This window comes from Candidatus Binatia bacterium (assembly GCA_029248525.1).
In the GTDB taxonomy this organism is placed as follows: domain Bacteria; phylum Desulfobacterota; class Binatia; order UBA12015; family UBA12015; genus UBA12015.
Window position 1 is genome coordinate 1 of record JAQWJE010000016.1, and the last position, 57,671, is coordinate 57,671.

44 protein-coding genes (1 of these 44 running past the window's edge) are annotated in these 57,671 nt (G+C 60.8%); 27 read left to right on the plus strand and 17 right to left on the minus strand.

All coding sequences use genetic code 11. The annotated features are described in order from the left end of the window. Together P8K07_04470 and P8K07_04475 are read left to right on the plus strand one after the other, a co-directional pair. On the plus strand, nucleotides 1–610 hold a 610-nt coding region (locus P8K07_04470), incomplete at its 5' end, for an NAD(P)-dependent oxidoreductase (protein MDG1957776.1). After that, nucleotides 594–1,331, plus strand: coding sequence for a glycosyltransferase family 2 protein (locus P8K07_04475; protein ID MDG1957777.1), 738 nt, complete (start codon nucleotides 594–596; stop codon nucleotides 1,329–1,331). The genes P8K07_04470 and P8K07_04475, both read left to right, overlap by 17 nt. 70 nt (nucleotides 1,332–1,401) lie before the next feature. Here the strand turns inward: P8K07_04475 and P8K07_04480 are convergent, their stop codons facing one another. From P8K07_04480 to ssb, 8 genes are all read right to left on the minus strand, one after another. Next, nucleotides 1,402–2,571: a hypothetical protein gene (locus P8K07_04480; protein MDG1957778.1), complete on the minus strand. Its 1,170-nt coding sequence runs from the start codon at nucleotides 2,569–2,571 to the stop codon at nucleotides 1,402–1,404. Then, entirely contained in the window at nucleotides 2,553–2,912 is a 360-nt protein-coding gene (locus P8K07_04485; GenBank protein MDG1957779.1) for a hypothetical protein, read from the minus strand. The genes P8K07_04480 and P8K07_04485 overlap by 19 nt, the downstream gene beginning before the upstream one ends. 639 nt (nucleotides 2,913–3,551) lie before the next feature. Then, complete coding sequence (locus P8K07_04490) at nucleotides 3,552–4,454, minus strand: carboxymuconolactone decarboxylase family protein (protein ID MDG1957780.1); 903 nt, start codon at nucleotides 4,452–4,454, stop codon at nucleotides 3,552–3,554. A gap of 77 nt (nucleotides 4,455–4,531) precedes the next feature. Further along, nucleotides 4,532–6,010: an efflux transporter outer membrane subunit gene (locus tag P8K07_04495; GenBank protein ID MDG1957781.1), complete on the minus strand. Its 1,479-nt coding sequence runs from the start codon at nucleotides 6,008–6,010 to the stop codon at nucleotides 4,532–4,534. Next, entirely contained in the window at nucleotides 6,007–9,165 is a 3,159-nt protein-coding gene (locus tag P8K07_04500; GenBank protein ID MDG1957782.1) for a multidrug efflux RND transporter permease subunit, read from the minus strand. Before P8K07_04500 ends, P8K07_04495 begins: the two co-directional genes overlap by 4 nt. A gap of 3 nt (nucleotides 9,166–9,168) precedes the next feature. Next, nucleotides 9,169–10,356 carry an efflux RND transporter periplasmic adaptor subunit gene (locus P8K07_04505; GenBank protein ID MDG1957783.1) on the minus strand — a complete coding sequence of 396 codons (1,188 nt, stop codon included), beginning with the start codon at nucleotides 10,354–10,356 and terminating at the stop codon, nucleotides 9,169–9,171. A gap of 270 nt (nucleotides 10,357–10,626) precedes the next feature. Then, nucleotides 10,627–12,438, minus strand: a complete 1,812-nt coding sequence (locus P8K07_04510; protein MDG1957784.1) for a hypothetical protein — start codon at nucleotides 12,436–12,438, stop codon at nucleotides 10,627–10,629. Nucleotides 12,439–12,650: 212 nt separating this feature from the next. Further along, nucleotides 12,651–13,094 (minus strand): single-stranded DNA-binding protein, encoded by a 444-nt coding sequence (ssb, locus tag P8K07_04515; GenBank protein ID MDG1957785.1) that lies wholly within the window; start codon nucleotides 13,092–13,094, stop codon nucleotides 12,651–12,653. 204 nt (nucleotides 13,095–13,298) lie between these two features. Between ssb and P8K07_04520 the strand changes: the two genes are divergently transcribed. The 9 genes from P8K07_04520 (at nucleotide 13,299) to P8K07_04560 (ending at nucleotide 23,433) form a co-directional block, all read left to right on the plus strand. Continuing rightward, nucleotides 13,299–14,969, plus strand: coding sequence for a ribonuclease J (locus tag P8K07_04520; GenBank protein MDG1957786.1), 1,671 nt, complete (start codon nucleotides 13,299–13,301; stop codon nucleotides 14,967–14,969). A gap of 1 nt (nucleotide 14,970) precedes the next feature. Beyond that, on the plus strand, nucleotides 14,971–17,358 hold the full coding sequence (locus P8K07_04525; GenBank protein ID MDG1957787.1) for a DNA translocase FtsK 4TM domain-containing protein: 2,388 nt from the start codon (nucleotides 14,971–14,973) through the stop codon (nucleotides 17,356–17,358). Nucleotides 17,359–17,420: 62 nt separating this feature from the next. Beyond that, a complete protein-coding gene (gene lolA / locus P8K07_04530; GenBank protein MDG1957788.1) occupies nucleotides 17,421–18,101 on the plus strand; it encodes an outer membrane lipoprotein chaperone LolA in 681 nt (226 codons plus the stop codon). Continuing rightward, on the plus strand, nucleotides 18,098–19,063 hold the full coding sequence (locus tag P8K07_04535; protein MDG1957789.1) for a TIGR03619 family F420-dependent LLM class oxidoreductase: 966 nt from the start codon (nucleotides 18,098–18,100) through the stop codon (nucleotides 19,061–19,063). Before lolA ends, P8K07_04535 begins: the two co-directional genes overlap by 4 nt. A gap of 4 nt (nucleotides 19,064–19,067) precedes the next feature. Beyond that, nucleotides 19,068–19,553, plus strand: coding sequence for a YajQ family cyclic di-GMP-binding protein (locus tag P8K07_04540; GenBank protein MDG1957790.1), 486 nt, complete (start codon nucleotides 19,068–19,070; stop codon nucleotides 19,551–19,553). A gap of 99 nt (nucleotides 19,554–19,652) precedes the next feature. After that, complete coding sequence (locus tag P8K07_04545) at nucleotides 19,653–20,078, plus strand: TraR/DksA family transcriptional regulator (GenBank protein MDG1957791.1); 426 nt, start codon at nucleotides 19,653–19,655, stop codon at nucleotides 20,076–20,078. Nucleotides 20,079–20,107: 29 nt separating this feature from the next. Then, a complete protein-coding gene (locus P8K07_04550; protein ID MDG1957792.1) occupies nucleotides 20,108–21,391 on the plus strand; it encodes a DUF4147 domain-containing protein in 1,284 nt (427 codons plus the stop codon). Nucleotides 21,392–21,607: 216 nt separating this feature from the next. Continuing rightward, entirely contained in the window at nucleotides 21,608–22,720 is a 1,113-nt protein-coding gene (locus P8K07_04555) for a homoserine kinase (protein ID MDG1957793.1), read from the plus strand. 89 nt (nucleotides 22,721–22,809) lie between these two features. Further along, on the plus strand, nucleotides 22,810–23,433 hold the full coding sequence (locus P8K07_04560) for a DUF4136 domain-containing protein (protein MDG1957794.1): 624 nt from the start codon (nucleotides 22,810–22,812) through the stop codon (nucleotides 23,431–23,433). A 9-nt stretch (nucleotides 23,434–23,442) separates the two neighbouring features. On the opposite strand, the gene P8K07_04565 is transcribed toward P8K07_04560, so the two are convergent. Further along, a complete protein-coding gene (locus P8K07_04565; GenBank protein MDG1957795.1) occupies nucleotides 23,443–25,206 on the minus strand; it encodes a TolC family protein in 1,764 nt (587 codons plus the stop codon). Nucleotides 25,207–25,471: 265 nt separating this feature from the next. On the opposite strand from P8K07_04565, the gene serA reads away from it, so the two are divergent. The 7 genes from serA to P8K07_04600 all read left to right on the plus strand — a co-directional run bounded on the left by serA (nucleotide 25,472) and on the right by P8K07_04600 (nucleotide 33,433). Further along, nucleotides 25,472–27,079, plus strand: coding sequence for a phosphoglycerate dehydrogenase (gene serA / locus P8K07_04570; protein MDG1957796.1), 1,608 nt, complete (start codon nucleotides 25,472–25,474; stop codon nucleotides 27,077–27,079). Nucleotides 27,080–27,095: 16 nt separating this feature from the next. Further along, the gene (locus P8K07_04575) at nucleotides 27,096–28,388 is read left to right on the plus strand and encodes an adenylosuccinate synthase (protein ID MDG1957797.1); all 1,293 of its coding nucleotides are present in this window, start codon (nucleotides 27,096–27,098) and stop codon (nucleotides 28,386–28,388) included. 68 nt (nucleotides 28,389–28,456) lie between these two features. Further along, the gene (locus P8K07_04580) at nucleotides 28,457–29,395 is read left to right on the plus strand and encodes an ABC transporter ATP-binding protein (GenBank protein MDG1957798.1); all 939 of its coding nucleotides are present in this window, start codon (nucleotides 28,457–28,459) and stop codon (nucleotides 29,393–29,395) included. After that, nucleotides 29,392–30,024, plus strand: coding sequence for an ABC transporter substrate-binding protein (locus P8K07_04585; GenBank protein MDG1957799.1), 633 nt, complete (start codon nucleotides 29,392–29,394; stop codon nucleotides 30,022–30,024). The genes P8K07_04580 and P8K07_04585 overlap by 4 nt, the downstream gene beginning before the upstream one ends. Next, a complete protein-coding gene (locus P8K07_04590) occupies nucleotides 30,021–31,121 on the plus strand; it encodes an ABC transporter permease (GenBank protein MDG1957800.1) in 1,101 nt (366 codons plus the stop codon). Before P8K07_04585 ends, P8K07_04590 begins: the two co-directional genes overlap by 4 nt. Before the next feature lie 24 nt (nucleotides 31,122–31,145). Beyond that, nucleotides 31,146–32,597: a TolC family protein gene (locus P8K07_04595; GenBank protein MDG1957801.1), complete on the plus strand. Its 1,452-nt coding sequence runs from the start codon at nucleotides 31,146–31,148 to the stop codon at nucleotides 32,595–32,597. Then, nucleotides 32,594–33,433, plus strand: a complete 840-nt coding sequence (locus tag P8K07_04600; protein MDG1957802.1) for a glycosyltransferase — start codon at nucleotides 32,594–32,596, stop codon at nucleotides 33,431–33,433. The genes P8K07_04595 and P8K07_04600 overlap by 4 nt, the downstream gene beginning before the upstream one ends. Before the next feature lie 10 nt (nucleotides 33,434–33,443). Here the strand turns inward: P8K07_04600 and P8K07_04605 are convergent, their stop codons facing one another. From P8K07_04605 to P8K07_04625, 5 genes are all read right to left on the minus strand, one after another. Next, entirely contained in the window at nucleotides 33,444–33,575 is a 132-nt protein-coding gene (locus P8K07_04605) for a hypothetical protein (protein ID MDG1957803.1), read from the minus strand. Nucleotides 33,576–33,584: 9 nt separating this feature from the next. Continuing rightward, nucleotides 33,585–34,358 (minus strand): enoyl-ACP reductase, encoded by a 774-nt coding sequence (locus tag P8K07_04610; GenBank protein ID MDG1957804.1) that lies wholly within the window; start codon nucleotides 34,356–34,358, stop codon nucleotides 33,585–33,587. 123 nt (nucleotides 34,359–34,481) lie between these two features. Next, complete coding sequence (locus tag P8K07_04615) at nucleotides 34,482–34,835, minus strand: hypothetical protein (protein ID MDG1957805.1); 354 nt, start codon at nucleotides 34,833–34,835, stop codon at nucleotides 34,482–34,484. Continuing rightward, the gene (locus P8K07_04620; protein MDG1957806.1) at nucleotides 34,832–42,397 is read right to left on the minus strand and encodes a right-handed parallel beta-helix repeat-containing protein; all 7,566 of its coding nucleotides are present in this window, start codon (nucleotides 42,395–42,397) and stop codon (nucleotides 34,832–34,834) included. The genes P8K07_04615 and P8K07_04620 overlap by 4 nt, the downstream gene beginning before the upstream one ends. A gap of 364 nt (nucleotides 42,398–42,761) precedes the next feature. Next, complete coding sequence (locus tag P8K07_04625) at nucleotides 42,762–43,118, minus strand: hypothetical protein (protein MDG1957807.1); 357 nt, start codon at nucleotides 43,116–43,118, stop codon at nucleotides 42,762–42,764. A 140-nt stretch (nucleotides 43,119–43,258) separates the two neighbouring features. Between P8K07_04625 and P8K07_04630 the strand changes: the two genes are divergently transcribed. From P8K07_04630 to P8K07_04650, 5 genes are all read left to right on the plus strand, one after another. Beyond that, nucleotides 43,259–44,146 carry a hypothetical protein gene (locus tag P8K07_04630; protein MDG1957808.1) on the plus strand — a complete coding sequence of 296 codons (888 nt, stop codon included), beginning with the start codon at nucleotides 43,259–43,261 and terminating at the stop codon, nucleotides 44,144–44,146. Next, on the plus strand, nucleotides 44,143–44,907 hold the full coding sequence (thiD, locus tag P8K07_04635) for a bifunctional hydroxymethylpyrimidine kinase/phosphomethylpyrimidine kinase (protein MDG1957809.1): 765 nt from the start codon (nucleotides 44,143–44,145) through the stop codon (nucleotides 44,905–44,907). The genes P8K07_04630 and thiD overlap by 4 nt, the downstream gene beginning before the upstream one ends. Nucleotides 44,908–44,961: 54 nt before the next feature. After that, a complete protein-coding gene (locus tag P8K07_04640) occupies nucleotides 44,962–45,858 on the plus strand; it encodes a carbon-nitrogen hydrolase (protein ID MDG1957810.1) in 897 nt (298 codons plus the stop codon). After that, the gene (locus tag P8K07_04645) at nucleotides 45,855–46,901 is read left to right on the plus strand and encodes an agmatine deiminase family protein (GenBank protein ID MDG1957811.1); all 1,047 of its coding nucleotides are present in this window, start codon (nucleotides 45,855–45,857) and stop codon (nucleotides 46,899–46,901) included. The genes P8K07_04640 and P8K07_04645 overlap by 4 nt, the downstream gene beginning before the upstream one ends. 130 nt (nucleotides 46,902–47,031) lie before the next feature. Beyond that, entirely contained in the window at nucleotides 47,032–48,846 is a 1,815-nt protein-coding gene (locus P8K07_04650; protein MDG1957812.1) for an NAD(P)/FAD-dependent oxidoreductase, read from the plus strand. Nucleotides 48,847–48,862: 16 nt separating this feature from the next. Here the strand turns inward: P8K07_04650 and P8K07_04655 are convergent, their stop codons facing one another. Both P8K07_04655 and efp read right to left on the minus strand, forming a co-directional pair. Beyond that, nucleotides 48,863–50,020, minus strand: coding sequence for a hypothetical protein (locus P8K07_04655; protein MDG1957813.1), 1,158 nt, complete (start codon nucleotides 50,018–50,020; stop codon nucleotides 48,863–48,865). 25 nt (nucleotides 50,021–50,045) lie between these two features. Next, the gene (gene efp, locus P8K07_04660) at nucleotides 50,046–50,618 is read right to left on the minus strand and encodes an elongation factor P (GenBank protein MDG1957814.1); all 573 of its coding nucleotides are present in this window, start codon (nucleotides 50,616–50,618) and stop codon (nucleotides 50,046–50,048) included. An 87-nt stretch (nucleotides 50,619–50,705) separates the two neighbouring features. Here efp and P8K07_04665 point away from each other — a divergent pair, with 87 nt between their 5' ends. The 3 genes from P8K07_04665 (at nucleotide 50,706) to P8K07_04675 (ending at nucleotide 54,280) form a co-directional block, all read left to right on the plus strand. Continuing rightward, nucleotides 50,706–51,386 (plus strand): TIGR04282 family arsenosugar biosynthesis glycosyltransferase, encoded by a 681-nt coding sequence (locus P8K07_04665; protein ID MDG1957815.1) that lies wholly within the window; start codon nucleotides 50,706–50,708, stop codon nucleotides 51,384–51,386. A gap of 67 nt (nucleotides 51,387–51,453) precedes the next feature. Continuing rightward, nucleotides 51,454–52,662 carry a pitrilysin family protein gene (locus tag P8K07_04670; protein MDG1957816.1) on the plus strand — a complete coding sequence of 403 codons (1,209 nt, stop codon included), beginning with the start codon at nucleotides 51,454–51,456 and terminating at the stop codon, nucleotides 52,660–52,662. An 82-nt stretch (nucleotides 52,663–52,744) separates the two neighbouring features. After that, entirely contained in the window at nucleotides 52,745–54,280 is a 1,536-nt protein-coding gene (locus tag P8K07_04675; protein ID MDG1957817.1) for an NYN domain-containing protein, read from the plus strand. Nucleotides 54,281–54,338: 58 nt separating this feature from the next. Here the strand turns inward: P8K07_04675 and P8K07_04680 are convergent, their stop codons facing one another. Then, nucleotides 54,339–57,542 (minus strand): DEAD/DEAH box helicase, encoded by a 3,204-nt coding sequence (locus P8K07_04680; protein ID MDG1957818.1) that lies wholly within the window; start codon nucleotides 57,540–57,542, stop codon nucleotides 54,339–54,341. A gap of 103 nt (nucleotides 57,543–57,645) precedes the next feature. Here P8K07_04680 and P8K07_04685 point away from each other — a divergent pair, with 103 nt between their 5' ends. Beyond that, a protein-coding gene (locus tag P8K07_04685; GenBank protein MDG1957819.1) for a hypothetical protein crosses the window boundary here: on the plus strand, nucleotides 57,646–57,671 show its start. Its footprint extends 343 nt past the window's final position; 26 of the gene's 369 nt are visible here — the first part of the coding sequence; it begins with the start codon at nucleotides 57,646–57,648; its stop codon lies off the right edge, out of view.

Here is a 57,671-nt window from a genome sequence, read left to right on the forward strand (position 1 = left end):
GAGCAGTTCACTGGAATACGGGCCCCAATCGCACCCGCTGACCGAGTCCAGCCCGCTTGAGCCCATCACCTTCCGCGGCATGACGAAAGCGGCGGCGACGCTGGCTTGCCTCCAGGCGGCTCGCACCGATGGGGTACCGGTCGTTTGCCTGCGTGTGTTTTCGATCTACGGCGCATGGGAGTCTGGACATCGACTCGTACCGATCGCCATACGAGCGGCCCAAAACGATCTGACGATGCGAATCACTCGGTCGGGCTTCCGTCGCGACCTGATTCATATCGATGACGTCTTGCGTGCCATTGTCTTGGCGGCGGAGACCCACGGGGGCCTCGGTGAGGCAATCAACATTGGTACCGGCAGGCAGACCTCGAACGAAAAGGTAATCGAAGCGGTCGAAGCGGTGACTGATCGCAAGATCCGCATTCAGCCCGGAGAGTATCCGGCGAGCCCCTCGGACACCGGGCACTGGTCTGCCGACATTTCGAAGGCAGAGCAGCTGTTGGGGTGGCGACCCGAAGTCTCTTTGGCCGAGGGACTGCGCAGGACCGCAATCTGGTTCAGGAACAACGAACATCTCTACCGGGAAACATCCGATGGAACCCATCCTTGAGCGAAGCGATACGGCGCTCGACCTGAGCGTCATCCTTCCGGTCTACCGCAACGCCTTTACCTTGCGGGAGATCCATGAGCGCATCGCTGGTGTGTGCCTCCCCAAAGGCGTCCGCTATGAGATCCTCTACGTGAATGATGCCTGCCCCGAGGGCTCCGGTTCCGTGCTCTCGGAGCTGGAGCGGGGATACCCCGAGATTCGCGTGGTATCTCTGGCGCAAAATGGCGGGCAGCAGCGGGCGATTCTCGCCGGCCTCAAGCAATGTCGGGGCAATCGGGCAGTGGTGATGGATGCGGACCTGCAGGACCCGCCCGAGGCGATTCCTGCACTACTTAACCACCTCGGCGACGGGGTTTCGGCCGTCTTTGCGGGTCGACAGGGGCGCTATGAATCCCCTGCGCGCCTGATGACATCGCGCGTTTTCAAGACGCTCCTCCACCTGCTGTGCGGCGCACCGAAGGATGCTGGGGCATTCGTGCTGATGGACCGGCGCATGATCGATCGTGTGCTCGCCATGGACGCATCGAGCCCGTTTCTCGTGGCGATGATCGCATGCTCCGGACTTCCAGTGCGCTCCATCCCCGTGGAGCGTGCGGAGCGACCCGATGGTCAATCCGCCTATGTCGGAGGCATGCGACTCCAAGTAGCGCTCTCAGCTCTGTGGTGGGTACTTCGCTGGCGAACAGGCTTTGTCCGCACGGAGCCCGACCACCTCAGCTGAAGCTGCCGACCGGCCCATCCACTGTCCAAGCTGCAGGGGCAGGTATCGACACTTCAAAATGAAAATTGGCTCACAGGCTGTTTTTGTGGTCCCCCGGCGAAGCAGAAAGGAGATCTGCACCGAACGACGACGGCCATTTCAGGATCGGTTCCCCCTGACGCCCCCGGATTGCCTCACGAAACAGAACCGGCATCCCGACCAAGGCAACCAAACCTGAGGTCACCCATGCACGAATCCAGCCTTCATATGTGAGGGATGACGGTTCCGCGAGGACATAGAAGCTGAGCAGGAGCACGGCCGGGCTTTGCGCGAGCAGGTAGGCCCAAGCCTGAAGGCCCGTGCGGTGCACGTCGCCGGCCACGACGAGCAACTTGCGGGAACCGGTCGTCTCCGCACTGCCGCGGGGACGGAAGATCCAGGGGTTCCCGGGCTCGATTGCGTGGAGGAACCTCAGAGCACGATCGCGGGCGCCTCCACGAGAACAACAAACCTCCATCGAAGCAGGCGGCGACAGGAGTAACAGATACGAAGCTGCGCCGGCCCAAAGAAAGATCTGGTAGTCGAACCCGGTCCAGGCGAGAATTCCGCAGTGCAGGCTCAAGCCGAGCATTGCGGCCACCGCGTAGCGCCCCCGCAGGATGGCCGCGGCAACTCCCAGCTCAAGAAAGATGGTGACGATTCCGAGTAGCCATGGGACGTGAACCTCCCAGCCAAGCTGGACCAGAAGCGTCTGGGCGGGACTTTTCTGGGCAAGCGGGTAGTTGGAGAGGAAAGAACCATTCCACCAGGAGGCGGCCAGCGCCTTGTTGAACCCGGCGCCCAGATACAGGATCACGATCTGGAGTTTCAGAAAGAGCGCCCCTCGCTCGGAGCGGTAAAGGGCAAGCAAGAAGAGCAGGCACGCCAAAAAGAGCTTGGTGTGAGCAAAGAGTGCCATATTGTCGATGTCCACAACGAGTTGGACGAGCCCGAGCAGGAAGCATCCGAAGCGCAAGCCCACGTTGAAGACGATGCAGGCTGCCGAGAGCAACACGGCGACCTGCATGACGTCGAAATAGACGGCATCGGGAACCTCCAACAGGAATTCGAAGAGCGGAACCCCCCTACGTGGTCGAACCAGATATCCCTTCAAAAACGCAACCAAGAGCAGGATCTTGGCAACGATAACTGCATGGCGAGGCAGCACCGGGTGCGAGACTTCCAGCGGATTGAAGCGTCGGATCAATCTTCCGTCTCCCACCGCCAGGTCCGGAACGGCCCGCCGTCGGTCGAGATCGTCGCTGTGACTCTCATATCGGAAGACCTTTCGCGTTCGTCCCGTATGCGAAGGACTGCGATGAGGTCTTCCGCAGGTTCGTACCGCCGACCGCCTGACCGCAATCCGTAGCGCTCGAAGATTTCGCGCGGAGTCAGTTGCCGACCATCCTTTTCGACACGCAGGCGGTATTGGATGATCGTATCGTGAGGCGCCCAACTCCAGAACGATTCGCGACTGAAACGGCCTTCGACGATTCCTGCCAATTGCGCACTGACCAAAAGCGCCGCAAGAATTTCGCCCAGAGGCCAAGTCTTTCGTGTCACGCCTCCGGGTATAGCCACCCATGCCCTTCCCGCCAAGGGCGAGATACGTCCCCGGTGGCAGAGTGGGGATGGACGAATACAGCGCCATCGAGACAAAAAGGGCCTTCATGCTCTCTGAGCGCCGCTAGCGGCCTGCTGACCATGGGGGCTGACGCGGCGTTCGTGCGTCTGCAAACCAAAGCAGACTTTGAGGGAACTCCTCGAATGAAACTAGCCACCTGTCTGCTGCTATCATGTTCTTTGCCGCTTCCTGCGGCGACTCGGACCCCAGCGAACGGGAGCTGATCTTTGTCCAGACATCAGACGGAGCGATACTCTCCGACTCCACGTTGATCCTCACGGGCATAAACCCGCAGACCGGCTGGTTTACCGATCGCCCCTATCGCGAGGCAGGGCAGATCCCGACCGAGGAGTTTCTGACGCTTTGGAATGCAGGCGAAAACTCGTTTGCCGACGAACCGCCGAACACCGACTTCACTTGTATGATCGATGGCGGAGTCCTGAATTACGTTATCGAGCTGACTCAGCCTTCATGCAATAGCGTAGATCGAACGTTCCGATACGAGGTTCGGCAAATCGACATAGCATCGAGAGCTTTGATACTTCCACTGATCCGAGCTGCGGCGTGGGTGTGGTGGTCTAGGGGGTTTTGCGCGGGTCGGCCAGGCCATAGCGGGTCGTCCCGTCGGGGTCGCTTGCACAGATCTCGTAGCCTCTGGCGACGCGGGGCGTATCGGCGGCAAAGGCTACGGCCACCTTGTTGGTCGCGTTGCGGGCGATATCCAGCACCAATTCGACCCGTGCTGCCGGCTCGAAGTACCTATGGACTCCCTCGATTGTTTCGGGCCGGAGTCGGCCAGGCCGTGCCAGAATTTCGTCGACCAACGCAAGAGCGGCTTTCTGCATGGGGTCCGCTGCGGTCAAGTTGCCGCTCATGGCGTCGTCGAGCAGAGGGTCGGGCGCGCCGGCCTCGAGCGCCGGCAAGTAGCGGATCGATTGGCAGAGACGGCATTGGTGATAGCCCGCTCCGCGCAGGCGGATCATCTCGGTCAGAACGGGGTCCAGTGCCTCCAGTTGCGGTACCGCGGCGATCCACTGGCTGAATGCGTCGTCGAGAGCGGGGGCCGCTCCGAGCGACCGGTCCCGTTGCGGCTCTTCGCTTGTGCCGAAAATGGCATCGAGCGCGAACCGGACTCTCGGGACGATGTCGGCAACGTAGAAAATCTGCACCAGAGCGATCGAGCCATTGCCGAATGTGCTGAGGAACTCCTGCCGTTGTTCGTCATGGATCCGGGTGACGTCAAAGCTCATCTGCTCGGCAAATCGTAGGCCGGTTGCGGTGGCCGCGTCCTCGGCGAACTCCTCTGCAGGGGCATATGGAACGGGCGCTAGGTTGTGTCCGGCTGCGATCCGACGCACGGCTTCGGCTGCCAGCGGCAACTGTCCTGCTTTCTGCGCGGCATCCCAGATCGCGTTTTCCAGTTGGTCGAGTGCCGCGGCTGCCTCCGGGGCGAACCTCGACAGAGCTTCTCTGCCGTGCATGTTCGTCAGTTCCTTTCGCAAACGATGGGCATTGTTCGCCGCTGTGGCATCCGGCCGGCACTTGGCTGGGCAGGCGCTCAGTCGCTTATGACAGCAGCCGGCGTGGGCTTTGGCGATGCTTCCGTTCCGACCGCCGGCGTGGGTGACGGTTTCGGCAGCTCCCAGGCCTCGGTGGTCTGCAGCTCCCAGCCGCCGCCAAGGGCGCGGTAGAGTTGGGCTATGACGGTGAGTTGCTGGGTGCGGGTGCGGGCCAGATTGATCTGCGCGGGGAAGAGTTCTTGTTGCGCGTCGATCACTTCGAAATAGTTGGCAAGCCCGATTTCGTAGCGCAGGAAAGAGAGATCGACGGCATTCTCAAGCGCTCGAACGCTTCTTTCTCGTTCTTCGCGCTGCGCGCGGAGACTGTATTGGATGGTGAGGAGGTTGGAGACCTCGGCAAAGGCTTCCAGAACAGCCTGCTCGAAGACGGCGACCTCTACCTCCCACGCGGCCACCTGTGCCTGATACTGGCGATAGTTCAAGCCGCCCGTAAAGATCGGACCGGATAGCGCGGCCGCGATATTCCAGACGCCAGGGGTGCCATTGAGCATATCGGAGAGGTCCGTGGACGCAGATCCGTAGAGGCTGGAGAGTCCGATTCGTGGAAAGAAGTTGGCAACCGAAACGCCCACAGACGCATTCGCCGAGATCATGCGATCCTCGGCCTGCTTGAGATCCGGACGTCGTTGCAGCAGCTCCGACGGGATCCCGGCGGGTATTTCGGGGACCGTCTTCTGATCGGCGAGTGGTTTCCCTCGGGTGATTTCCGCCGGGTTTTGGCCGAGCAGGACGTTGAGGACATTTTCGGCCACGACGATCTGGGCATCGAGACTGGGCACCAGGCTGGCGACATCTGCAAGCGCGGCCTCGGCTCGTGCGACCGCGAGTTCGGAGCCGACGCCACCTTCATATCGCTGCTGGAACAGGTCGAGGGATTTCTGGAAGGCGAGGACCGTCTCTTCGGCAATGGCTTTCTCGCGGTCCAGCTTGAGGAGTTGGAAATAAGCTTCCGCCACCCCGCTGACCAGCGAGAGCAGTATGCCTCGCTGGGCCTCCTCGGCAGCCCAGAATTGTGCCTCGGCCGCCTCGGAAGAACGTCGGATCCGGCCCCAGAGGTCGATTTCCCAGGCGAGGTTGAAAGCACCGGTAAACAAATTGTAGGTCTGCGGTTGGCCCCCGGGACGGAAGGGCGCTCTTTGGCGGGAGAAATCCCCCGAGTAGCCAACTTGCGGCAGCAATTGGGATCGTGCCACACCGATGAAGGCCCGGGACTGCTCGACGCGTGCGGCCGCGGCTCGGAGGTTGAGATTCTCGCGGATCGCCCGGTTGACCAGTTTCTGAAGTTCCGGGTCCTCGAAGACTTTCCACCAGGGGAGGTCGGCGAGCGAAGCTCCCTTTTCCACCGGCACATCGACGCGAAAGCTCTCGGGTTCGTGGATGTCGGGCGCCTTGTAATCGGGTCCGACAGGACAGCCAACACAGAGCAGCGCGATGGCGAGGGCGATCAAGCGGTTCATGGCTTTGCCTCCCCACCGCTGGACGGCAGGCCTTGGTTCCTTGCCTCACGACGCTCCCGCCAGGATTCGACGACATAAAACGACACCGGCACAAGGAAGATGCCGATCAGGCTCGAGGCGAGCATCCCGCTCATCACCGCGGTGCCCAGTATATGACGAGCTTCCGCGCCTGATCCGGTGGCCAGCACCAGTGGCATGACGCCTAGAATGAAGGAGAAAGCGGTCATCATGATCGGCCGCAGCCGCAGCCGTGCTCCGTCGAGTGCGGCCTTTTCGACGGTCTCTCCGGCTGCGAGTTTATCCCGCGCGAATTCCACGATGAGGATTGCGTTTTTGGCGGACATCCCGACCAGCAGGACCAATCCAATCTGGGCATAGACGTCATTCACAAGCATGCGTGCCAGCAATCCGACGAAGGCGCCGAAAATTGCGATCGGTGTCGCCAACAGCACGCTGATCGGAAGAGCCCAGCTTTCGTAGAGGGCGGCGAGAATCAGGAAAACCGCAAGCAGCGAGAGTCCAAAGACCACAACTGGCGAGACCCCTTCGGCCGCGACCTTCTCCTGATAGGACATGCCCATATAGCCGTAGCCCATGGTGGGCGGCATGGACTGCTCGAAGACCTCTTCGAAAGCCGCCATGCCTTGTCCGGAGCTATACCAGGGCCAGAGCATTCCGTTGATCTGTGCGGCGCGATGCCCGTTGAAGCGAAGTGTGAACTCCGGACCGAAGCTGCGTTCCATGGTGACAAAGGTCTCCAGAGGAACCATTTCGGCGTTGGAATTCCGCACGTAGAAGTTGCTGATATCGCTCGGCTTGGTCCGGTACTCGCCCTCGGCTTGCAGGTAGACCTGCCATGTTCGCCCAAAGCGGTTGAAATAGTTCACAAACGAGCCACCCATGAAGGCCTGAAGCGTCTGGTAGACATCCTTGAGTGCGACACCCTGCTTCAGCACCTTGTCTCGGTCGACCCTTGCGAAATACTGCGGCGTATCGGGTATGAAGGTCGTGGAGACCCGGAAGAATTCTGGTCTCTTCTCAAGTTCCTTGATGAACTTGTCCGTATTGGCGGCAAGTTCCTCGACACTTCCACCGGCGATATCTTCGAGAACGAATGTCACACCGCCCGACGTGCCAATGCCGGGAATGGCCGGAGGGGAGAAGGAAACGACCTTGGCCTCGGGGATTTTGCGCGCGAATTGCTGGTTGAGCTTGCGCGCGATTACCTTTGCCTCGAGTCCCTTCGGATCGCGGACGTCCCATGGCTCCAGCGTGATAAACAAGAACGCGGAGTAGGTGGTGTTCACCTGACTGAGCATGCTGAAGCCGACAATGGTGTTGTAGCCCTCGATCCCATCGGTCTCGGCAAGGATTTTCTCGACCAGTTGGCTGACTTCGTCGGTCCGCTCCATGGAAGCTGCGTCCGGCAGTTGAATATTCGCAAAGAGATAACCCTGATCTTCTTCCGGCACGAATCCCGTGGGAAGCCGCGATCCGAGGAAGAGACCGATCCCGCCGAGAATGGCGAGAAAGAGCATCGCGAACTTGGCTTTGTGAATGAGAAATTCGGACCACGAAACGTAGCCATCGGTCGCACGATCGAAGGTTTTATTGAACCACGCGAAAAACCGCCCGGCTGGGCCTCGCATCGGCTTGCGGGGGCGGAGCAACATCGCGGAGAGGGCCGGGCTGAGGGTAAGTGCGTTAAAGGAGGAAATCAGCACGGAGACGGCGATGGTCACCGCGAATTGCTGGTAGAGCCTGCCGGTAATACCCGGAATGAAAGCGGTCGGAACGAAAACAGCAATCAGGATCAATGTCGTGCCGACGATGGGTGCCGTGACTTCCGACATTGCCTTGAGCGTGGCGTCGCGTGGCTCGAGACCACCTTCGATATTCTTTTCGACAGCTTCGACCACGACGATGGCATCGTCCACGACGATGCCGATCGCGAGCACAAGTCCCAACAGAGATAGAGTGTTGATCGTAAAGCCGAGCAGCGGGAAAATTGCGAAAGTACCGACAAGGGCCACCGGAACTGCCAGCAATGGAATCAGTGTCGCTCGCCAGCCCTGGAGAAAGATGAAGACAACGAAAATGACCAGCGCCAGCGCCTCAACCAGCGTGATGACAATTTCCTTCATCCCCTCGCGAACGGCCTGGGTTGTATCGAGAGAGATCTTGTAGTCCAGATCGGCCGGGAAGCGCGTCTTCAATTGCTCCATGAGCGCGGTTGCCTGATCCATGGTGTCAATCGCATTCGAACCGGGGTCCTGATAAATCGCCACGATGGCCGCCGGCTTTCCGTCAAGCCGCCCGATCACGGAGTAGTTCTGGGCGCCGAGTTGAATTCGCGCGACATCCTTCAGGGTGACGAGCGATCCGTCCGGATTCGCGCGGATGATGACATCGCCGAATTCTTCAGGCGTCTTCAACCGGCCTTGGGCACGAACCGTATAGGTGAATTGCTGCCCGGCAGGAATGGGTTCGGCACCGATCTGCCCCGCGGGGTTCACGGCATTCTGCTGTTGCAGAGCGTCCATGATCTCGGGGATGGTGATTTTCATCTGGGCGAGTTTGTCGGGCTCGACCCAAAAGCGCATTGCGTATTGCCCGGAACCGAAGATGTTCACCTGGCCGACGCCCGAGACCCGGGTCATCGGGTCGTTGATATTGATGTAGGCGTAGTTGGCGAGGAATTCGGCGTCGTAGGTTTCGTTCGGCGAATAGACCGAGAAAAGCGCCAGAGGGCTGGTCGTGGACTTCTTGATGGTGACGCCAAGTTCCTTGACCTGCGTCGGGAGTTGAGACTCCGCCTGCTGGTAACGCATCTGGGTCAGGATCTGGTCGGTGTTGGCGTCGGTGCCAACCTCGAAGTTTACACGCAGGGTACCGATGCCATTGCTCGCATTGGTCGAGTACATATAGAGCATGCCGTCGACGCCGCTCATCTGCTGTTCGATCGGCGTGGAAACGGCTTCCTCGACGGTCAGCGCGTCGGCCCCGACGTAGGTTGCGGTGAGCTGGATTTCGGGCGGCGCAATATCCGGGAATTGAGCGATCGGAAGACCGGCCAGCGAAACGACCCCGAGGAGCGTCATCAAGATCGAAATCACCATCGAAACGATGGGTCGATCGATGAAAAAACGCGACATGACTCAGTTCCCGCCGTTGGCAGAGGAGGTTGGCGTTGCCGCGCTGCTCGGAGCGGGCGCCGGCTTCGAGACGACTTTGGAGCCATCTCGAATATCCTGCAGTCCTTCGACGACAACGGTCTCGCCCGGTTTTATACCTTTCTCGATGATCCATAACGTCTTGTAGGTCGGGCCTACCTCGACGGTGCGCATCTCGATGGTATCGCCGCCTTTGACCACGGCGACCTGGAACGTGCCCTGCATATCCTTCAGCGCTCGTTGGGGCACAACCGTGGCCCCCTTGAGCAGGTCGATCCTGACGCGGACACGAGCGTATTGCCCTGGTCGCAGCAATCCGTCCGGATTCGGGAAGCCTGTCTCGACGAGAATGGTGCCGGTTTCCGGATTGATGTCACGGCCGAGGGCCAGAAATTTACCGGGGTGTTTGTAGGTTGTGGCGTCAGTCAGAATCAGAGTGGCCGGGCTGGCGTCGCGCGACGGGTTGTCGATAAGGCTGCGTTTGAGGCGAAGGTATTGCTGTTCGCTGATTGGAAAAGCGACCTTGATCGGATCGATCGTGGAGACCGTGGTCAATAAATCCGGGGGGCCGACGAGGTCGCCGATCTGGGCTACGGCAATGCCGGCAAGCCCGCGAATCGGTGCCTTGATTTTCGACCAGTCGAGGTTGAGCCTGGCTTTTTCGAGGGCCGCGGCGGCTGATTGGACCGAGGCGCGATTCGCGAGCTCAGTCTGCACGGCGTCGTCGAGTTCTTTCTGGCTGACAGCCCCTCGCTTCGCGAGCGGCCGGAAACGAGCTACATTAAGGTCGCTCCGCTTGAGCGTGGCCTTGGCCCGATCGAGAGCGCCCTCCTTGTTTTTCACGTCGGCCTGAAACTGACGGGGGTCGATTTCGAACATGAGCTCGCCGGAGGCAACCTCGGCGCCGTTCTCGTAGTTTTGCTTGAGCAGGTATCCCTGAACCTTCGGGCGAATCTGCGCATTGACGTAACCTTCGGTGGTGCCAACCCATTCCCCGTAAATCGGGATATCCATCTGGGTGCTCTGTGCGGTCAGAACTTCCGGCGTGGGGGCCTTGGGGAGCTCCGGCTTGCCGCAACCCATAGCCACAATCGCCAGAAGCGCGACCAGTCCGGGAGCTCTTCTTCGGGCTCCTGCGATGGTCCCTCGGGTGGCGTCCGTGGAGGCTTTCATGGCCTGAGGGTACCTCGTTCGAAGGTTGGTCTGCACGGTTCTCACAAAGGTTCCTTTCGGGTGAAGCTCGCTGGGTCGCAAAATAGGAATCCTAGCGAACCTTCGGGAGGGTCGCTAGCGGAAAAGGCCTTGTCGGGGGTTGGCGAGAGCCCCTTTCGTGGCATGTTTCCGCACGGAGACGCCTGTCGGCAGCGAAGCCGAGAATCACTGCTGCCGAGGGCGGGCAGGGCGGTGCCTCGGTAGCGGCTCGAGGTCGCTGATATTGGCGAGCTAGTCGACTTCGACTACGAAATAACTGATCGAGCCCTGGCCCATTTCGTTTTCCGTGGTGACGCCGCCGGTGATCGAGCAGCCGTCACAGGAACCGTCGCCGGCACCCGGAGACGTATCGCAGATCGCATCATCGCCGCTTTGGTTGCGCGCCCCGTCGTCACAATTGATCGAGTAGTCGGCTCCCTCGTTCACGCAGGCATAGGGTTCGCACGTCCCGGGGCCCTGGCTGCCGGGGCCACCGATGCCGTAGGAGATCCGCGAGGCTCGGGTGATGGTTTCCGGGTCCGGTTCCCCATCGGGACCGACACCATTGTTGTAGGTGACGCAGAATTCGAGTGTACGGTCGGCTTCGTCCTCGGCGTCGAACTCCAGCGGTTCCTCAAAAAAGTACTGAGGTGGATCGTTATAGACCAGATTTTCGTAAATGACTGTCTCGCCGTCGGGCATGGTCCACCAGGAGCGCTCTCCGCGCTGGTGGGTGTGCGAGCTGAAGCTTGTCACACGCGCCCCACGCGGCAGCGTCCGGCTCCAGCACATCGTTTTTTTCGTATAGGCCTTGGCGCCCTCGGACATCAATTGGCCGATAGCGAAGCCGCCTGGCACCGATGTGCCTCGGGACGGATAGATCCGGTCTTCGGCGAAACGGTAGTTCATCCGGGCGTTCATCTCGGTGTCCTCGTTGGTCAGATTGAAGGCATGAGAATTCCAGCACACGGTCATCTCGCAGGGGGCCTGTTGGTAGACTCCGGGATAGAGGCGCGTCCGGGACTGTGGCTGTTGGGTGCCGGCGAAGCTGCTCGTGTTGGTTCCGTTGCCCGGGCCGTAGCCGATGCAGGCTGTTGTGGCTTCGATCGGCGTCTGACAGACGCCGTCGCCGCAGTCGTTGCCGCGCGGATTGCAGATTTCGCCCGCCGAGTCGCCGCCGGTGCAGGTCCAATTGCTGAAGGCTTCGGGGTCGTCATCGCCGCCCCTCAGAGTCGTGACCGCGGCGTTAATCAGCAGATGATGGCTGTTGGTGTTCTGCCGAATTTCGCGGAAATCGTAGTAGAAGAATTTTCCGTCGGGTGATTTGTATTCGTCGGGAATCTGTTCGCAGAAATTCTCGAAGCTGCAAAAGCAGATTTCCAGCTCGGTGGATTTGGGCAAGTTGTAGCTGGGCATGACCAGCTGGACCCCGGTGCCGTCTTCCGGTTCTTCCAGTGGAAGGATCTGCATGGGCTCGGGCTCGGGGAAGCAACCGGCAACGCGCTCGGCTGTGCCCTCGATCGTGCCGTCTTCGGGGGCTCCGGATTGAATCCAGAAACGAAGCAGCTCGCGGGCCTCCTCGCTGACGGGGCCGGTCAGCGGCATGGCGCTTCCTCCACTCAGGATGATGGAATCGTCGGTCCAGGCGGCGATCTTTCGCCAGAGCTGGCTTTCGTCCCGACTACCTGCCCGGACGAGAAGGAAGTCCGAGCTGAGCGAGGGTTGCTGGAAAATCGCCTCATGAGAATTGCCTGCAGAAAGATCCAGACCGCCGGAGGGATTGTCGGGGCCATGACATCCCACGCACTCGGGGGTGAAGACCAGTCTTTGTACCGCGTCAAAGGTGGATTCGAAGGTCTCGTCGCAAGTCGGCTCCTCCGGCTCCGGCTCAGGTTCCGGGTCAGGTTCCGGTTCGGGCGTTTGGATCGGCGTCGGCGCATCGGGCGGGGTGCTCTGCGAATCGCTGCTCCCGGATCCGCCACAGGCGATCAGGGAGCCGCAGACGAAAAACAAAGCACCAGCGAGGAGCCAATTCGCAATCTTGCCCAAAAAATTCGTTGCCATCCGAAAACCCTAGGCGACATCGTTGGAAAATACGAACGGCATCTGCGGAATGGTCGAATCGAGTGCTTGAGCTGCCAGGAACGCCAGCCGAAGCCCCAGGCGCAGACGCGACGCGTCATGGGGCTTCGACCTGAACCTGATCGTTTCGTTTTCTGAAGCGTTTCGGCTGGTGTGGTTTCCGCCGTGGTCCGCGCACACCAGTTGCCGAATTTTCAGAAGGGTACGTCGCCGCCTGAATCCCCGCCAGCGCCGCCACCGGTGGGCGCTGGCCCGAAATCGTTGCCGCCGCTATCTCCGCCACTTCCGGGACCGTCCTGGTCGCCCCGGCCTCCGAGAAAACGGACGTCGCGGGCGCGGATCTCGGTTGTCCAGCGCTTCTGGCCTTCCTTGTCCTCCCAGCTGCGGGTATTGATCTCCCCCTCGACATAGACCTCGCGGCCCTTTGAGAGGTATTTCGAGCAGACTTCGGCCTGCGGGCCCCACACCACGATGCGGTGCCATTCCGTCCGGGTCTGTTTCTGGCCCTCTTTGTCTTTCCAGACTGAATCCGTCGCGACATTGAAATTCGTCACACCGGCTCCCGATTGGGTAAACCGAATTTCGGGATCGGCTCCGAGCCGTCCCACAATAATCGCCTTATTTACTGACATAGCTATACTCCTCCGACATTGGCGAAACCTGCGGTTTGGGGAATCCGAACCGCTGCTCCGCGTTACACCCTTGCGGGCTTTCAGGCAAAGCCAACCAATCTTCGTGCCAAGTCCTCTTTGACTTCGCTGCGCCAGAGGCCTAGGTTTCAAGGGGTCCGAAGCGGTTCGGACGATTCGCTTCCGTTGTTGGCTGTGGTGTCGGTGGGGAGCGTGAGTGGGAGTGTGGTTGTGGCTGGACCGGTGAGAATCATCCCGTTGGGGGGCTTGGGCGAAATCGGCCTGAATATGCTGCTCGTCGAGTGTGACGGAGCGGCGGTTGCCATCGACTGCGGGGTCCTGTTTCCGGAGAGGCCCGGTTTGGGCATCGATCTTCTCCTCCCGGACATCACCTACCTGACGGAGCGCCCCGGATTGCTCCGTGGGGTCATCCTGACGCACGGGCACGAAGACCATATCGGTGCCTTGCCGAGACTGCTGCAGGAACTCGATGTGCCGGTGTTTGGCCCTCGTTTGGCGATGGCTCTGGTCGGCGAGAAGTTGCGCCGCCAAGGCGTCACGGCGACGCTGGAAACGTTTACTCCCGGAGCCCATATCCAGATCGGTCCCTTCGAAATCGAACCGATTCATGTCACCCATTCGATTGCCGATGCCTGCGCCTTTGCGCTCAAGACGCCGCACGGCACGATCCTTCACTCGGGCGATTTCAAAATCGACGAGACCCCCGTGCATGGCCCCGGAGCCGATCTGAAAAGGCTCAGTGAATGGGGAGAGAAGGGTGTCCGCCTGCTGCTTTCGGATTCGACCAATGTGGACCAGCACGGTCATTGCGGGTCGGAGTCCGACGTCGGGCCGGCGCTGGAATCGGTGATGCGTAAAATCCCGGGTCGTGTGTTCGTGACGACCTTTGCCTCTCATCTGCACCGCGTGCAGCAGATCGTGAATGCCAGTGCGGCCTGCGACCGTCGAGTCGCCGTTGCGGGGCGAGGCTTCGAGGATTCCACTCGCCTGGCGCAGGACCTCGGCTACCTGAAAATGCCCGGCCCCGGATTGATTCGGGCAACCGAAGCAATGCAGTTGCCAGCGGGGAAGGTGACGGTTCTGGTTTCGGGCTCGCAAGGCGAGCCGAACTCGGCTCTGACTCGAATCAGCGAGGGGCGGTTCAAGAATGTCACGCTTGCGCCGGGAGATGGCGTCATTCTTTCCTCCCGGGTGATTCCCGGAAACGAGAGAGGTGTGCACGGGCTGCTGAATCGGATTGCCAAAAGTGGCGCGACTCTGCATCGCGGTGATCGTGAGGGGGTTCATGTATCGGGGCACGCCCACCGTGACGAATTGCAGACCCTGTTGCGGCTCGTGAAGCCGGAATACTTCGTTCCGGTGCACGGAGAGTACCGGCATCTGGCCTCGCACCGATCGCTCGCCGCAGAGACCGGTGTGGCGCGGGATAAATGCATTTTGCTCGAAGACGGCGATGTTCTCGAACTCGATGCCACAGGGGCGCGCACGGGCGAACGCGTTGTCGCCGGCCGGGTGCTGCTTGATGCCTCGCGCGAGGGTGAGGTCGGGCTGGAGGTCCTGCGGGACCGTAGTCACCTGTCCAATGACGGATTTGTCGTGGCGGTCATCGCCATCCACGCCCAGACCGGCGAGATCACCAGTGGTCCGGACCTTGTGACGCGTGGGGTTCTGCGTGGCGAAGACGATTATGTGCTCCTCGATGAGGCGAAGGCGAATCTGGTGAGCGGCTTGCGAGCCATCGCTCCGGAATCGCGCGCGGATCTGCTGGAGGTCGAGTCCGAGGTCCGTCGGATTTTGAAGAAATTCTTTTCGAGGGCGAGGCGACGACGTCCCTTGATCGTCCCCCATGTTTTCGAGATGTGAAATGGCTACAAAACCTCCCAAAAAGACCAGAACGGTTGCGAAGGTGCGGGCCAAGTCGAAACCGGCGGCGCGTACCAGAGCGAAGTCCAGAGCGCGCGACAAAGCGAAGAGTCGACCTCGCGGCAGCGCAAAGGTCGCCCGCCTCGAGGAGGTTCCGGCGCCGGGCAAGATGCAGACGCTGGGCCGCGAAGTCCTGGGCGTCGGGGTCGGCCTGCTCGCCGCATTGGTTCTGGTCGCGGTCGCCTCATACTCTCCCGAAAACCGAGACAACCTGGCTGGGCCCCTGGGCTATGCCATCGCCGACGTTCTCGTTTCTGCGATCGGGATCGCCGCATATCTGGTGCCGGTCGGGTTGGCCGCCTGGGGCTCGCTGGTCTTTCGCGGTTCTCGAGCCAATATGGGGCCACTCTTCGGGTTGGCGGTCGGGCTGGGCCTGCTCTCGGGGGCGACCTTGTTGCAGCTGCTGCTCGGGCAATGGCAGGAGATGGAAGCTGGCGGCATTGTCGGCGGTTTCCTGCGGGTTCTGCTGGCCGATAATTTCGGACCGGCGGGGGCGTGGATGATCACTGGAACCGTTTTTGCGATCAGCGTCTCGATCGCAACGGGTCAGACGTTGCGCGGATTGGCGCAGAAGACCGGCAAGGCAGCTCGCGGAGGCGCTTCGCGCGTTCGCGACGGTATGCGTCGCAGGCGCGCCGCTGTGCCGATCGAACTGGGCGGCGCCGAGGAGATCCAACCCTCCGGGGGCCGGGCCTCGGTCCGTCGTCCGGCGCAGATTCCACCTGAGCCTGCACCGCGGGCAGCGTCTGCGGGAGCTGCGCGCAGAGCACCGGTGATTTCGACGGCTCCTGGCGATGCCGGGCGGAAAAAGGTTCGCCGACAGGTGGAAATGCGCTTCGACGATGGCAACTACAGCTTGCCGCAATCAAGCCTTCTGGATTCCCCTCCGGCCAAGGATGATACGGTCAACGAGGAGGCTCTGCAGGGGCAGGCGAAGCGCCTCGAGGCCAAGCTGGGTTCCTTCGGTGTCGAAGGTGAAGTCATTCAGATTTACCCGGGCCCGGTGATTACAACTTACGAGTTCGAACCAGCACCCGGCGTCAAGGTCGCCCGGATCACCCGATTGGTGGACGACCTGACGATGGCCTTGAGTGCGCGAAGCCTCCGAATCGTGGCGCCGATTCCCGGCAAGTCTGTGGTCGGAATCGAGGTCTCGAACGAAAAGCGCGACATGGTCGCGATGCGCGAGATCATCATGGGCGACGGGTTCACCCAGTCCAAAGGCCATCTCGAATTGGCTCTGGGTCACGACACGACCGGCTTGCCGGTCTGTGCCGATCTGTCCAAGATGCCGCACCTTCTTGTGGCGGGCGCCACGGGTGCCGGTAAATCGGTCTTCCTCAACTCCATGATCACCAGCCTCCTCCTGCGTTGCACGCCTCGGGATGTGCGCATGGTTTTGATCGACCCCAAGCAGCTCGAGATGGCCCCTTACGAGGATATCCCGCATCTTCTGGTGCCGGTGATTACCAAGGCCAAGCCGGCGGTCATCGTTCTCAACAATCTGGTCGCTGAAATGGAATTGCGCTACCGGATGATCAAGGAAAAAGGCGTTCGCAGCATCGATGCCTACAACAAGAAGATCGCCAAGGAAGAGGCTGCGGGCGAGGGCGGTGGTCCGGTGTCGGGGAGCGGCAGCGACGAGGAGGAAGCGTCGATTCATCAGCATATGCCGCGCCTTGTCGTGATCGTCGACGAGTGGGCGGATCTGGTGATGACGCGCAAGGACGCCGAGGAGCCGATCACGCTTCTGGCACAGAAGGCCCGTGCCGCCGGCATTCACCTCGTGCTGGCAACCCAGCGGCCCTCCGTGGATGTGATTACCGGTATCATCAAGGCAAACTTCCCGGCGCGTATTGCATTTCAGGTCCGTGCCAAGGTCGACTCCCGAACCATTCTCGACGTGATGGGTGCCGAGCGGCTGCTCGGGATGGGGGATATGCTCTTTCTCTCACCCGGGGCCTCTTCGCTGCAAAGGCTCCACGGTGCCTTCATCTCGGATGAAGAAGTCGAGCGCATCGTCGATTTCGTCAAGGAACAGGAAGAGCCGCAATACGAGATGGTGATGATGGAGGATTCCACCCCCGACGAGGAAGGGGGCGGCGAGGGTGGTGGCGATGCCGAACTCGACGACCTCTACGACAAGGCGCTGTCGATTGTTGTGGACTCCGGGAAAACATCGATTTCCTACCTCCAGCGTCGCTTGCAGATCGGTTATAACCGCTCGGCGCGCATCATCGAGTCGATGGAACGCGAGGGAGCCCTTTCCAGCCCGGATCATCGCGGGATGCGCGAGATCATCGCGCCGCGAATCGACCCCCAGGATTGAGGTTCTGCCGGGCCCGCTATTTTTCGTGTGCACAGGGGCGCGATAGGCCATAGGGTTTCGGGATGGGAAGCCGTCCCCGGATCTGTTGCCGGACTTTATTGATCGTCGCATGCATAAGCCTTTCGGTCGGGGCGAGCGCTGCGCCCGACCGGGCCGCGACGGCCGTCGAGCTTGTGCAGGCCCGGTACGACGAGACCGCGACGCTTTCCGGCCGCTTCGTGCAGGAAGTTTCGCTCGGTGCGAGCGGTCGGGTGATCCGCTCCGAAGGAACCCTGAAATTTCACAAGCCGGGACGGATGCGCTGGGAATATGAGGGGCCGGATCCGCAGATCCTGATCGCAGATGGCAAGACCCTCTGGATTCATCAACCCGAGGACGCGCAGGTCCTGCGGGCACCCCTGGAACAAGCCTTCGCCTCGAGTACGCCGGTATCCTTCCTGTTTGGGGTGGCTCGTCTCGGGGAGGATTTTCGGGCGAAAATCCTGCCACCCGGCAGGAATGGTTCTCTGCGCCTCAAGCTGGAGCCCAAAGCACCCGACGCTCAGGGATCCAGCGGAGTGCTCGTGCTGGAGGTCGACCCGACCACCTACGACCTGCGCGCGGCCGTGGTGCGCGATCCTCTGGGGAATCAAACTCGAGTGGCTCTCGTGGATATCCGTCGCAACCTGACGCTGGACGACAGTCTTTTTATCTTTGAGCGCCCGCCCGGTACCGATGTGCAGCAGGCGCCCTCGGGTCGATGAGGTCCCGGGCTTTCGGGGTTGGCATCGCGCCGCGGCGCTTCGGGCTCGTCAGTCCCGTGGTAACGCTTCACCCCCGTGCGCATGGCGCATGGGAAGTCTCGGCCGGGCTGTCCGAGCTGCGCGAGGTGGCGCAAGCCGCCGACCATTCGGGTTATGATTTCCTGACAGCCAGCGAACACGTGGCGATGCCGACAGCCGCGGTAGGCACGCGCGGCGCTCGCTATTACGACCCGTTGGCGACACTCGGCTACCTGGCTGCGCTGACCAGCGAGATTCGACTTCTCCCGCACGTGGTGGTTTTGCCCTACGCGCATCCCATGGCGGTGGCCAAGCGCTACGGCACCCTCGATGCGCTCTCGCAGGGCCGTGTCCTTCTGGGCGTCGGGGTTGGCAGTCTGGAGGAGGAGTTTGAGTTGCTCGGCGTCGATTTCACGGCCCGGGGTGAGCGCTACGAGGAAGCATTGCGGGCGCTGCGAGTAGCTTTGGATGGCGAGACGCCTTCGTTTCACGGACGCTTTTTCGACTTCGAGGACTTTGTGATGGAGCCCCGCGCCGTGCAGGCAAGGGTGCCGCTGTGGCTGGGTGGGCGCAGTGAGCGATCTTTGCGGCGAGCTTTGCTGCTCGGTGAGGGGTGGATCCCGTTCGGTGTTTCGGCATCGCAGTTGCGAGGGTTTCTGGAGCGTGCCGAGGCGTCACCCGCCGCCCGGGCTCGCATGGAGCGCCGAGCCCCGGCTCTGGAAATTGTAGTCCAACCGGAGCATCCGTTGGATTTGCGTGGGCGCCAGTCGGTCCGGGGATGCCGCGAGATGTTGGAGGCTTATACGGAAATCGGGGTCACCGGGTTCAAACTTCGCTTTCGGGCAGATACCCTCAGGGAGTTCCTCGCCCAACTGGAAGTCTTCCGGCATGAAATTGCCGATCCGATGCGAGGGGCCGGACCAGACAAGGACTCGGGGGGATAGCGAATTGCCATCATTTGATGTGGTTTCGACCGTAGATATGCAGGAAGTCGCAAACGCGCTGCAGCAGGCGCGTCGCGAAGTTGAGCAGCGTTATGATTTCAAGGGCTCGAACACCGAAATCGAGCAGGATGACGAGGGGATCAAGATTACCTCATCGGATGACTACAAGGTGACGGCTGTGGTCGACGTCCTGCAGACCAAGCTGCTCAAGCGCGGCGTGGATCTCAAGTTTCTGGAGTACGAAAAGGCCGAACCCGCGGCCGGCGGTCGGGCTCGTCAGGTGGTGCGCATCCAGCAAGGACTGGACAAGGAGGCTGCCAAGGAGGTGGTGAAGGCCATCAAGGCGGAAAAGCTCAAGGTACAAGCGCAAGTTCAGGATGATCAGGTCCGTGTCACGGGGAAAAAGCGCGACGAGTTGCAGTCGGTGATGGCCTTGCTCAAGGGACTCGACTTCCGTCGCCCGCTCCAATTCGTGAATCTGCGAGATTAGGAGTTTCGGGCCGAAATCGCAGACCGTTGACATGAGAGGTCCTGACCCCTAATGTTCCGCGCCGACTGAGTTTTTTTTCGAACTCAAGCGCACGGACTTATGAGAAAAGCATTTCTGAACAAGCAGCAAAAATCCCTCCTCGAGATTCGCGGGCAGGTTCTTGTCGATATTTCGGATGACGCCAAGCAGGGTATGGGCGCGGAAAAGGACGATGGTCGAGATACCTATGACCTCGCCAGCGACGAGCGTGATCGCGATATCGGCATGATTCTTTCCAATCGCGATCGAGACAAACTCGCCCAGATCGATGGGGCTCTGACCCGGATCAACAAGGGTTCCTACGGCATCTGCGAGGAATGCGAGCTCGATATCGCCGAGGATCGCCTCAAGGCGCTTCCTTTCTCCCGCCTCTGCGTGATTTGTCAGGCGGACAAGGAGAAGGAGGCTCGCCAGACCCGTCGGCCGGACGAAGAACGCAGTTACCGCCGCATGGGTGGTGGCGAAGGCGACGAGGCGGGCGAGTAGCCGAATCGGGCGAGGCTCCACCCGCCGGGGTGTCGGAGCAGTTGTATGCGGATGTCACCGCAATTTTCGAGGCCGCCTTGCGAGGAGTCGATCCTTTCCGGCTGGTGCGGGGTTCTCTTCGGGTAAAAGAGGGCCTGCTTGTCGTCGGCAGTCCGACTCGAGGAGCCGTGCTTCCCCTGCGGAGTCTTTTTGTTGCCGGTGCCGGAAAGGCGTCGGCCGGGATGGCGGCAGCGGTGGCCAGTCGTGTGCCGGAGGCCCGCGGTCTTGTCATTCGGCCACCGGGAGGAGCGCCGAATCCCTCCGGCGGAATCAGGCAATTTGAGGGGAACCACCCCACGCCGGGCATGGAGAGTTTCCACGCGGCGGAAGCTTTGCTCGAGGCCGTGGCGCGGACCCCCGAGGATACCGACGTTCTGTTTCTTCTCTCGGGCGGTGCGTCGGCTCTTCTCTCCCAGCCTTGCCCCGGAATCTCACGCGACCAGAAAATGTCTTTCACCGAGCAGATGCTGCGCGCAGGTGCGCCGATCGGTCTTTTGAATCGCGCGAGGATGCGTCTGTCCGCCCTCAAGGGAGGGCGTTTCCTCGACAGGGTCGCCCCCCGCCGCGTGACGACGTTGGCGCTCTCGGACGTGCCGGGTGGGGCGAGGTGGGAAATTGGCTCGGGCCCGACCTGCTCGCCACCCAAGCGAATTTGGGCCGAGGACCTTCGCCCGGAGCTGCGGCGACTTCTTGGTGGTGAGGCACTCACGCCGGAGTTGGAGCAGCGGATGGGGCCGGGCGTGTCGCCTGCTGGCAGCGATTCGCCGGGGCCGTGGTTGTCGATCGGGGATAACACCCGAGCCCGGCAGGCTGCAGCTCGCGAGGCCAGACGTCGGCGCTACGGGACGCGCGTTTCCCGCTATCGTCTCCGGGGTGAAGCCTCGGTCGCGGCCGATCAGGTGCTTGCGGAGCTCGCAATTCAGCCCGAATCTGTCTCCTGCGTCGTTTTTGGGGGCGAAACGACAGTCGCGGTAGGGGATGCCTCGGGCTCCGGCGGGCGCAGTCAGGAGCTCGCTCTCGCGGCGGTCCCGGGGCTATCTGGGGGCGGATGGGTTCTCCTGGCGGCCGGAACTGACGGAGTCGACGGAGTCAGCGGGGCGGCCGGGGGCGTTGTTGGCCCAGGAACGTTGCCGTTTTTGGGCTCCCGCGCGGTGGCTGCGGGCCTGCGGGCGCACGATTCTGCAACGGTACTGGCAAAGGCGGGCGGACTGCTCGTGACGGGCCCGACGGGGACGAATGTGGGTGATCTCGTCGTGGCCGTGCGTTCGGCTTGAAAAAACAACGTTTTATAAATCTTGACCGTGTAATTTGAACGTTTTATGAGTTGACAAATCTCGCTTAAAATACTAGCGTCCGAGTCGATTCAGCAGGGGGTCGTGGTTTAATCCCGGATTTTCATGGAGGAATATCGATCTTCCTGAAGGCACAGAGCTCCCTGTAGAATGTGACGTATTCATTTTCAGAAATCCCGCGCGGAAGGGTCACGACGCATGCAGCAAAATCTCCCCGACAAGAAGGCCATGGCCGAAATGCTCGATGGTTATGGCTTTGGACGGATCCAATCAGTCGCGGAAGCGCCGCAGCCCTGGGCGCCCAATACCAGCGGGAGGCGAGACGTTCTGGTCGCAGCCGGTCGTCGCAAATACATTGTGCGCTTCGAGGCCGCTCGCCCCGAGGTGGATTTGCGGCGCGAGGTGGATTTGCAGATCTTTCTCAACAAGAACGGTTTCCCGTGCCCGCAGCCGCTTCCGGATCGTAATAGCCGTCATCTGAAATCCGTTGGTGACGAGGTGGTGGTTGCCTATCGGCATATCGACGGGAGAGTTCGGAATTCCGAAGACCTCACACACGCCCAGATCGAGAATATCGGGAAGTCGCTCGCCGAACTCCATGTGATCGGCAAGGGCTACAAAAAGGGTATCGACTCGCGGTTCAGCTACGCGCGAGTTGCTGAATCTTACGGTCAGATTCGCAACGGCTTGCCGCCCTATTTCAAGAAGATCAAGCGGACATTCGATGAAGAGGTCGAATATCTTGGCGGTTATCTCGAGGGAAAACTCCCCAAGGGAGTGATCCATGGCGAAATGCTCGACGAGGGAATCCTTCTCAAGGGTGAACGTCTCGTCGGGATTCTCAACTTCGGGGCTGCTTGCCGAGGCAAGCTGATCTATGATCTCGCGTGTGCGATCAATGCCGTCTGCTTTATCAAGGGCGCCTATGATCTGAAGCGATTCGAAACTCTGATTGCCGGCTACGAGCAGGTGCGGACGCTTTCGCTGGCCGAATGGGACGCATTCCCCAACGAATTGCGCTTCTCCGCCTTGCGGTTCTCGATCGCCTTTCTGGTGGACCTGGCACGCAGGCCCGATGCCGAGGATTGTCTGGCGGCGATCACCGAAGAGCGCGTCGGACAGAAAGACCCCGAGGCCGCCGTGACACGCAAGATGATCGGCTTCGAGAAATACCTTGCCCGGCTGCAGATTTTACGCCGCGAGCGCGATGGCGGCATGGAGCCCCTGCTCCTCGCGATGGCGACCGGCTACGATTACCGACGCTACCAAAAAGTGAAGGCGACCACGCGGGCGGCCAAGGCAATCAAGTAGGTTGAGGTTTTTGTGGTCGACCGTATTGGTTGGCCCGGATTTAGCCGGTGTCACGATCCTCTCGTGGCCCTCCGGCTTGAGGGGGCAGTATGGCTAGGAACCAGAAAAGATTTCTTCTGGCATCATTGATTTTAGTTTTCGCGCAGGCCTGCAGCGGCCCGATGGTTCGCGTCGATTTCGATCCCGCCGAAAACTACGAGGCCATGAAGAAATGGGCCTGGCTGCCGGCCGGTGAGAGTGATCCGAAAAACCGCAAGGAGCGCAACGATCTGATTGAGCGTCGGATTCGATCAGCGATCAGCCAGGACATGACCAGCAAGGGCTACGCCAAGGCCTTCACCGACGATGCTGATTTTCTCATCGCCTATGACACCGTCGTCGATCAGAAAACTTCGGTTACTTCGACCCCGGGCTACGTCGGCACCAGCATGGGAGCTTATCCCGGCTATGGATACGGCAGGGCCGCCTACTCCCCCTACGGCTATGGCCGGTATGGCGGTTATGGCTACGGGGTCGCCATACCGCCCCAACAGACCGTGCGCAGCTATGACGAGGGGACCCTGATCATCGATTTCCTCGACCACCGCGACATGAAGTTGTTCTGGCGTGGCTCTTTCTCGGCGAAGCTCTCCCGCCATCCCACGCAACAGTCCACGACCGACACGATTCAGGATGCCGTCAAGCGGATTCTTGCCAAGTTTCCCCCGGAGTGAGCGGGTGGTCTAGAAAGACCACCAGGGAAAGTCCGTCTCCCCGCGACCGGCGATCTCGACGTTATAACGATCGAGGATCGTGCCTTGCGAGCGTTCGAAGCGCGCCAGCGAGTTGTTGTAGTCGATCACTGAGCGAATCTCGGCGAGCTTGGAAGCCGCAACGTCGTTCTGGAACTTGAGAAGGTCGGTGGTAGTGGCCATCCCGACATCGTAGCGTTTCATCTGGTTGCGCAGGTTTTCTTCGCTCAGCTCGCGAGCCAGACGCGTTGCCGACATCCGTTGGACATCGGACTGCACATCGCCGAAAGCCTGACTGACATCGAGAGCGACATCGGAGATCTGTTGGCGATAGCGCGCCGACATCTGCTCTCTCTGGATCCGTGCCTGACGGTAACCGGCTTCGGCGGCGGCATTCCCGATGGGCACCTCGATTCGCACCCCTGCGGTATAAGAGTAGTAGTCCCCGCCGACCATTCGATCGAGTGCTTTGCCATAGCTGCCGGCGAATTGGTCGTTGTAGGGCTGGCCAGTAAAGTCGTTGATGCCCGGACGGACGGTGCCGCCGAGACCGTTGAGGCCACCGGCGCCATAGACGTCCAACCGAGGCAGAACCTGGTTCTTGTTCAGGGCGACCCGCAGGTCGCCACCCCGGACCGCAAGACGAGAAGCCTCTATTTCCGGTCGCTTTTGCATGGCGACCTCGATGGCGGCGCCGAGTTCGGGAAGTTCTCTGGGGGAATGGGTGGGGGCTTCCACCGGCTGGACGCGTCGGGGGAAGAATTCACTTTGGCCCGGCAGGTACACCATGTTTTGGAGATTACGTTTGGCGTGCTCGAGTATATTCGCTGCGACGATTACGTCTTCGTTGCGGCGTGCGGCCTCGGCTTCGCTTTCCTGAACCGCAACGGGCGGCAGGACGCCGACGTCCACCCGGGTTCGGTTGTCCCGGACGGTCTTGAGGGCCAATTCAAAGGAGCCCTGCAGGACATCGAGGCTCTCTTCCTTGAGCACGACATCCCAATACGCGCGGATAACGATGGTGATGAAATTCGCGACATTGGTCCGGTAGCCCTCGACGGCTGCATCCGTCGACGTTTCGGCCAGCCGGATGCGCAAGGTTGAGAAATACAGGCCGAAGTCGCGCAGCAGCGGCTGGTTGATGGTCAACGAGGCCTGCGGTGTCAGGGTTGGATTGAGATCGAAGAAGGTGTTGTCCGTGGTGAACTTTCGGTTGGTCCATTGGGCTTCGATAAAGGCGCCTGTGCGGACCATCTTCCGCACCGAAAGATCCCAATTGGTAGAATACTGCTGGAGAACGTTCGCGCCCTGCAGAAGGCTCGATGAGGGCTCGGCCAATCGGCCGAAATTTGCATCGCTTCCAAGGATCGGGTCGAATTGAGCAGTGGCTGCCAGAATCCCCTGCTCCTCGAAAAGCGGTTGAAGGGATTCGCTGAGCAGTCGGGGGTTGTGAGCCAAAGCTGTCGTGACCACCTCGCGTAGCGTCAGGCGCGCTGGTTGCAGCGGGTTGCCCGGAACGACCGGCAATCGCTGCTCGCGTGCGGGATATTCCCACTGCGAGCTGAGCATGGCCCAGACCGACGGGTTCTCGATCAGCGCGGCCTTTTCGGCCGCGGTTGCCCCGGCAATCAGGCCGGATGCGGCGAGAGATTGATTCTCGGACTCGGCGACTTCAGCAGCAGCAACTGGCGAAGCGAGCGCCAGAATTGCAAGAGCCGTTGCCCCTCGGACGAGACGTTTCCATCGAAGTTGCATGGTAACCACACTTTTTCGGGTATCGGCGCCGGACGGGGATGTCAATTTCAGCGAAACGGCCGGCAGGTAGCGCGGGGCTCTGGGCGGCTCTGCCGGGCGATCTCTTGAACGCCTTTCGGGGTCTGTTAGCCAGTAGGGTGAGGAACCGATCGGCGTATTCCTTCGATTTCATCTACGGTTCCGAACCCCCCTCGCCGAGGGGGGCACTCTCTTTCCCGCGGCTGGCGAACGGCCTTGCAAGTCTTTTGAGGTTCATAAAATCGGAATGTCATATCGCGTTCTAGTTTCGGACAAATTAGCCCCCGAAGGGCTCGAAATCCTGGCATCCCGGAAGGATCTGGAACTGCATGATCGGCCCGGTCTGTCAGCCGAAGAACTGCTGGAGATCATTCCGGAATTTGATGGGCTGGTGATTCGCAGCGGTACCCGCGTGACCGCCGAGGTGATCGCGGCCGCGACCCGTCTCAAGGTCATCGGTCGAGCGGGAATTGGCGTCGACAATGTGGACGTACCGGCGGCCACCCGTCGCGGCATCGTGGTCATGAATACCCCCGGTGGCAACAATACGACGACAGCCGAACATACGATTTCTCTGCTGCTCTCGCTCGCGCGACATATCCCGCAGGCCTACGCTTCGCTGACCAACGGCAAATGGGAGCGCTCCAAGTTCACCGGGATCGAAGTTGCGGGCAAGACGCTGGGCGTGATCGGTCTGGGGAATATCGGTCGGATCGTTGCCGATCGCGGTGCAGGGCTGTCGATGAAAGTGATTGCCTACGATCCCTTCGTGACGCCTGAGACCATGCCGCTGGATGCCGAATTGGTCTCCCTCGATGATCTCTACGCACGTGCGGATTTCGTCACGGTGCACGTGCCGATGACCAACGACACGCGAGGCCTTATCGGGACCGAGGCTATCTCCAAAATGAAACCCGGCGTGCGCATCATTAATTGCGCTCGCGGTGGGATCGTGGACGAGAGCGCTCTGGCCGAAGGAATCCGTTCCGGCAAAGTTGCTGGCGCGGCGCTGGATGTCTTTGTCGAGGAGCCACCGCTGGGGAATCCGTTGTTGGAAATGCCCGAGGTGATCGCGACCCCGCATCTCGGTGCCTCCACGGGCGAGGCGCAGGTGAACGTGGCCATCGCGATCGCCGAGCAGGTATCGCACTATCTCGAGACAGGTGCGATTACCGCGGCCATCAATATGCCGGCCCTCACCTCCGAGCAACGCGAGGTTCTGGGTCCGTACCTCGAGCTGGGAGAACGACTCGGCTCGTTGGCCTCGCAGCTCGCCGCGAACGAGAAGGGTGCCGGTGCCGGGACTCCGGTGAAGGTCGGCATCGAGTATCGTGGCGACGCCGCTGACCTCGGGACCAAGACTTTGACGGCCGCCATTCTGCGTGGACTTCTGCGGCCGATTCTCGGAGACGATTTGAACTACGTCAGCGCGCCGGCCGTGGCCCGCGAGCGAGGCATCGATGTTGAGGAAATTCATTCCTCGAAACGAAGTGATTTCCGTAATCGAGTTTCCGTCAAAGTCGAGTTCGCCGGTGGTTCCCGCCACGATGTCGCCGGGGCCGTCTTTGCCAGCCGGTTCGGTCGAATTGTGAAAATCAATGATTTCTATCTGGAAGCTGTACCCGAGGGGATCATCCTGATGTTGCAGAACCGGGATGTTCCCGGAGTCGTCGGGAAAGTGGGCACTCTCTTGGGGGTCAATGGCGTGAATATTGCGCGCCTCGAGCTCGCTAGCGACGGGGATAGCGAGATGGCCGTTTCCCTTTTTCACGTCGACGACGAGGTTCCCGAAGAAGTCCTGGAACAGCTCCGCGGTGCTGCGGAAATCGTATCCGCTGGCGTGATTCGTTTCTGAACGGAGGCAAAGATCAATGTCGAGCCTGGTGATTGTTGGCACCCAATGGGGTGATGAGGGAAAAGGGAAGGTCGTTGACCGCTTTGCCTCCCATGCAGATGTCTGTGTCCGATTTCAGGGCGGCAATAATGCTGGCCATACTCTGGTTGTCGGCAAGGAAAAAACGGTCGTTCATCTGATTCCGGCTGGAGTTCTTCATGGGCAAACAGTCTGCGTGCTCGGGCCTGGCGTCGTCATTGACCCCAAAGTTCTGGTTGGCGAGATCGATGGCTTGCAGGCCAGAGGCTACCTGAGCGAAACAGCTCAGCTCCGGATCGACGAGCGGGCGCATGTCATTCTCCCTGTCCATCGCGCGCTTGATGCGGCGCGAGAAAAAGGCGCCGGCGCCGGCGCGATCGGCACCACGGGCCGCGGCATTGGCCCGTGTTACGAGGACAAGGCCGCCCGCCGCGGTGTGCGTATGGTGGATTTGATCCAGCCCGAGTTCTTCCGCGAAAGAGTCGCCGGGATTCTGGCCGAACGGAATCTGCTGCTCGAGTCCTATGGTGCAGAACCGCAGTCGGTCGATGCGATCTGTGACGAGTATGCTGCCTACGCCGAGAGACTGGCTCCGCATATTACGGATACCGTGTCCTATGTCGCTGCCGAAAGTCAGGCCAATCGTCGCATCCTCTTTGAGGGGGCTCAGGCCGCCATGCTCGATATCGACCACGGGACGTATCCTTTTGTGACGTCCTCGAATACGCTCTCGGGAGCCGTAGGTACGGGTGGCGGCATCGCGCCGCGCCACCTCGGACGTGTTCTCGGAATCGCAAAAGCCTATACGACCCGCGTCGGGGCAGGGGCTTTCCCCACCGAACTCACCGACGAAACCGGGGAGCGCCTTCGCGAAGCAGGTGGCGAATTTGGCGCCACCACGGGGCGACCTCGTCGCTGTGGCTGGTTCGATGCGGTTGTCGTGCGTCAGGCCGCCCGGCTCTCCGGTCTTTCGGGTATCGCGCTGACCAAACTGGACGTTCTATCGGGATTAGGAAAATTGAAGATCTGCGTCGGCTACGATTGTAAGGGGACTCGCTTCGATCGAATGCCGGCCAGCGTGCAGGGACTGGCCGAGGCTCGTCCGATCTACGAAGAGATCGACGGCTGGACGGGTGATTTGTCGGGGGCCCGTGCGGTCGAGGACCTGCCCCGCGAGGCACGCTTGTATATCAAGCGCATCGAGGAGCTCACTGCGACGCCAGTGACCTTGATCTCGGTTGGTGCGGAACGAGACGAGACAATTTTATTGCGGGACCCCTTCCCGGTTTGAGGAGTCGGGAATCGCGATGGCTGCGACGTCCCGATCGGATTGACCGCTCGGGAGGGGACGGTTAATCGATGACTATGGCCGCCGCTGTCGTCACAGAGGAATTGCGTCGCACCTACGACGGGCGCGAGGCCGTTCGGGGTATCTCCCTGACGATCCCCGAGGGGGAAATTTTTGGCCTTCTGGGTCCGAATGGAGCCGGAAAAACCACCACCCTTTCGATGATTTCGACCCGCATCCGGCCCACTTCCGGGGACGCATGGGTGTGCGGGAAGCACGTCGTAAAAGAGGTGCACCGCGCCCGCCGTTTTTTGAACGTAGCCCCTCAGGAAGAGGCTCATTATCCCACGTTGACGGCGGAAGAGAACCTGCAGTTTTTTGCTCGGCTCTATGGCGTCCCGACAGCCAAGCGTGGGGCCCTGGTTGAGAAAGCGCTCGCGGTTGTCGAATTGCAGGGGCGCCGGCATGACCGCGTGGGCACGTTTTCGGGAGGGATGCGTCGCCGGCTGAATCTGGGTTGCGCGCTTGTCAGTGGGCCTCGTGTGGTTCTTTTGGACGAGCCAACTGTGGGCGTGGACCCTCAGTCGCGCGCTCATATTTTCGATGCTGTCCGCCGCTTGCGTGAGGAGGGACTCACGATCCTCTACACAACGCATTATCTCGCCGAGGCGGAGGAGCTTTGTGACCGCATTGGTGTGATTGACGAGGGGAAGATTGTCGCTCTGGGTACGATTCCCGAGCTTTTGGCCGGCTCACGGACGCGCGAGGTCGTCGAGCTCCGTTTTCCGATGGGGATGACGTCACTTCCGATTGTCGAGAATCATCCCGAGGTCGAGAAGGTCGAATTTCACGGTCCTCTGGTGCGTATTTATGCTCGTCATGCGCAGCCGCTTCTTGCAACGGTCTGCGCTCCGGGCGCGCTGGCGGAAGAGCTTGTGCAGATCAAGGTCACACCTGTCTCTCTGGAAACCATTTTCATGGAAATTACCGGCAAGGAGCTGCGCGATTGATAGTTCGAGTCACGGAAATATTGCGCAAGATCAAGTTGGTTTGTTTGTTCGCATGCTTGACGGTTTCCCCGGTTTCGGCGGCCGAGACCTATTTGGTCGAAGGGCCAATGCGGCATACTCAGGAAATCTTGCAGAGTTCCAATACCATCGTCACCGGTCCCGGAGATCGCGATGCGAAATTGATCAAGCTGAAGGTTCTGCTGCGGGACTTTCTCGATACCGATGCGCTGGGCCGGAGATCGATGGGCAAGCACCTGGAAGGGGTGAGTCCCGAGCAGGAAGCCCGATTTCTTTCGCTATTTCGGGATCTTTTTGTTCGGACCTACGTCCAACGGCTGCTTCTTTTTGATGTGCCTGAATTTGCTTACGGCGACGAGCGAATCGTCGGCGATACCGCGGAAGTCGAAACAGAGATCGTCACCGACCGCGATCGCTTCGGCGTGGACTACGATCTGCGCAAAACAAAAGACGGCTGGGCCGCCACGGATATCCGGATCGAAGACGTCAGCCTCGGCGCAAACTTCCGATCCCAATTTGATCGCGCGCTCTCCAAGGATTCTCTCGACGGATTACTCGACCGTCTCGATCGTAAACTTCACGGAAAGAAGCCTCCCGCGCCCAGCCAATGATTGCGGTCTTCTGGAAAGACCTTCGCCTGATCCTGCGGGATCCCTGGGCGCTCGGTTTCGCACTTCTGGTGCCGATTTTCGTGATCACGGTTATCGCTGCCGCCCTGTTTTCCAGCGGCGATGATACACCACGCATAACGATTCCGATCGTGGATGAAGACAGAGGGCCTGTGGCCGGAGCGTTCCGGAAACTCCTCGGCGAGCATGCGATTGTCGAGGTCATGGATCGCGAGCGCGCCGAGAATATGGTCGCGGTGCAAAACCGTGCGCCGGCAGCGCTGGTGTTCCCCCCCGGTCTGAGTCGGCGCTATCTTCAGGGGCGACCGAGCGTGGTGGAACTGCTCACGGACCCCGCGGAACCCGAAGGAGTGCAGGCGGTCAAGGTACTGCTTCTGCTGATGGACAAGGAAGCGGCAGCTCTCGCCGATCCCCTGACCGACGATATGATGGTGATCGAGGAACGTAACCTCACGGGAAACCGCACGGCGATCTCCGATTTCGAGGCGAACGTGCCCGGCTTCACGATCATGTTCACGCTTCTGGCGATCATTTTTGGTGTGTCGATGGGGCTGCATGAGGAACGGGAATGGGGGACTCTGCCCAGATTGCTGGTAGCCCCCGCAGGCTTCACCTGGATTCTATGCGGGAAATTAGGTGCGCGTTTTGTGCTCGGGTTTGGGCAATTGGTCCTGCTTCTGCTTTGGGCCCATTTTCTCTTTGATGTGTCTCTGGGCCCGTCCGTGAGCGGTTTTCTCCTGCTTTCGGCAATGATCGTCCTTGGCTGCGTCACGCTGGGGTTGGTGGTGGGCGGGATCGCCCGGACCCGGGAGCAGGCACAATCGCTGGGCTTGGCCGCGATGATGATCTGGTCGGGGATGGGTGGCCTTTTCTGGCCGCCGGATATGATGCCGAATGGGCTGCGACTGGCTGCCGAGGGGTTTTTTACCACTTGGGCTATGCGGGGGATGAATGATCTCGTGCTAAGAGATCAGGGGTTGGCGGGTATCGCAGACACGCTAGGTGTCCTTTTTATATTCGGAGTCGGGACTCTTCTGATCGGTCTCTGGATTTTCAGGGTACGCCATAGCGCGCGTTAGGACGACGAGTTGGGCGAACACGGAATGTTTTCGAAAGGCGACAGGCAGCGAGCACTTGGAGCGGCGATGGCCGTGGTCCTCTGCCTTGTCTCGGTCACGTTGGCCTCGGCCGCACCGATCGATACCGAAGCCCGCGACGTCCGTCTCGAGAAGCGTTCCTTGCCTACATGGATTCGAGGTGCTCTGGCTGCTGCGCCGGAGATGGTCGTGGCGCGGAGCGAGGTGACCATTCGCGAGAGAGGTCTGGGGACGGCTCAGGCGGCGCGATTTCTCCCCGAGTTTCATGCCTTGAGCTTGTCGGGGGTCAGCAAGCGGGCCCGCGGCACTGTGAATGCGCCATTGGATACCGTCGATACCAATGCGTACGGACCGTTTACCCAAGTCGAGGTTCAATTCGTTCAGCCTTTGTTTACCTGGGGGAAAATCACCTCCAATATCGAGGCCGCTGCGCGAGCGGTGGACGCACAGATGGCGGCCGGCGAGCGCACCGGGAACGCGATTGTCGAGCAAACCAAGGAACTTTACTTCAACATCCTTCTTGCGCGGACCCTAGGGGGGATCGTGGCCGAGACCGCGAAGGGGTTTGATGACGCCCTCGAGACGGCACGCGAGCGCCGTGAGGACGGGGATGCGGATATTACGGAACTCGATATTCTCTACTTGCGCGTCGGGCGCGCAGAGATCAAGAAGCAAATCCCACGACTGGAAGTGAGCGAGCGCATCGCCCTGGAGGCGCTGCGAATTCTTGCCGGGGAACCCCGTCGGGATCCACTCGATGTCGGCGAGCGCTTTCTCGATCCAGTGCCGGCGAAGGTTCGGGAGTTGGCTTATTACGAGGAGCAACTCTTCTCGCAAAGTCCGCAGTGGAAGCAGCTGCAGTTTGGCATTGAAGCCAAGTCCAGCCAGCGAGATGCCCTGGAGGCTGACTACTACCCAAGCTTCTTCCTCAGCGGGACGTTTGCCTACAGCTATGCCCCCAAGCGGAAGCGACAGCTGAACCCCTTCGCCTGGGACCAATTCAACTATTTGCGGGGGCCCGGTGGTGTGCTCGGGATTCGTTGGCCGCTCAATTTCCATCTTACCGAGGCTCGTGTCTCGGCGGCGCAGGCCGAAGTGGAAAAGCTGCATGCGGAGAGTCGCCGCGCCCGCTCGGGGCTGGAACTGGAGCTTCAGGAGGCCTACGACGGAGTGACGCAGGCTCGCGAGTCGCTGGAGGTCCTCGAGGACGGGCGGAAGGCAGGGCGCGCCATCCTGACCTTGTCGGTGACGAACTTCGATATCGGTATTGGGGACGCCTCCGAGATCCTGCAGGCTTTGGGGAATTACGCTCGTGTTTCCTCAAGCTACTACGACAGCGTTCGCCAATACGATATGGCTTTGGCCAAGCTGACGCGGGTCACCGGCGAAGAAGTGATGGTGCTCGAAGGAATTCTGCCCGGCTACCGTTGGGTTGCCGAAGGAAGTCGTCGCGAGTGACGGTGGACTCGCCGGCGGGCGCGGTGATTGTCCCGGCCTACCTGCGCCAACCGGAGGACGTTGCGATTCTGGCAGGAACGCTCGGCGACCTTCCGGGATCCGTACGCCGGTGCATTGTGGTGGCTCAGGCCGGGCCGGAAGGCTTGCCTCCATTGCTGGATTTGCCCTCGGATCAGCGTTTGCGCGTGGTGCGCCTGCCGGCGGGAGTCGGGAAATGGCCGGCTTTCGCAGAGGGTCTGGCGCATCTCGACGGTGACGAGAGCTGGGTGGCCGTACTGGATGCCGATGGCGCATTCCCCGGACATTGTCTGGAGAGTCTCGCGGCTCGGATGGTCTCCGGGCCGTTCTCTCATGTCATCGGTACACGGCCACCTGACGCGATCGACCTTCGGGCACCCGGGACCGATGGGTCGCGTTTGCGCATTCATCTGGAAGCTTTTTCCAATACCTTGGCGTTGCTCACGCTGGAGCGCAGCACCGATCCGGCGTTTCGGAATGCAGACCTCCAATGCGGGCTTCATTTGTTCGAGGCGGGTCGTCTGCGCGGCCTGGAACCTGCTTCCTGGCCGTTTTACGGCGGGGAGTTGCAGCTCTTTCACGATTCCCTGCAGGCCGGTTATACGGTTGGTTTCGCACCGATCGACGTTGCGGAAAACCCGGTTTCGACCTACCCCCTCGAGGCCATTGTCGACGGCCTTTTTCAGCTGCCTTTTCTGGCGACCGCGGATGCGAGCTTGCGTGAGCGCGCGCTTGCGGAGACCCCGATCTTGTATCCGGACTGGCCGCTCGATCCGGCCATGCTCGTTGCGGATCTCGAGCCGCTCCTGTCCCGTTAGGCCTTGCCTCTCACGCCAGATCGTCGAACTCGGGGGGGACTCGCTTTTCCTGAGGCTCGGGCTCGGCCTGGGAGAGTTTCCAGACAAGGCCCAACCCAGCAATGAACCCAATCGAGAGTAAAGTGATTGCTAGTGTGGCCATATGACTTCCTCAGACTCCCAGAATGCTCAGGCCGGCATCGACCTTCAGAACTTGTCCCGTGATCCCGCTGCCGCCGTCCCCGGCCAGAAGGGCACAAAGTTCGGCCACATCCTGAGTGGAAATATTTCGACCCAGCGGGGACTTGGATTCGGATAGCTTGAGCATATCACGAAAATTACGGATCCCGGCGGCACTTAACGTTTTAATCGGTCCGGGGCTGACTGCATTGACGCGGATATTTTCCGGACCGAGGTCGGCTGCGAGATAGCGGGTCGCGGATTCGAGGGCTGCCTTGGCGACACCCATGACATTGTAGTTGGGGAAAACGCGCTGGCTCCCATCGAAGGTCAGAGTCACGATCGATCCGCCACCAGCGGAGATCATCAGTGGACGCGCACCGCGTGACAGTGAAACGAGGGAATAGGCGCTGACGTCGAGCGCAAGGCGGAAGCCTTCGCGGCTGGTATCGACAAAGCGGCCCATCAGATCCTGACGGTCCGCAAAGGCGATGGCGTGGATCAGGATATCCAGCCCGCCCCATTTCGCGTCGATCGCCTCGTACATCGCGGCTATCTGGTCGTCCTGAGAGGCGTCGCAAGGCAGAACCAGATCGGCCCCGATTTTATCGGCCAACGGCCGCACACGCTTTTCCAGGGTATCCCCGAGAAAGGTCAGGGCGACCTGAGCCCCTTCGGCGGCGAGTTTCTGCGTGATGCCCCAGGCGATGCTGCGTTCGTTCGCGACTCCGAGGACGAGGGCTCTTTTTCCTTCCAATGACGGCATACACTGGTTATCGCGGAAACCAGCCTGCCATTCAATTTGGCGTCACTCGGTGCGCGGTTTGCCATCGTGGGGTGCGAGCCGGATACGAGGCGATGCGGCCTCGGGGCGCGACTTTCCCGGGGTTCAGCGGGTTTTTCGGTAGGTAGGGTCGGGCGGCATCAGGCGCTTCTGCTTGCCGCGTCCTGCATAGATGGGCTTGGCTTTCTCGTAATAATAGCGCCCGCGACGATTGTAGGCTTTGCCGCCGCGGGGTTTTGCCGTGGGGTCGGGGACTGTGGCGCGGAGTGTCGCCGGTTGCTTCAGCCGAGGGTCGGGGATCGGCGGCCGCCGCATGATGCGACCACGTTCCTTTTGCGTTCGCTTGACCCGAAGGTTCTTGGGGTCGCCCACGCGGCCGCCAGCGGCTGTGCTCACAACGGGGGCGAGAAGAAAGGCCAGCGAGATTGCCAAAGCTGTGAATTTTTTAAAAGAGATCATTGGTGTACTCCGAGATCTGCGATGCCCGTATCGGGGGCTCCATGCTTTGCCTGCGTCGAGCTCTGGTCGACACCAAGTGCGGAAGCCTCATCTGATCCTTTATCGATCGCTGGGCTTCCAAGCGATAGCGAAAGATCATCATCGGCCCAACCGATCCCGCCCGCGATGCCGTCGGGGCCCTCCGGGTCGCGATAGAGTGGGTCCGAATTCGTCAGTATATCCGGGGAAGATGCGGCACTTTGGGGGTAAATATCCATCCGATTATTGCCTAGAAGAAGGTGGTGCAATGAGGACGCTTCGCCCGCGCGTGCCCTCATATGGACGCCCCAGCCCGCGTGCCCGGTCACGATCGAATCGCGAAATTCCAGATCCGGGCTCCGCCGCAAGGAGATGCCGGTTCGGCCAGCGCCCTGAATCGTTACGAATTCGATCAGACCCGAGCTTCTGGACATTCCGATGCCGCCACGCAAGCAGGCCGTCACCTGCACATTTCGAATCAGAACCTCGGTGGCTCGAACTCCATAAATTCCGGTGCGACGACAACCGCTTAATGTCACCGAGTCGATCGTTACGCCGGGGTTTCCGCGCAGAGTGATTCCGTCACTGCGGACGTTGGTGATGCTGAGATCCTGCAAATGAATATTTTCGGCTTGCCGATAGAGGCTGATGCCGCGCCGCCCGCCATCGATCGCCAGGTTCCGGATCTCTACCCGGGCTGCTCGGACCCGGATCGCATCGCGTCTGGAATCGGGCTTGAGTGTCGTCGAGCCCAGAGAGTCACTGCCGAGAACGGTGACGTCCGATACCCGGATATCCATGGCCTCATTCCAAACGCCGGCACCGATGATCAGAGTATCTCCGGGCACCAATTGGCGCAGCGCGTGCCGTATCGTAGCCCACGGCGTTGAGGCATTCGCCGCCTCGATGCGGGTATATTCGTCATTGCCGATAGTGGCATCGACATGGAGCAGCGCCGATGTGCTGGCGTCTCGCCATTGAATGGCCGCGAGAGAACGCGCGCCGTTTGCATAATGATAACCGAGGTCCGCCATGCCGAGGTCTGGTGTGCCCGAAGCCGCGGTGGTTCCGGTAAGCCCGAGAAGGAGCGCCTGATCAGAGCCGGCATCCACGGCCAGACTTTGGATGGTCTGCCCGGATCCGATCTGACTCAGCCGGAAATCGTCATCGCGCCAGGCTGCGCCGCCCAGAGTACCATCGACGCCAGCGGGGCTCAGGAAGTGCGGGTTGACCCAGATATTTCCCGTACAGCTTTGGCAGAAAAGAGCCTCGTCAGGCGAGATGGCCAGAGCCGGATCGGACGGGTTCCAGAACCCATTATGCTGAAGGACGACGTCCGAGTTTTCAATCTTGAGACCGATACCGATCGCGTCCGTGATGAGGTTGTCCCGGATGGTCCCGGCAGAGTTTTCCAGGCGAAGATTACCAACCGCGTTGTTTGTGATGGTGTTGGCAGCCACGAGGTTATTCTCGGAGATCGGCGGCACATCGTCATCGCTGGCACTGCTATTGTCCAGAGAGATCCCCCACTCGCCGTTTCCGTATACGAGATTGTTTTCCAGTTCGATCCCGGCCGAACGACGAAGTTTGATGCCGGCATAAAGGTTGCTGGCGGCGATTGTATTTTCGATGCGGATACCCTCGGACTCGAAAATACGAATGCCGTCGCCATTTGACTCGAGAACGATGCAATTTCGGATCCGTAATCCGGTGGATCCGGTCAGAGCGGAGATCCCGGTCGAGGCGCCGCGGATCCGCAGTCCGTCGAGAGTGATATCTTCGGCCTCAATCGTGAAGCCCGTGGTCGGTTCCAGTGCTCCTGTTTCGGTATCTTTCTGCGGTAGCGGTTCCAGGACAATGCTATCGGGTGTTTCGGCCTTGATCGTAATTCCATTTCGCTTGATCTGGACGGACTCCCGATAGACGCCCGGCAGGAGAATAATCGTATCGCCTTCTTCGGCCCGGCTGACCGCGTAGAGCAGGGTGGCCCATGGGGTCATGGGGTTGCGTGCGGTGGCCGAGGTGCGCGGTTCGTCTTCGGTCCCGTCCGATCCGAATTGAGAGCTTACAAAAAAGGTTCCGCGCAAGCTGGCGGGATCGAAGGCGGCGCTGCTCGGAACCGCGATCGCCAGGCTGGCATCTGCATGGAATCCCGGATCAGCGACGCCAACATCGGGTGCGCGATCAATGCTTGTTGATCCATCGATGCCGGCCGTGATCGTTTCCGCCGATCCGCGGTCGATGACAAGACTGTTTCTGCTTTGGCCGGCGCCGATATTTGAGAGGAAAAAGCTGTCGTCCAACCATCCGGAACCGCCGAGATGTGCATCCGGGCCGGCTGGATCGACGTATTTGGGGCTGTGCCCGATATAATCCCAGAAAAAGATATTCTCGGAATCGTTTTCGCGATCGCGGTCGCGTTGGTTGAAAGCGAAGGCATTATGATGCGCGAAGATCTCCTCGCCTTTGAGGTAGAGCCCCAGATCCTGTTGATTCGAAATGATATTATCGCGGACTTCAGCGCTCGCACCTACAATGCGAATTCCATCGTTGTTGGCATGTACCGTATTGAAAGCGAGAAGGTTGTCGGTCGAATTGGGAAGCGTCGGCTTGGACTCGGATCCTGTTTCGTTGTCGACCGAGATGGCCCAGCCGCCATTGGTATAGATCCGATTGTTTCGAACAAATAGTTTGTCGCTGCGCAGCAGGAGCAGGCCTGTCTGGCCTGCATTGGTGACGACGGAGGAGTCGACCCAGACGTCACTGCTGTCCTCGACCTTGATGCCGGTCGTCTCGGCATTGACGGAAGCTACCTGGCGAATCCTCAATCCGGTGGTGTTTACGGCCTTGAGCGACTGCGCGCCTCCCTCGATGGTGAGGTTCTCGATCGCGACGTGATCATGGCCTTCGATGCTGATGCCCAGTTCGCCGCTTGGGGGAAGCAGTCGCGTGGCCCCCGGGGTCGTGCTGCCAAAAAGACGGATGCCGGCGCTCTGGATGCTGATGTTCTCGCTATAATCGCCCGGGGCAATTTCGAGGCTGTCGCCGGGGGCAAGTTGGCGAACTGCGTAACGGATTGTTCGCCAGGCTGTTTCGGAATGGATCGCGTCGCCGCTCGGGTTGGAATTGTCGCCGTCAGGCGCCACCTTGAATACGGCACCCGTCCCCGTGATTGCACTGAAGGCAACAGTCGTGGCTGGCTGTGCTTGTGTGCTGGTGGCATCTCGGTGGTAGCCCAGATCCGCCCGCCCCAAATCGAGGTTGCCATCGCGGGTGACGCTTCCCGAGATATCGGCCTCGACGCTGTCGGCGCGCGCCGATCCGCTGTCGAGGAGCGCGCTGTTTCGGGCGTCGCCGGCCGCGATGGAGAGAAGTCGATAATCGCGAGCGAGGCTGTCGACGAAATCGGGTTCTCGGGAGAGGTTCGACCAGCGTCGCGCTTCCTGTCCGGATGCTTCGTCGAAGAGCGAGTTTGGACCGAATATATTATTATGGTGGACATCGACAGGCGCGGTGTCGGTCTTGATGCCCGCGCCCCCGGCACCCACGACAATATTATCGCGGACGCGGCCGGTGGCGTTGGCCAGTCGAATCCCGCCCTTGACGAATTGAGCCACCGTATTGAAGGCTACCAGCGTGCCATGCACGACTGCGGCCCCCTGAGCGGTATCCACCTGAATGGCCCAGTCGCCTGATGCCGTGACGAGGTTATTGCGTATATAGAGACTCGGGCTGTCGGTGCCGTAGATGCCGCGGGAGGCAGCACCATGAACCTTGTTGCTGTCCACGATTCCTTCGCTGCTGCGGGTGATCTTGATGCCCGTATTCGTAGGTTCGACGATTTCATTCGATCGAATCTGAAGACGCTCCGCCCGGTCGGCGCGAATCCCGTACCGCGCGTTCTCGATCCGGAAGCCCTCGATCGTGATATCATCATGCTCGACCAGGAATCCATTTTCGCCCCCCGCCATGATGGTCACCTGAGGGTCGGCGAGGAGGGTCACACCTTCGTTCGATGTCTCCACGGCTTCGTTGTAGGTCCCGGCGCTTACCCGGACAGTATCGCCGCTGCGAGCACTATTGGAGCGCAGCGCTTGCCCGATCGTTTTCCAGGGACTTGCCGGGTCCATCGCCTCGAGGACATGTCGCTCGTCGTCGCCGGTTGCGGCATTGACGAAAAAGCCACGCACGAGATTCGACGGAGCATCGCCTGGAACGGCGATCGTCGTACTGCCCGTGGCGTTCGCGTGGTAGCCAAGGTCCGCGATGGCCTGATCGATTACGCCATCGACGCGCGTGGTGCCCGAGATATAGGCCTCGCTGGTGGTGCCGGAGCCGGCATCGATGGCGGGGCTTTGCGCGGTATCGCCGGCGGCCAATTGTTGCAGGCGGAAATCTCCAGCGTCGCTATCCCGGAAGAGTGGGTCTTGGGAGAGGTTGGCCCACCCCACGGGCTCCGCATCCGAGGACGTATCGTACCCTCTGGGGTTCGCGAACACCAAATTATGGTGGAGAAGAAGCGGTAGTGTGTTTGTCTTGATGCCTCGTCCTGAATTCGATGTGACGATATTATTGCGTATCTCGCCGGTAGCGTTCTGGAAAGCAATGCCGCCATGCGCCGTCGTTGTGCCGTTGCCATGCACGGTATTGGACGAAACCAGATTTGCGACGTTGGTGAAGGCAGCGATCTCGCTGCGAACGCGTATGCCCCATTCCCCACAATCGGTGACGAGGTTGTTATGAACCCAGTTTCTGCCGCCGCCCACTGTGCCATTGATTTCGCTGGTCTGCACCGCGATGCCGTCGAGTTTTGCTTGCCGAACGATGGACCCTTCAACGATTGAATCATAGGTGTCCCGGAGCACGATGGCCTTGCCCGAAATTTTCTCGCTTCCGATGGGAGCCTCGACGAGCAGCGATTGCAGGTGGACGCGATAGATCGAGCGGTCGCTGTCTTCGGGCGCAACGCGAACTCCTTCCAACGAAGCGCGCACCGTGAGTCCAACAACATGAACATCGTCAGCTTCGACTCGAATGCCGATCGCTCCCGGCGGGGCGTCAATGACACCAGCGCCCGGGGTCGCGCTTTGCAGAGTGACGCCCGCGGTCTCTATCTCGACAGCTTCCTCGCAAGAACCACCGACAAGCGAAATCGTATCTCCGGGGACGGCCTGTCCCAGCGCCTTGCCGATTGTCGCCCAACCATCCCAGGCACGCCCGGCTTCCCACCGACTGCGCTGATCGTCTCCAAAGCGGCAGTCTACAAAATAATGCTGGTCGATCGGCAGGGGAATGGCACTGATATCGTCGCCGAATATGCCACTATTCTGGTGAAAACCCGGGTCGGCCATCTCCTGATCCGGAAGGCCGTCCCGTCGCGTGGAGCCGCTGATGTCGGCGGTCCCGATCGGGGCGCTGCCCCGGTCGAGCAATAGGCTGTCCTGAGAATCGCCCGCTGCGATCTGTTGGAGTCGGAAATCACCCGCGAGACTGTCGACAAAACCAGGGTTCAGGCTGCGATTGCTGACCCATAGGTCGAAACCGCTGGGCATAATATAATTGTTCTGTCCGGTGGTGCCGTTGTTCCAGGAGTTGTTGTGGTGGACGAGGCTGCCGGCGCCCGGGTCCGAGACGCGGAGACCACTGAGGCTTTGGTCGGCAATGATATTGTCGCGAATCTCGCCCTCGGCGTTGTTCAGGCGAATCCCTTGGCGGTTGCCGACGACTGTATTGAAAACGATCAGATTCCCGCTGGACAGTGGCGGCGGAAACGCGGTCGAGTTGGGGTCGTTCTCAAAGTCGATTGCCCATGAGGCCTGATCGTCAAGGCTGCCGCCGGTAATCAGATTGTTGCGAACGGTAGCGTGGCTGGTCAGCCTGAGCTGGATTCCGCGCCCCCCGGCACCCACGATCTGGTTGTTTTCGAGAATGATCCCCTGCCCATGACGAACGGTGATGGCATCGAATTGGAGGCCGGCGTCCGGACGTCCTTCGATTTGAAGATTCCGCAGAGTGATCCCGGTGAGAGTCTCGTCGTCTTTTGTGGGGGCGGCCAGAATGCCCCGGTGATCGCTGAGGATGCGCAGGCCATCGAGCGTAATGCCGCTGTTCTGGATCAGAAACGCATTGGTGCCGGAGGGGCCTATGACCGTCACCGAACCCGCGACGTGAGCCTGCACGGTGATATCGTCACGGTCAATCTGGATTTCTTCGGTTGGCGAGCAGGTGCCCTCCTGTACGGTGACGATGTTCCGTGGGCCGGCTCCGAGCACGCCGCGGCGAATAGACCGCCACGGAGTCGCCGGATTCCGAGCAGTAGCTGCATTACGCGCATCATCTCCGTCGCTGCAGTTGACGAAATATTCCAGACCCACTCCGGGCGTGGGGGCGGGCGTGGGGGCGGGCGTGGGCGCCGGGGTGGCTGCGGCGGGCGGTACTCCTGTCGAGGCGGACGCCTCGACGTGCCGGCCGAGGTCGGCCAGGCCTGTATCAGGCGCGAGGTCGGTCCGGATCGAACCGTTGATATCGGCCACCGAAACCTCCGCGTCACCCGCATCGATGGCCGGGCTGTTTGCGGCGACACGATAATCTCCGTTCCCGGCAAACAGCGGGTCCGCCTCGATCAGATTCCAGATCAGAGGCTCCTGGTCGGTATCGAAATCGATGGTCAGAGATTGTGCCCAGATCAGGTTGTGGTGAATGAAGGTCGGCGCGGTATCGACTTTGATCGCACGACCGGCATTGCTGGCGAGAATATTGTTGCGGATCTCGCCGGTCGCGTTCTCGAATCGCAACCCACCATGCGTGGCGAGGACACCGTTTTGTATGACGGTGTTGAAGGATGCGAGATGGTTGGTTCCGGGGGGGAAGATCTCCGAGTCTCCGCCATCCACCTCGATGCCCCATTCCTGATTCTCGGTGACGAGATTGTTGCGCACGTAGGAGGGTGCACTTCGTTCGATCAAGATTCCCCGAGAGCCATTATTGTGGGCCTCGGTGTTTTCGACGCGCACATTCTGCGAGTTGGTGATGTGAATTCCGTTTTTGGCGGCATCGCGAATGATGCAATTGCGGATGATCAGTCCGTTGGCGGTGTCGGCTCGCAAGCCATGGCGACCACCACGAATCTCGAGGCCGTCCAGCGTGAAATCTTCATGTTCCACATAAAGGCCCGCGCTGTCCGCGGGGGCTTCGAGAATGGCCCCGGATGCACCTTGCAAGGTGATGCCGGCATAGGCTGATTCCAGCGATTCGAGATACAAGCCTGCAGCGACGTGGATGGTATGCGGCCCGCCGCTGTTTTGCACCGAGCGCAGGGCATGCCCTATGGTGGCCCACGGTTGCTCAGGGTTCTGCGCCTGCAGCGCTGTGAAGCTGTCTGATCCGGTTGCGCGATCGACATGGAAATCCAAAGCCAGCACCGTTGCCGGCATTTGCAGGCCGAGGACCATCCCCACCAGGATCGCGATCCGCTGCAGGGGCTTTCGGCACGAAGGCCTGTCATCGGGGCTTTGCCCTGCCTGTATTTGCTCCAAATTAAACACGTTAATGAAATCTCGACTGAATCGTTTGACGCGGTAGTTTTCCCGGAATTCGTAAATATGCTCGGGTTTTTCGAGAAATCGGGAGACTCATGCCCGGAGGCGATGAGCCCCCCGTTCTCGACTAGCCCTGGTAAATTCGGGATTTTGCCGTCCGCCCACGGTCGGCTGTGCACCCTCTGGCTGCTGGTCGCCAGATCAGCAGCAGGAATACTTCCCGATTCTACCCTTAGATTCGGCGAAAAGCTGCCCGAAGACCACGTATCGCTATCGGTCGATACGTCACGCGAGTGCTCGAAAGCTCTCCAGCGTGCCAAGGATCTCGCACCCGGGCGGCAAAACGCCTTTTATGGGGAGTATCGGCAGGTCAGCCGGGTCGTATGAGCGGTTCGGGGGCCCGCGTCGGGATTTTCGCCGCCGCAAAGGCTTGCGTGTTCGATCCAGTGCCGCCAATGTGGGACGCAATCATGACGGGCAGGATCGCAACGGACGAAAAAGTCTTGCTGGAAAAGGCTGTATCCAGAAGCGGGGGGGCCTCATTCAGGTGGCTCCCAGCGTGCAAGCTGCCGGTTTCCCCGGAGCTTTCTTTCGATAGCTCGCTCCCGGAGTTGCCTGCGAAGCCGCCTCCTGCGGGGCCTTCAGGCATGGGCTGGACGAAAGCAAAGCACGCAAGTGCCATGATCGTCACCACGGTCGCCCAACTTCTGACAAAACTTCGACTCATTTCAATAGCAATTCCTCTGCAAAGCTGGAGCCAATCGGGCCCAGAGAACATGGCACTTCCGCGGCCTTCAAATCGTGCACTTTTGCGCGGTGCCGCGTAAATGCGCGACCGATTATAGGTGATATATGCTATCCAGATCCGTGAGAACTCGATTTTGCGGCCTTTTTCTGGCTTTTCTCGTATTTGGGGCGTTTGCCACGGCAAATGCAGCAGGAAATGGGCCGAATCTGACCGAGCCCGACGCGTATCTGGTGATGCCGATGGTCGCCGAAGGCAACTACACGACGTTCTTCATGATCAGTAATGTGGGTGCATCGGATGGTTCCCCGGAAGATCCGGAGCCTGTCGAAATCCAGTGGGATTTTTATGACGCCTCGGGCGAGCTGCTGGAGAGCGTCAGTCGCTACGTCCTCGGCGAGGGCGGCACGGATATCGTGGATCCGAGTTCCATTCGTTCCAAAGACGAAGATGGAACGCTGGGCCCACCGATCTCCCTTTTGGGTCGCAATGGCTTCGTTGTGGTCGGCGACTGGGAGGATGAGCCGCGTTTGATCGGCAACTTTACCGTGGCGAATACGCAGACCTCGGCGGCCTGGGGAGCCGCGGCCGTCGGGCTGGGAGTCCATGGGCGGCTGAATTCCGGCGATGAGGCGGTGGGGACAACGTTCAAGATCGATGATCTCGAGGACAACCTTCTGGTGGTGATCGGCATCAACGACGAGGGATTCCTCCCGGAGTCCCTGACCGATGGATTTGCGCCCGAGGAAGACGAAGAAATCCTGAAACTGGAAATCCGTCTCCAGAACAACCAGATCTTCAACCCTTCGGCCGACCAGGCCATAAGGAATCTGGCGGCGAGCGCATTTTTCTCGACACTCGAGGAGCTCTTCCCGCGGGCAAACCCCGGGCTCTCGGGCACCATCGCGATTCGGCCGACGGACAGATCGACCAAGCTGCTGGCTTTTTATGGTCAGGCGGTCGGACCCTATGGCGCGGGGCAGACCTTCCGGATGGTTCCTCAGAAGTGAGAGCGCTGACCATCGCGGGGGCGGATCCTAGTGGTGGCGGGGGGCTCCAGCGCGATCTGACGAGCTTTGCCGCGCTGGGGGTTGAGGGGCTCGGGGTTCTTGCGTCTCTGACGGCGCAAAATACGACCGGGGTTTCGGAAACTCTGACCGTACCCGGGGCCTTTGTGGCCCGACAAATCGATACTTTGCTGGCCGATCTCCCGCCCGCGGCCACCAAGACCGGCCTTTTACTTTCTGTGGACGTCGTCGAGGTGATCGCTCGGACAGCAAGTCGACTTGGCCCGTTGGTGGTCGACCCGGTGCTGATCACCACCGCCGGGCAGGCGCTCGTGGACGCCGATGTGCAGGAAGCGATTCGCAGGCAGCTCCTTCCGGTGACCACACTGGTGACACCGAACCTTGCCGAGGCGGCCGCATTGGTCGGCTTTTCTGTGGTGGACCGGCCCTCCATGCACGCGGCCGCCCAGGCGCTTTTGGGCTATGGGGCCGCGTCGGTTCTGGTGAAAGGCGGCCATCTCGACGGAGCTCCGATCGATCTCCTGGTCAGCCCGACAGGAGTCGAGGAGTTCGTTGAACCTCGAATTCAGGTGCCGGATGTTCGTGGGACCGGTTGTGCGCTCTCGGCCGCGATTGTGGCGGGGTTGGTCCAGGGGCGCTCGATGAGCGCGGCTGTGGCTCAGGCGCGAGGTTTTGTGCGCGCCGGGTTGGCCGCGGCGGCACCCGCCGGTCAAGGCGCCTGGCACCTGGGTCGTCCGGGCTGAGAACTCCGATATCAGGCGCTCGCACGCGCGGTGCCGGGGGTGTAAGGAAGGCCCGTGTCCAACGATTCGCGCCCCGTCAGAGTCGCTCTCGTCCAGATGGCTTGTCAGGAGGAGCCCTCTGCCAATTTGCAAAGGGCCCTGAGACTGGTCGAAGAAGCCGCTGGCAAGGGGGCGCAGATCGTCTGCCTCCCGGAGCTCTTTCGGACGCGCTATTTTTGTCAGTCCGAAGATCACGCGAACTTCGCGCTTGCGGAATCCATTCCGGGTCCGACCACGGAGGTCTTGGCGGCGACCGCGAAACGACTCGGTGTGGTTCTGGTCGGATCAGTTTTCGAGCGTCGTGCCGCCGGTCTCTATCATAATACGGCCTGTGTCTTTGACGCGGACGGCCGGATGGTCGGGATTTATCGCAAGGCTCATATTCCTGATGATCCGCTGTACTACGAGAAGTTTTATTTCACCCCCGGCGATACCGGATATCGTTCTTTTGCAACGAAATTCGGGCGGATCGGCGTTCTGGTGTGTTGGGATCAGTGGTTCCCCGAAGCCGCCCGGCTGGCCACGCTGGCAGGCGCCGAGATTCTGTTTTATCCCACGGCGATCGGTTGGCATGCGGAGGAGAAAGATTCTCACGGCGCGACGCAATTTTCGGCATGGCAGACGGTCCAGAGGGGCCATGCGATAGCCAACGGGATTTTCACCGCGGCACCCAATCGGGTGGGCGTGGAGGGCACCGTCGAGTTTTGGGGCGGCTCGTTTGTGACGGCACCAAGTGGCGAAGTCCTGGCTGCAGCTTCCTCCGGGAGTGAGGAAGTCCTCATCGCGGATTGCCGCCTTGGCGCAATCGAGGAGACGCGCCAGCATTGGCCATTCCTGCGAGACCGTCGCGTGGATACCTACGCCGGGCTGCTGCGCCTCGCTGATGATGAAGGCGACGAGACCGGGGAATGAGTTCCCCTCCGTCCGGATTTCGTTGGCCAGCCGAATGGGAGCCTCATGCAGCAACCTGGCTGGTATGGCCCCATAACCCTGACACCTGGCCTGGAAAGCTCTCGCGTATCCCGCCGGTTTTTGCGCAAATGGTTCGAGCCTTGCTCCCCGGTGAGCGTGTCGAGATCCTCGTCCGCACGGCGGCGGAGCAAGCGGCGGCTGAATTTGTATTGACGGAGCACCGAGCGCTTGGCGCAGGCGTTCGATTTCACATGATTGACTCCAACGATTCGTGGGTTCGTGATCATGGGCCAGTTTTTCTTCGCAATGAAGCTGGCACCCTGCGCGCTCTGGACTGGGGTTATAATGCTTGGGGCGCAAAGTACCCGGATTGGGCTGCCGACGCGCTCGTGGCGGTTCGTATCGCCGATCAACTTGATCTGGAGGTCCAGCGGCCCGGAATTATTCTGGAGGGGGGATCGATCGATGGCGATGGTCAGGGGACGGTGCTCACCACCGAGTCCTGTCTTCTCAACCCGAACCGGAATCCCGGCCTGAAACGTCCGGATGTCGAGGGCCAGTTGGCTCGTTATCTGGGCGCTGAAAAGGTTCTCTGGCTGGGCGAGGGGATTGCGGGGGATGATACCGACGGACATATCGATGATCTGACGCGCTTTGTGGCGCCGGGTGTGGTGGTGACGGCCATCGAGACAAATCCCGAGGATGCCAATTATGGACCGCTGCAGGAAAACCGCGATCGTCTGTCGGGCATGCGGGACGCGACCGGCCGTGTGCTGGAAGTCGTGGAGCTTCCGATGCCGGCACCGCTCCGAGAAAACGATCTCCGCTTGCCCGCTTCCTACGCGAATTTCTATATCGCCAACGGGGTCGTACTGGTCCCGGTTTTCGAGGATGCGGCCGATGCCCGAGCGCTTGGAGTGCTGGGCGAATTATTGCCCGACCGGGCGATTGTCGGGATCCCCGCAAGGGATCTGGTGCTCGGCCTTGGCGCCTGCCACTGCCTGACCCAGCAGCAACCCGCCGACGGCCCCGGTAGCTGCTGAGCGAGCCCTTTTGGGGGGATAGGGCCGACCCTTTGGCCCTCCGAAAGAGGCGGGTTTGCCGCGAAATGCCTGTGGCAGGGATTCGGCAGGCCCCCGTTCACATTCCATCATTCTTCGTTAAGCTACGACTGTGGCGATCAACGAAGACAAGTCGAAAACCGAAGTTTCCATGGACGAAATGCGCGAACGTTACCGTCATGAGCGCGAGAAAAGACTGCGCTCTGATGGAATGGCGCAGTTTCAGGAGTTCAAGGGGGCGTTTGCCTCTTTCGACGAGGATCCCTTTGTCGAGCCCGGTTTCTCTCGGGAGCCTATCGTCGCCGAGCATGAAGTCGTGATTGTGGGCGGCGGTTTTGGCGGCATGCTCACGGCCGTCAATCTGATCCGGGAGGGTGTCGAGGACTTCACGATTGTCGAGAAGGGCGGGGACTTCGGCGGGACCTGGTACTGGAATCGTTACCCCGGATGTATGTGCGATGTAGAGTCCTACACATACTTGCCGCTGCTTGAGGAAACCGGCTACATGCCTACCGAGAGGTACGCGAGTGCAACCGAGATCTTCGAGCATTGCCAGCGGATCGGAAACCATTTCGACCTCTACCGACGCGCCATGTTCCAGACTGAAATCGAGGGTGCGGTCTGGAACGATGTCGACCATCGGTGGACGATCACCACCAGTCGGGGCGATACGTTGACCACGAAGTTCTTCGTGGCTGCCGGCGGAATCCTGCACAAGGCCAAACTGCCGGGCATCCCGGGCATCAACGATTTCGAGGGGCATACCTTCCACACCAGTCGTTGGGACTATGCCTACACCGGAGGAAGCGCGACCGAGCCCATGGCCAAGCTCGCCGACAAGCGCGTCGGGATCATCGGGACCGGTGCAACCGGCGTCCAGGCCGTACCTCAACTCGCCCGGGTGGCGAAAGAAGTCTACGTCTTCCAGCGCACGCCCTCGGGCGTTGGCGTGCGGGATAATGGACCGACAGATGCGGAGTGGTTTCAATCGCTGAAGCCCGGCTGGCAGGATGAGCGGATGTCGAACTTTACGGCCGCCGTGACCGGAGAAAAGCCCGAGGTGGATCTCGTCTCGGATGGTTGGACGGATGTTTTGTGGGTCAACACTCAGGACCCTGCGGTCAACGAGGGTCTCGAATTCGAGGACCTCGAGCGAATCGACTTCGAAGTCATGCAGCGATTGCGGGATCGCGTCGATGCGACGATCGAGGACCCCGCGACGGCCGAAAAGCTCAAGGCCTGGTACGGCAAGCACTGCAAACGGGTCACCTTCCATGACGATTATCTGCCGGCTTTCAACGAACCGAATGTCGAGCTGGTCGATACCGACGGTCTGGGGGTCAAGCAGGTGACACCGAAGGGGGTCGTGGTCGGCGATACCGAGTACCCGATCGACCTGCTGATTTTTGCCTCCGGATTTGAGGTCACGACACCTCTGGTGCAGCGACTGGGCTTCGATCCGGTCGGCCGAAACGGCCAGACGCTCAGCGAGCGTTGGGAGGATGGCGCTCGGACCCTGCATGGAATTCTATCGGCCGATTTTCCGAATATGCTGGTGATCAGCACCGTCCAGGCCGGGTTCGGCACGAACTTCGTTCATTTCCTCTCGGAGTCCTCCAAGCACGTAGCCTGGTTGGTTGGCGCCTGTCATGCCGAAAAGATCGAGAGCATCGAAGCCACGCCCGAGGCTGAGGAGGAGTGGATTGCCACCCTCTGGACAGTTGCCCGAGGCCTCGCACGGTATTCGTCGGTCTGCACGCCGGGTTACTACAATGGGGAGGGGATTGTGACCAAGGCGGCGGCCCGCAATGTCACCTATCCGGGAAATCTCCAGCACTATATCGATTATTTGATCCGGTGGCGGGATGCAGGCGGTTTCGTAGGCGCTCGAGTGGTTCGCGCGGGCGAGGGGCCGGCGAAGTCCTAGGTCGCTAGCCTCCCGGCTAGGGCGTCGTGCTGATGGACCCCCACACGTTGAGGGTGATCGCGATCGTGCTGGCTGCAGCGAGCAAGGGATACCAACCGCGTCCGTCTCGAGTGAAAGCCGAGAGCGCGACCGGGAGGAGGAGCGGCATGAGATCGAGCATGTAGCGGGAGCCGAATTGCGTCGAGCCCTGATAGGAGTAGACGAGGTAGAAGCTGAACATGCAGATCAGCGCGGGGATGCCGGCGCGCACCAGAGGAGGTCGCCAGCACGGCAGGAAAACCCCGATCAGGAATGGGCTCAGAAAAAAGAGCGTTTGCCCGCCGGAGTGGAACCTGAGGAATGGAGGTTCCGCGAGGATCTCCGGCATCGCTGTGGTGTAGAAGACGAGATTGGCCCACACATAGCTGGCCGAGAAGTCGATGGAGGTATGGGTCCATTCCGACCAGGCTGCAGTATAGCTGTTTTGAAACGGGTCTCCGAAAAGAGCTGTATTATATCCGAGAATGAGCAGCCCGGGCGGCAGACAGCCGAGGGCAAAGCGAAGCACGTTATGCAGTGCCTCCCGTTGGTTCTGCGATCCGAACCAGGCCAGCAGTGCAAAGGCGGGAGCGGCAAAGAGAATTGAATAGCGGATCTGGGCGGCGATCATGAAGCATATCCCGGCCAGCACGAATTGCTTTCGCAGCGCCGCAAAAATCAAGGCGCCAACGAAGAAGAAATTTCCTTCGCTATGCATGAGCAGCCAGACGCTGCCCACCCGTGCGCTATGGAAAGTCGAGGTGCCGAGCACGTAGAGCACGGGCGCGACCAGTCGCAGGGGACGCAACGTCGGGATGCCGGCAAAGAGTCGATAGAATAGAACGGCGGTCAGGAAAATGAGTGCCGAATTGAAGACGGTCTGGCCGAAGCCGTTGCCTCCCAGCGCAGCAAAGGGAACCATCACGAGTGTCGCCATCGGCGGATAACTGAGATACTTGCGCCCCTCGAACGTGAAGGTCTCCATCCAGCGAATCCTGTCGGGAAGGTCGAAATTCCCCTCGAGGATTCGATCGGCCACCACCATGGGGCCGTTATAGGGGTTGGTCCGGGCCGGTGGCGTGACCGTGATCAGGATCGCGGCCAGAAGGGCGAAGACTACAGCGGCGTGCAGGCGTTCGTCCTGCAGCCACTTCATGCATCGCATCCGTGGCCTGCGCGCATCAGCCTTTGACCCGGGAGATGAAACGCGATTCGCGAGTATCGACTTGTACCAATTCGCCGTTCTCCAGGTAGGCGGGTACCTGGATTTCGACACCCGTCTCGAGGGTCGCTGGTTTGGTCTGCGCTTGCGCGGTCGCACCCTTGATGGACGGCGCTGTCTCGGTGACCAGAAGGTTGACGGTATTGGGCAGGTCGACGCCGAGGACCTCGTCTCCCATCACCATGGAGCGAATGCCCTCGAGCCCTTCCTTGAGGAACCCGGCGGCATCGCCGAGAGCTTCTGTGGTGAGAGCAAATTGCTCGTAGCTGGCGGTGTCCATGAAATGGAACTCGCCTGCATCGGAGTAGAGGAATTGCACCGCCTTGAACTCGAGATTGGCCTCGGCGACCTTGTCGCCTCCACGGAAGGATTTCTCCAGCACCTGACCGGTCCGGAGGTTGCGTACCTTGATCTTGGAGATGGAAGACGCACCTCTTGCCGAGGGGCTTTGCACCGCTACGTCCGTAATCGAGTAGGGGTCGCCATCAATCATGATGCGGACACCGCGCTTGAAATCACCTGTGGAAATCATGCTCTTGATCTAACGATGCGGGCATCGAATTGCATCGTCAGGATTCGTTTCTGCAAAAACTCCTGCTTGCGATAGAATCTCTTCCGGATGGCTCGGGTCGATCATAAATCTGTGGTGGTGGTCTTCGCCCGGGAACCTGTTCCCGGAGGCGTCAAAACCAGACTCGCCGCCAGTGTCGGTGACGCGGCTGCGCTGGCCTTCTACCGCGCATTCCTCGAAGATTTACTCGCTGAGCTGCAGAGAGGTACCTGGAGTCTGCGGGTTGCGGTGGCGGGGGATCCCGAACGATTTGCCGCGACCTTCGGGCTTGATCCGGCGATTTGTCTGTCGCAGGGCGAGGGGGATCTGGGTGCCCGCATGGAGACTGCATTCCGCAGCCTGCTGGGCGCCGGTTCGTGGGATCGTTGCTTGCTCGTGGGGTCCGATATGCCCCAGCTGGCCGTCAAGGATCTGGCGCTCGCCGATGCGGCGCTTGCGATGGGGGAGGCGGATGTCGTTCTCGGTCCCGCATTGGATGGCGGATATTATCTGGTCGGGATGGCACGGCCGCATCCGATCTTCTCCGGGGTTTCGTGGAGCACCGCGGGGGTTCTTCGGCAGACCCGGGAGCTGGCACGGCAACTGGGCCTCCGGACAAAGCTGCTTGCCGAGGCCTTCGACGTGGACACCGCGGAAGACCTTCAGCGACTCGGCTCCTGGCTGAAGGATGCCCATCCGGGGGCTTTGCCCCGAACACGGGTGGTTTGGCGCGACTTTTCCCGCCCGTGACGGTTTTTCAGTCCCTTTTGACCGAGGCTGGCTTGCGTCCTTGGCGAGATTCCCGTTCCACAGGGGAGTGATTGCAAAATCTTCGATCCATGACTTCGAGCTGGCGGGACTCCGGGTCTTGCTCGAAACCACCGAAAGTCCTCTGGTGGCCGTCTGCCTGAGCATCGGTGCCGGAGCGCGCTTTGATGGCGACAAGCCGGGGCTGGCTCATATGAGCGAACATATGCTCTTTCAGGGAACGGAGAAATTCGACCAGTTGGCACTGAATCGGCGTGCCGCGGAAGTCGGAGGCGGTCATAACGCCTTTACCGGCTACGACACCATCGCGATCAGTATGGAATCGTTTCCGGAGTCGCTTGGCCAGGCTCTCGAAATTCTGTTCGAGCAATTTTATGGCAGCGAGGTGGACCCCGGTCGTTTCCGCAAGGAGAGGCATATCGTTCTCGACGAGATTCGGGGCGTGCGGGAAGATCCTTTCGAGAGTCTTGGCGAGCGCGCTTGGCGCGAATTCTTCGCCGATCCGATCGGACACCCGATCGCCGGGACAGCCGGCTCCGTGCGCGGTTTGGCGGCCGCCGATGTGCGAGATTTCTATCGACGCTATTTTGTAAATGCGAATGCCGTTTTATCCGTTGTGGGCGACGTTGATCGTCGGAGTTTGCAACGACTCCTGACTCCGTGGCTCGATCGTTCGAAGGTCGGGCGGCGACGGCGTACCTCGCGGATTCGGCCCGGTCGGGGGAGGCCCTCTCGCCTGCGATCGCGGTCAGGCGGTCAGTCGCACGTCTATCGTCTGCAGGAGATCGATCGCCAGCCCCGGAATTTTCTCGCCGTGCAGGTAGCTCTGGATCTGGTTGGCGCCGACCCGGACAGCCATCTCTTTCAGGCGATTCGGGAAGAGCACGGATTGGGCTACGATGTGGCAGCTGATGCGGAGTGGGGCGCGGGATTTGCTGCGATCATGCTCTCGGCGAGTGCCGGGCCCGGTGAGGGACGCTCGTTGGCGAAAGTCCTCGACGACGTCTTGCGGGTCTCCGCCGATGAGGGATTTTCCACCGATGATTTGCAGCGGGCGCGGCTGAAAAGGCGCTACGAGCATGCGTTGTTGGCCGAGCGCCGGCTCGACCGGGCGATCGCACGGGCCGAATCCGCCTTGACCGGTTTTCCCTCGCTCGAAGAAACGCGCGCGATCCTTGACGATTTGGGTCACGACGAGATCCTGCGGGCGTGGCGCAAGGCTGTGGGCGGCCGCGGGCTCGTCTGCTTGCGGGATTGATTCGGCCCGCACGGCGGGGGCCCCGGGAGGCTCTGATTTCCGGAATTGGCTGTTCCCGCAGCGGCTTGTTTAAGTCGTATGCGTGGAGCAACGTAATCAACTCGCGGTCTTTATCGATTTCGACAATATCGAAATCGGTGTGAAGTCGACTCTCAACACGACCCTCGATCTTTCGATGGTACTGGATGCCCTCAAGGAGCGGGGCGAGGTCGTCTCCAAGAGCGCCTATGGGGATTGGGCTCGCGCCGGTACCCATAGCCGTACGCTCACCGATCACGCTGTTCATATGGTGCAGCGGAACGTCACCCCCCGGGGCGACAAGAACGGCGCCGACATCAATTTGGTCGTCGATGCACTGGAAATGTGCTTCACCCACCCACATATCGACGGATTTGCCATCGTCGGGGGTGATTCCGATTTCATCGCGCTCGTCGAGAAACTCAAGCAATTTGGCAAGCGCGTGTATATCGTCGGGGGCCGCGGTTTCACCAGCGGCACCATGCAGCGCAACTGTCACGAGTTCATTTCCTACGAGAACTTGCTCGGAGGAGGACGTGGCGGTCGTGGCGGCGGGCAGAACCGCGGTGGCGGTGGTGGCCGCATGTCGCTCGACAAGGGCTTCGAAAAGGTCCAGCGCGCCCTCAAGATTCTCGCCGACAAAGGTGTGCAGCCCCAACTCGGTCCGATTAAAAGCACGCTTCTGCAGCTGGACTCCACGTTCAGCGAGCGGGATTTTGGCGTCTCTTCCTTCCGAGAGTTCATCCAGAAGCTGGCCGATAAACGCCTGCTTTCGATGAAGCGCATCGATCAGGGCTATCTCGTGGAATCCACCAGCGATAGCGTCCCGGAACGTGCCCCGGAGAGTTCCTCAAAGGACGAAGCCGCCTCGGAGGAAACTCCGGAAGCCGGCAAAGAGTCGGCTGCGACAGCACCGGCCAGCGCCCCCGAGGCACCGGCGGCGCCCGCGTCGACCGAGCCGATACCGCCCGAGGAAGGATTGAAACTCCTGGGCCAGGCGGCCGCAAATCTGGCGGAGAAGCGATCCGGAAAACCCGTCTATGTCCGCCATCTGGCGCAGGAACTTCGCGCGATTGTCGGCGAGTTTGACGAATCTCGGTTCGGTTTCCGCACCCTTACGGAAATGGCTCACGAGGCCCAAAAGGCGGGCCTCCTCAGCATGCAGCGCGACCGGGTGGGTGCCTGGCGGGTGACCGCCACAGCGGGCGGGAATGCGACGGCCGAGACCAGCGAGGCCACCAGCCCGGCTGCGGAGGCAGAGAAGTCCGAGGCCTTGTCGAGCGAAACGGAATCCAACGTGGACGAGGCCGCCGACGCGGGCACGAACGACGCTTCCCCGGCGGGGGCGGATGCCGAAGAAAAGGAAGCGGCGGCGACGCCGGCCAGGACGGGCACCAAAAAGACCGCTGCCAAGAAAGCTACTGCCAAAAAGACCGCCGCCAAGAAGACGACTTCCAAGGCGACGACCAAGAAGGCAACCACGAAAAAGGCCACAACCAAGAAGACTACGGCCAAGAAGGCAGGCACCAAGAAAGCCGCCACCAAGAAGACGACCGCCAAGAAGGCCACGACCAAAAAGGCCGACGACAGCGATTCCTGAAAACTAGCCGCGAGGGTCGATGCGAGAACGCCGCCGGCCCTTGTCTCGCAAGACCTCTCTAGCCGAAGGCGATCAGTTCGCGGATATCTTCTTCCGTCAGGCGCGGCAGGGTGGTTTCGGACTCGTCGATCACGGCCCGAGCCAGGGCTCGCTTCTCCTCTTTCATCCGCTGGATGCCTTCTTCGATCGTCCCCTGGGCTACGATGCGATAGACCGAGACCGTGCGGGTCTGGCCGATACGATGGGCGCGGTCAGTCGCCTGATCTTCGACGGCCGGGTTCCACCATGGGTCCATATGGATAACCACATCCGCTGCTGCCAGATTGATCCCTGTGCCGCCCGCCTTGAGACTGAGCAAAAATACCGGCATATCCCCGTCGCGGAAACCATCGAGGACTTTCTCTCGATTGCGGGTCCGCCCGTCCAGATACGCATACTCCGTTCCGCTCGCCTCGAGCTCCTTGCGGAGAAGGCTGAGGAACTCGACGAATTGGCTGAACACGAGAGCGCGGCGACCACTGGCGACGACTTCGGCCACCAGTTCCCGGAAGGCGCCCAATTTCGCTGAATGGTCCGGCTTCTGGGAGGCATCGATCAGCCTTGGATCACAAGCCATCTGGCGGAGGCGCAGGAGTGCCGTGAGAACCAGCATGCGATTGGCATCCAGGCCCCCGTTGTCGAGACGCCCTTCCAGATCGGCGCGGGTGGCTTCGGCCAGCGCGGCGTAGGCCTTGCGCTGTTCGGGAGTCAGTTGCACCACAACATCCGTTTCGACCTTGGCGGGCAGGTCGGATTGGACTTCCTGCTTGGTTCGACGCAGAACGAAGGGCCGGATGCGTGCGCGCAGCGCGGCCGCTTCCTCACTACGGGCGGGCGATGGTGCAGCACGATTCTCACCGGCTTCAATTACGGCTTCCGTGACTGGTCGTTCGTACCGCCGGGAGAAATTCCGCCAGGTACCGAGCATGCCTGCGTTGGCAAAGTCCAGGATGGACCAAAGTTCGAGCAGTCGGTTCTCCACTGGGGTTCCCGTCAATCCAAGGCGTGCCTCGGCTGACAGGGCTTTTGCTGCGGCGGTCGTGGCTGCCGTATGGTTTTTGATGTGCTGTGCTTCGTCGAGCACGACGTAGCGGAAGGGAATATCTTTCAGCCGGTCGACATCGCGGCGGAGCAGGGCGTAGGTCGTCACGACCATATCGCTGGTGCCGACATCCTCATAGCGTTCGTGCCGCTCGGCGCCGTGCAGCAGAACCCCGTTGATTCCCGGAGTGAATTTCTTGGCTTCGCGGATCCAGTTCGGAGCCACCGAGGTGGGGGCGACCACCAGCGTGGGTGCCTGGCCGTCGCGGTGCTTGCGCCAGTTGAGCAGGGCCAGCGTCTGCACGGTTTTTCCGAGTCCCATATCGTCAGCGAGAATTCCTCCCAGCTCGAGTTCGGCAAGGAACTGCAACCATGCGAGACCGGTTAGCTGATAGGGGCGCAGATCCGCGTTCAACCCCGGGGCCATTTCCGGCTCGGCGGCGACCTCGAGCTCACGCAGCCGATGGATCCACTCGCCCACGGTGGGCTCGAGCTCCACCGAGTCCGTCAGCTCTCCGAGATGTTCCAACTCGCCCAGAGCCGTGCGGGAAAGCTCGGCCGAACCCGTCTCCGAGAGGGCTTCCGGCAGTGAAGCCGCCAGACTGGCGACCTTGTCGCCCAATTCGGCAACGCTTCCGTCCGATAGCTGGACCCAGCGACGTCGTGCACCCAAGGCGTCACGAATGGCGTCGACGTCAGCCTCGACCCCATCAGCGGCGATCTTCAGCGCCACATCGAGGAGTCGACCGCGGCCCTGCCGCACGCTCATGGACGAGCGGAGGGAGCCACGCGCCACGATTTTACCGATATCGGGCGGTGTGAGGACTTCCTGTAAATCGTTGTCTTCGCCGACCTTGCGGACCAATTCCCGGAGATCGTGCAGGTAGAATCGAACCGCCCGGTCATCGCGGGCGCGCCAGGTGGCCTCATCTTCGGGCGAGGGTTTCGTTTTTTTGCGTCGGCTGACGGCAGGGAGCCGCAGAGGCGTGGCGGCCAGCAGGGCCAGAGCCCGCCGTTCCCGGTCCGCGTCTCGCGTCTCATCATCGATATCCGCGACAGTCTCGTTATTCAGGACGTAGCTTTTGTCGGCGTAATTGGCGCGGAGGAGCGCACGGACTTCAAATGCTGTGCCTTCGACTTCGAGGCTGATCCGGGGGCGCGGGAGGGGGGGGAGACCGAGAGCCTCGCGAGGGGGCAGGTGAACGCCCTCCTCCTCAAAGCTTTGCCGCAAAAGAACGGGAAGCTCCCGAATCTCGGATTCCGTGAACGTGATCCAGGGCTGGCTCGAGAGACGAGAGAGTGCGATCGGGCCGACGTCTTCCGCGAGTCGCGCGAAGGTTCGGCGAGGCGGGGAGTAGATCCAGGAAGTGGAGCCTCGCAACAGAATCGCTTCCTCGAAAGGAATGCCATCGCTGCCGTCCGGGCGTTCCCAGAAGGCTTCCATGACGTAGGTTTTTTCCTCCAACTCTTCGGCGTCCTGCTCTTCCGGCAGGCCGAGCAAGCGCGCGAAAGCCCGACGCCCGGTCTCGCCGAATTCGTCTTCGTAGGCGCTGCGTGCTTTTTCCAGCCGCTCTTTTTCTTCGACAACTTCGGCGCGGCGCTCCTGCAGAATCGGATGCCGTTCGGCCTCCCCCGGCTCTGCGGCACGAAACACCAGCGAAGGCTTGCGGACGATCTCGTCGAATTTGATTTCACCGTCTTCGCCCGGTGCCTCGAGGATCAGATCCGCTTCTGCGGCGCGGGCGAGGAAGAGACAGGCGTTCTCGTTTTCGGCAAGAAAATCGCGCTGGCCGACAGGCGAACGCACGAGGCTTTCGAAGACACGCCACTCGCGGGCCGGCAGGCGGCGACCATCGAGGTCATCCGGGGTAAACGGACGTTTCTCCCCGGGAGGATGGACTTCGATGCGCAGGCGGGCCGGGTCATCAAAGACGTTTTCGCCGGGAGGCTCGACGCGGACGACGTAACGGGCATCGCCGAGGGGGCGCAATGGGCCTCTCCGACGCCAGGCCTCGAAGGTCTCGTCAAGGAGGTCCGCGACACCCGGGTTTATGGCCTCGTCGGCCAGAGCTTCCAAATCGACCTCATGTTCGAAGGCTTTGCCGCGTGCGAGGCGACGCTGCTCCAGCTCTTTGGGGTCTGTTGGGGTCGACGAGAGGTTTCTATCAACAAGGCGAGACATCGGAACGTAAAACTGTAACTGCGGGGGGCCGGTGTGACAACGGGTAGCTCCCGACTTGCGTAGCGGGCCCGCTTGGCGCAAAAAGATAGTTGTGGAGACCTTGATGAAGAACCGTTCGCGATTGAATGT

Coding starts and splice junctions, on each gene's coding strand:
- P8K07_04590 (MDG1957800.1), top strand. CDS start 30,021: ATGATTGCGGTCTTCTGGAAAGACCTTCGCCTGATCCTGCGGGATCCC.
- lolA (MDG1957788.1), top strand. CDS start 17,421: ATGGGAAGCCGTCCCCGGATCTGTTGCCGGACTTTATTGATCGTCGCA.
- P8K07_04595 (MDG1957801.1), top strand. CDS start 31,146: ATGTTTTCGAAAGGCGACAGGCAGCGAGCACTTGGAGCGGCGATGGCC.
- P8K07_04645 (MDG1957811.1), top strand. CDS start 45,855: ATGAGTTCCCCTCCGTCCGGATTTCGTTGGCCAGCCGAATGGGAGCCT.
- P8K07_04495 (MDG1957781.1), bottom strand. CDS start 6,010: ATGAACCGCTTGATCGCCCTCGCCATCGCGCTGCTCTGTGTTGGCTGT.
- P8K07_04605 (MDG1957803.1), bottom strand. CDS start 33,575: ATGGCCACACTAGCAATCACTTTACTCTCGATTGGGTTCATTGCTGGG.
- P8K07_04545 (MDG1957791.1), top strand. CDS start 19,653: ATGAGAAAAGCATTTCTGAACAAGCAGCAAAAATCCCTCCTCGAGATT.
- P8K07_04560 (MDG1957794.1), top strand. CDS start 22,810: ATGGCTAGGAACCAGAAAAGATTTCTTCTGGCATCATTGATTTTAGTT.
- P8K07_04615 (MDG1957805.1), bottom strand. CDS start 34,835: ATGATCTCTTTTAAAAAATTCACAGCTTTGGCAATCTCGCTGGCCTTT.
- P8K07_04610 (MDG1957804.1), bottom strand. CDS start 34,358: ATGCCGTCATTGGAAGGAAAAAGAGCCCTCGTCCTCGGAGTCGCGAAC.
- P8K07_04655 (MDG1957813.1), bottom strand. CDS start 50,020: ATGAAGTGGCTGCAGGACGAACGCCTGCACGCCGCTGTAGTCTTCGCC.
- serA (MDG1957796.1), top strand. CDS start 25,472: ATGTCATATCGCGTTCTAGTTTCGGACAAATTAGCCCCCGAAGGGCTC.
- P8K07_04580 (MDG1957798.1), top strand. CDS start 28,457: ATGACTATGGCCGCCGCTGTCGTCACAGAGGAATTGCGTCGCACCTAC.
- P8K07_04625 (MDG1957807.1), bottom strand. CDS start 43,118: ATGAGTCGAAGTTTTGTCAGAAGTTGGGCGACCGTGGTGACGATCATG.
- P8K07_04525 (MDG1957787.1), top strand. CDS start 14,971: ATGGCTACAAAACCTCCCAAAAAGACCAGAACGGTTGCGAAGGTGCGG.
- P8K07_04510 (MDG1957784.1), bottom strand. CDS start 12,438: ATGGCAACGAATTTTTTGGGCAAGATTGCGAATTGGCTCCTCGCTGGT.
- P8K07_04680 (MDG1957818.1), bottom strand. CDS start 57,542: ATGTCTCGCCTTGTTGATAGAAACCTCTCGTCGACCCCAACAGACCCC.
- P8K07_04500 (MDG1957782.1), bottom strand. CDS start 9,165: ATGTCGCGTTTTTTCATCGATCGACCCATCGTTTCGATGGTGATTTCG.
- P8K07_04505 (MDG1957783.1), bottom strand. CDS start 10,356: ATGAAAGCCTCCACGGACGCCACCCGAGGGACCATCGCAGGAGCCCGA.
- P8K07_04490 (MDG1957780.1), bottom strand. CDS start 4,454: ATGCACGGCAGAGAAGCTCTGTCGAGGTTCGCCCCGGAGGCAGCCGCG.
- efp (MDG1957814.1), bottom strand. CDS start 50,618: ATGATTTCCACAGGTGATTTCAAGCGCGGTGTCCGCATCATGATTGAT.
- P8K07_04565 (MDG1957795.1), bottom strand. CDS start 25,206: ATGCAACTTCGATGGAAACGTCTCGTCCGAGGGGCAACGGCTCTTGCA.
- P8K07_04555 (MDG1957793.1), top strand. CDS start 21,608: ATGCAGCAAAATCTCCCCGACAAGAAGGCCATGGCCGAAATGCTCGAT.
- P8K07_04575 (MDG1957797.1), top strand. CDS start 27,096: ATGTCGAGCCTGGTGATTGTTGGCACCCAATGGGGTGATGAGGGAAAA.
- P8K07_04535 (MDG1957789.1), top strand. CDS start 18,098: ATGAGGTCCCGGGCTTTCGGGGTTGGCATCGCGCCGCGGCGCTTCGGG.
- P8K07_04475 (MDG1957777.1), top strand. CDS start 594: ATGGAACCCATCCTTGAGCGAAGCGATACGGCGCTCGACCTGAGCGTC.
- P8K07_04665 (MDG1957815.1), top strand. CDS start 50,706: ATGGCTCGGGTCGATCATAAATCTGTGGTGGTGGTCTTCGCCCGGGAA.